General features: G+C 42.7%; 57 protein-coding genes, 3 tRNA genes and 1 pseudogene (1 of these 61 running past the window's edge). 4 read left to right on the forward strand and 57 right to left on the reverse strand.

Features of this window, described 5'->3' with window-relative positions:
- Positions 1–3: 3 nt before the first annotated feature.
- The 17 genes from ACESPO_RS02695 to ACESPO_RS02775 form a co-directional block, all read right to left on the reverse strand.
- Positions 4–76: transfer RNA gene (locus tag ACESPO_RS02695), tRNA-Val, on the reverse strand.
- A 6-nt stretch (positions 77–82) separates the two neighbouring features.
- A tRNA-Met gene (locus tag ACESPO_RS02700) sits at positions 83–156 on the reverse strand.
- A gap of 34 nt (positions 157–190) precedes the next feature.
- Positions 191–263 (reverse strand) — tRNA-Val (locus ACESPO_RS02705).
- Positions 264–426: 163 nt separating this feature from the next.
- The gene (lepA, locus tag ACESPO_RS02710) at positions 427–2,241 is read right to left on the reverse strand and encodes a translation elongation factor 4 (protein WP_008976035.1); all 1,815 of its coding nucleotides are present in this window, start codon (positions 2,239–2,241) and stop codon (positions 427–429) included.
- Between the two features lie 117 nt (positions 2,242–2,358).
- Positions 2,359–3,339: a DNA polymerase III subunit delta gene (gene holA / locus ACESPO_RS02715; protein ID WP_009262565.1), complete on the reverse strand. Its 981-nt coding sequence runs from the start codon at positions 3,337–3,339 to the stop codon at positions 2,359–2,361.
- 106 nt (positions 3,340–3,445) lie between these two features.
- A complete protein-coding gene (locus ACESPO_RS02720) occupies positions 3,446–5,680 on the reverse strand; it encodes a DNA internalization-related competence protein ComEC/Rec2 (protein WP_499788438.1) in 2,235 nt (744 codons plus the stop codon).
- Complete coding sequence (locus ACESPO_RS02725; RefSeq protein WP_270666468.1) at positions 5,677–6,642, reverse strand: GerMN domain-containing protein; 966 nt, start codon at positions 6,640–6,642, stop codon at positions 5,677–5,679. Before ACESPO_RS02725 ends, ACESPO_RS02720 begins: the two co-directional genes overlap by 4 nt.
- Before the next feature lie 17 nt (positions 6,643–6,659).
- Positions 6,660–8,126, reverse strand: coding sequence for a sensor histidine kinase (locus ACESPO_RS02730; protein ID WP_270458407.1), 1,467 nt, complete (start codon positions 8,124–8,126; stop codon positions 6,660–6,662).
- The gene (locus ACESPO_RS02735) at positions 8,083–8,769 is read right to left on the reverse strand and encodes a response regulator transcription factor (RefSeq protein WP_008976040.1); all 687 of its coding nucleotides are present in this window, start codon (positions 8,767–8,769) and stop codon (positions 8,083–8,085) included. The genes ACESPO_RS02730 and ACESPO_RS02735 overlap by 44 nt, the downstream gene beginning before the upstream one ends.
- 22 nt (positions 8,770–8,791) lie before the next feature.
- The gene (locus ACESPO_RS02740) at positions 8,792–9,472 is read right to left on the reverse strand and encodes a ComEA family DNA-binding protein (protein ID WP_120105205.1); all 681 of its coding nucleotides are present in this window, start codon (positions 9,470–9,472) and stop codon (positions 8,792–8,794) included.
- A gap of 125 nt (positions 9,473–9,597) precedes the next feature.
- Positions 9,598–10,029, reverse strand: coding sequence for a DMT family transporter (locus ACESPO_RS02745; RefSeq protein WP_008976042.1), 432 nt, complete (start codon positions 10,027–10,029; stop codon positions 9,598–9,600).
- A 151-nt stretch (positions 10,030–10,180) separates the two neighbouring features.
- Positions 10,181–11,368 (reverse strand): aspartate aminotransferase family protein, encoded by a 1,188-nt coding sequence (locus ACESPO_RS02750; protein ID WP_120105204.1) that lies wholly within the window; start codon positions 11,366–11,368, stop codon positions 10,181–10,183.
- On the reverse strand, positions 11,349–12,257 hold the full coding sequence (gene argB / locus ACESPO_RS02755; RefSeq protein ID WP_016439104.1) for an acetylglutamate kinase: 909 nt from the start codon (positions 12,255–12,257) through the stop codon (positions 11,349–11,351). Before argB ends, ACESPO_RS02750 begins: the two co-directional genes overlap by 20 nt.
- A 48-nt stretch (positions 12,258–12,305) precedes the next feature.
- Positions 12,306–13,529, reverse strand: coding sequence for a bifunctional glutamate N-acetyltransferase/amino-acid acetyltransferase ArgJ (gene argJ / locus ACESPO_RS02760; protein ID WP_016439105.1), 1,224 nt, complete (start codon positions 13,527–13,529; stop codon positions 12,306–12,308).
- A 43-nt stretch (positions 13,530–13,572) separates the two neighbouring features.
- On the reverse strand, positions 13,573–14,016 hold the full coding sequence (locus tag ACESPO_RS02765; protein ID WP_016439106.1) for a GNAT family N-acetyltransferase: 444 nt from the start codon (positions 14,014–14,016) through the stop codon (positions 13,573–13,575).
- Positions 14,017–14,068: 52 nt separating this feature from the next.
- Positions 14,069–15,109, reverse strand: a complete 1,041-nt coding sequence (argC, locus tag ACESPO_RS02770; RefSeq protein ID WP_016439107.1) for an N-acetyl-gamma-glutamyl-phosphate reductase — start codon at positions 15,107–15,109, stop codon at positions 14,069–14,071.
- Between the two features lie 174 nt (positions 15,110–15,283).
- A complete protein-coding gene (locus ACESPO_RS02775; RefSeq protein ID WP_499788439.1) occupies positions 15,284–15,490 on the reverse strand; it encodes a hypothetical protein in 207 nt (68 codons plus the stop codon).
- 69 nt (positions 15,491–15,559) lie between these two features.
- On the opposite strand from ACESPO_RS02775, the gene ACESPO_RS02780 reads away from it, so the two are divergent.
- Positions 15,560–16,777: an argininosuccinate synthase gene (locus tag ACESPO_RS02780; RefSeq protein ID WP_008976048.1), complete on the forward strand. Its 1,218-nt coding sequence runs from the start codon at positions 15,560–15,562 to the stop codon at positions 16,775–16,777.
- A gap of 85 nt (positions 16,778–16,862) precedes the next feature.
- Here the strand turns inward: ACESPO_RS02780 and ACESPO_RS02785 are convergent, their stop codons facing one another.
- A complete protein-coding gene (locus ACESPO_RS02785) occupies positions 16,863–18,176 on the reverse strand; it encodes a sodium-dependent transporter (protein WP_016439109.1) in 1,314 nt (437 codons plus the stop codon).
- A 208-nt stretch (positions 18,177–18,384) separates the two neighbouring features.
- Between ACESPO_RS02785 and ACESPO_RS02790 the strand changes: the two genes are divergently transcribed.
- A complete protein-coding gene (locus ACESPO_RS02790) occupies positions 18,385–19,086 on the forward strand; it encodes a gamma-glutamyl-gamma-aminobutyrate hydrolase family protein (protein WP_009262650.1) in 702 nt (233 codons plus the stop codon).
- 167 nt (positions 19,087–19,253) lie between these two features.
- Positions 19,254–23,507 carry an EAL domain-containing protein gene (locus tag ACESPO_RS02795; RefSeq protein WP_499788440.1) on the forward strand — a complete coding sequence of 1,418 codons (4,254 nt, stop codon included), beginning with the start codon at positions 19,254–19,256 and terminating at the stop codon, positions 23,505–23,507.
- 62 nt (positions 23,508–23,569) lie between these two features.
- On the opposite strand, the gene rnhA is transcribed toward ACESPO_RS02795, so the two are convergent.
- From rnhA to ACESPO_RS02860, 13 genes are all read right to left on the reverse strand, one after another.
- The gene (rnhA, locus tag ACESPO_RS02800) at positions 23,570–24,046 is read right to left on the reverse strand and encodes a ribonuclease HI (RefSeq protein WP_008976053.1); all 477 of its coding nucleotides are present in this window, start codon (positions 24,044–24,046) and stop codon (positions 23,570–23,572) included.
- Positions 24,037–25,752 (reverse strand): MutS-related protein, encoded by a 1,716-nt coding sequence (locus ACESPO_RS02805; protein ID WP_009262652.1) that lies wholly within the window; start codon positions 25,750–25,752, stop codon positions 24,037–24,039. Before ACESPO_RS02805 ends, rnhA begins: the two co-directional genes overlap by 10 nt.
- A gap of 74 nt (positions 25,753–25,826) precedes the next feature.
- Positions 25,827–26,555 carry an MBL fold metallo-hydrolase gene (locus ACESPO_RS02810; protein WP_270458415.1) on the reverse strand — a complete coding sequence of 243 codons (729 nt, stop codon included), beginning with the start codon at positions 26,553–26,555 and terminating at the stop codon, positions 25,827–25,829.
- Positions 26,549–28,075, reverse strand: a complete 1,527-nt coding sequence (gene cobA, locus ACESPO_RS02815; RefSeq protein ID WP_016439111.1) for a uroporphyrinogen-III C-methyltransferase — start codon at positions 28,073–28,075, stop codon at positions 26,549–26,551. Before cobA ends, ACESPO_RS02810 begins: the two co-directional genes overlap by 7 nt.
- The gene (gene hemC, locus ACESPO_RS02820) at positions 28,053–28,931 is read right to left on the reverse strand and encodes a hydroxymethylbilane synthase (protein ID WP_270458419.1); all 879 of its coding nucleotides are present in this window, start codon (positions 28,929–28,931) and stop codon (positions 28,053–28,055) included. Before hemC ends, cobA begins: the two co-directional genes overlap by 23 nt.
- A complete protein-coding gene (locus tag ACESPO_RS02825; protein WP_117576242.1) occupies positions 28,894–29,397 on the reverse strand; it encodes a precorrin-2 dehydrogenase/sirohydrochlorin ferrochelatase family protein in 504 nt (167 codons plus the stop codon). Before ACESPO_RS02825 ends, hemC begins: the two co-directional genes overlap by 38 nt.
- A 46-nt stretch (positions 29,398–29,443) precedes the next feature.
- Positions 29,444–30,292 carry a selenium-dependent molybdenum cofactor biosynthesis protein YqeB gene (yqeB, locus tag ACESPO_RS02830; protein ID WP_270666464.1) on the reverse strand — a complete coding sequence of 283 codons (849 nt, stop codon included), beginning with the start codon at positions 30,290–30,292 and terminating at the stop codon, positions 29,444–29,446.
- On the reverse strand, positions 30,289–30,783 hold the full coding sequence (locus ACESPO_RS02835) for a MogA/MoaB family molybdenum cofactor biosynthesis protein (RefSeq protein ID WP_499788441.1): 495 nt from the start codon (positions 30,781–30,783) through the stop codon (positions 30,289–30,291). The genes yqeB and ACESPO_RS02835 overlap by 4 nt, the downstream gene beginning before the upstream one ends.
- Before the next feature lie 124 nt (positions 30,784–30,907).
- Complete coding sequence (locus tag ACESPO_RS02840) at positions 30,908–31,420, reverse strand: GNAT family N-acetyltransferase (protein WP_178026045.1); 513 nt, start codon at positions 31,418–31,420, stop codon at positions 30,908–30,910.
- 55 nt (positions 31,421–31,475) lie between these two features.
- Positions 31,476–32,834: a selenium cofactor biosynthesis protein YqeC gene (gene yqeC, locus ACESPO_RS02845; protein WP_270666462.1), complete on the reverse strand. Its 1,359-nt coding sequence runs from the start codon at positions 32,832–32,834 to the stop codon at positions 31,476–31,478.
- Positions 32,834–35,107 (reverse strand): xanthine dehydrogenase family protein molybdopterin-binding subunit, encoded by a 2,274-nt coding sequence (locus ACESPO_RS02850; protein WP_270666460.1) that lies wholly within the window; start codon positions 35,105–35,107, stop codon positions 32,834–32,836. Before ACESPO_RS02850 ends, yqeC begins: the two co-directional genes overlap by 1 nt.
- A complete protein-coding gene (locus ACESPO_RS02855; protein ID WP_016439120.1) occupies positions 35,107–35,568 on the reverse strand; it encodes a (2Fe-2S)-binding protein in 462 nt (153 codons plus the stop codon). The genes ACESPO_RS02850 and ACESPO_RS02855 overlap by 1 nt, the downstream gene beginning before the upstream one ends.
- Positions 35,569–35,570: 2 nt before the next feature.
- Positions 35,571–36,341, reverse strand: a complete 771-nt coding sequence (locus ACESPO_RS02860) for an FAD binding domain-containing protein (protein WP_016439121.1) — start codon at positions 36,339–36,341, stop codon at positions 35,571–35,573.
- Positions 36,342–36,535: 194 nt separating this feature from the next.
- Here ACESPO_RS02860 and ACESPO_RS02865 point away from each other — a divergent pair, with 194 nt between their 5' ends.
- Positions 36,536–37,108, forward strand: a complete 573-nt coding sequence (locus tag ACESPO_RS02865; protein ID WP_008976065.1) for a xanthine phosphoribosyltransferase — start codon at positions 36,536–36,538, stop codon at positions 37,106–37,108.
- 118 nt (positions 37,109–37,226) lie between these two features.
- Here the strand turns inward: ACESPO_RS02865 and ACESPO_RS02870 are convergent, their stop codons facing one another.
- The 26 genes and pseudogenes from ACESPO_RS02870 to carB all read right to left on the reverse strand — a co-directional run.
- Complete coding sequence (locus ACESPO_RS02870; protein WP_270666459.1) at positions 37,227–38,279, reverse strand: threonine aldolase family protein; 1,053 nt, start codon at positions 38,277–38,279, stop codon at positions 37,227–37,229.
- Between the two features lie 22 nt (positions 38,280–38,301).
- Positions 38,302–40,377 (reverse strand): zinc ribbon domain-containing protein, encoded by a 2,076-nt coding sequence (locus tag ACESPO_RS02875; protein ID WP_270666458.1) that lies wholly within the window; start codon positions 40,375–40,377, stop codon positions 38,302–38,304.
- Between the two features lie 27 nt (positions 40,378–40,404).
- On the reverse strand, positions 40,405–41,550 hold the full coding sequence (locus tag ACESPO_RS02880; protein WP_499788442.1) for a hypothetical protein: 1,146 nt from the start codon (positions 41,548–41,550) through the stop codon (positions 40,405–40,407).
- A gap of 26 nt (positions 41,551–41,576) precedes the next feature.
- Positions 41,577–44,300: a vWA domain-containing protein gene (locus ACESPO_RS02885; protein WP_499788443.1), complete on the reverse strand. Its 2,724-nt coding sequence runs from the start codon at positions 44,298–44,300 to the stop codon at positions 41,577–41,579.
- Positions 44,301–44,519: 219 nt separating this feature from the next.
- A complete protein-coding gene (locus ACESPO_RS02890; protein ID WP_499788444.1) occupies positions 44,520–44,732 on the reverse strand; it encodes a GNAT family N-acetyltransferase in 213 nt (70 codons plus the stop codon).
- Entirely contained in the window at positions 44,663–44,845 is a 183-nt protein-coding gene (locus ACESPO_RS02895; protein ID WP_016439126.1) for a hypothetical protein, read from the reverse strand. Before ACESPO_RS02895 ends, ACESPO_RS02890 begins: the two co-directional genes overlap by 70 nt.
- Positions 44,846–44,915: 70 nt before the next feature.
- Complete coding sequence (locus ACESPO_RS02900) at positions 44,916–45,236, reverse strand: TfoX/Sxy family protein (RefSeq protein ID WP_120105189.1); 321 nt, start codon at positions 45,234–45,236, stop codon at positions 44,916–44,918.
- A gap of 66 nt (positions 45,237–45,302) precedes the next feature.
- A complete protein-coding gene (locus tag ACESPO_RS02905) occupies positions 45,303–45,734 on the reverse strand; it encodes a hypothetical protein (protein WP_336304823.1) in 432 nt (143 codons plus the stop codon).
- 30 nt (positions 45,735–45,764) lie between these two features.
- Entirely contained in the window at positions 45,765–45,926 is a 162-nt protein-coding gene (locus tag ACESPO_RS02910; protein ID WP_336304822.1) for a DUF6440 family protein, read from the reverse strand.
- A gap of 103 nt (positions 45,927–46,029) precedes the next feature.
- The gene (locus ACESPO_RS02915; RefSeq protein WP_336304821.1) at positions 46,030–46,545 is read right to left on the reverse strand and encodes an MBL fold metallo-hydrolase; all 516 of its coding nucleotides are present in this window, start codon (positions 46,543–46,545) and stop codon (positions 46,030–46,032) included.
- Positions 46,546–46,577: 32 nt separating this feature from the next.
- Positions 46,578–47,423: a MerR family transcriptional regulator gene (locus tag ACESPO_RS02920; protein ID WP_336304820.1), complete on the reverse strand. Its 846-nt coding sequence runs from the start codon at positions 47,421–47,423 to the stop codon at positions 46,578–46,580.
- A 218-nt stretch (positions 47,424–47,641) separates the two neighbouring features.
- The gene (locus tag ACESPO_RS02925; RefSeq protein WP_117576253.1) at positions 47,642–48,115 is read right to left on the reverse strand and encodes a hypothetical protein; all 474 of its coding nucleotides are present in this window, start codon (positions 48,113–48,115) and stop codon (positions 47,642–47,644) included.
- A 24-nt stretch (positions 48,116–48,139) separates the two neighbouring features.
- Positions 48,140–48,658 carry a ClbS/DfsB family four-helix bundle protein gene (locus ACESPO_RS02930; RefSeq protein WP_117576254.1) on the reverse strand — a complete coding sequence of 173 codons (519 nt, stop codon included), beginning with the start codon at positions 48,656–48,658 and terminating at the stop codon, positions 48,140–48,142.
- A 53-nt stretch (positions 48,659–48,711) separates the two neighbouring features.
- Positions 48,712–49,068, reverse strand: coding sequence for a DUF3592 domain-containing protein (locus tag ACESPO_RS02935; protein ID WP_016439136.1), 357 nt, complete (start codon positions 49,066–49,068; stop codon positions 48,712–48,714).
- 152 nt (positions 49,069–49,220) lie between these two features.
- Positions 49,221–49,616, reverse strand: a complete 396-nt coding sequence (locus tag ACESPO_RS02940; protein WP_499788445.1) for a hypothetical protein — start codon at positions 49,614–49,616, stop codon at positions 49,221–49,223.
- 47 nt (positions 49,617–49,663) lie between these two features.
- Positions 49,664–50,418, reverse strand: a pseudogene (locus tag ACESPO_RS02945) (hypothetical protein).
- 19 nt (positions 50,419–50,437) lie between these two features.
- Positions 50,438–50,767 carry a hypothetical protein gene (locus ACESPO_RS02950; RefSeq protein ID WP_016439140.1) on the reverse strand — a complete coding sequence of 110 codons (330 nt, stop codon included), beginning with the start codon at positions 50,765–50,767 and terminating at the stop codon, positions 50,438–50,440.
- A gap of 52 nt (positions 50,768–50,819) precedes the next feature.
- Positions 50,820–51,113, reverse strand: a complete 294-nt coding sequence (locus ACESPO_RS02955) for a DUF5963 family protein (protein ID WP_165851926.1) — start codon at positions 51,111–51,113, stop codon at positions 50,820–50,822.
- 30 nt (positions 51,114–51,143) lie between these two features.
- Positions 51,144–51,704 (reverse strand): HD domain-containing protein, encoded by a 561-nt coding sequence (locus ACESPO_RS02960; protein WP_016439142.1) that lies wholly within the window; start codon positions 51,702–51,704, stop codon positions 51,144–51,146.
- A 57-nt stretch (positions 51,705–51,761) separates the two neighbouring features.
- On the reverse strand, positions 51,762–52,412 hold the full coding sequence (locus ACESPO_RS02965) for a hypothetical protein (RefSeq protein WP_016439143.1): 651 nt from the start codon (positions 52,410–52,412) through the stop codon (positions 51,762–51,764).
- 30 nt (positions 52,413–52,442) lie between these two features.
- Positions 52,443–52,607, reverse strand: coding sequence for a hypothetical protein (locus ACESPO_RS02970; RefSeq protein ID WP_016439144.1), 165 nt, complete (start codon positions 52,605–52,607; stop codon positions 52,443–52,445).
- A 303-nt stretch (positions 52,608–52,910) separates the two neighbouring features.
- Entirely contained in the window at positions 52,911–54,536 is a 1,626-nt protein-coding gene (gene ltrA, locus ACESPO_RS02975) for a group II intron reverse transcriptase/maturase (protein ID WP_499788446.1), read from the reverse strand.
- 616 nt (positions 54,537–55,152) lie between these two features.
- Positions 55,153–55,881 carry an NAD(+) synthase gene (gene nadE / locus ACESPO_RS02980; protein ID WP_035102745.1) on the reverse strand — a complete coding sequence of 243 codons (729 nt, stop codon included), beginning with the start codon at positions 55,879–55,881 and terminating at the stop codon, positions 55,153–55,155.
- 17 nt (positions 55,882–55,898) lie between these two features.
- The gene (locus tag ACESPO_RS02985; RefSeq protein WP_016439147.1) at positions 55,899–57,086 is read right to left on the reverse strand and encodes an LL-diaminopimelate aminotransferase; all 1,188 of its coding nucleotides are present in this window, start codon (positions 57,084–57,086) and stop codon (positions 55,899–55,901) included.
- Position 57,087: 1 nt separating this feature from the next.
- Positions 57,088–57,540: a glycosyltransferase family protein gene (locus ACESPO_RS02990; RefSeq protein WP_336304818.1), complete on the reverse strand. Its 453-nt coding sequence runs from the start codon at positions 57,538–57,540 to the stop codon at positions 57,088–57,090.
- Positions 57,541–57,558: 18 nt separating this feature from the next.
- A protein-coding gene (gene carB, locus ACESPO_RS02995) for a carbamoyl-phosphate synthase large subunit (protein WP_336304817.1) crosses the window boundary here: on the reverse strand, positions 57,559–57,671 show its final stretch. 3,070 nt of this gene lie beyond the right edge of the window; 113 of the gene's 3,183 nt are visible here — the last part of the coding sequence; its start codon lies off the right edge, out of view — the gene reads right to left on this strand; it ends in the stop codon at positions 57,559–57,561.

Consider the following 57,671-nt stretch of genomic DNA (forward strand, 5'->3'; position numbering starts at 1 on the left):
AAATGGGACCAATAGGGCTCGAACCTATGACCCTCTGCTTGTAAGGCAGATGCTCTCCCAGCTGAGCTATGATCCCATCTAATAGCGGGAACAAGATTTGAACTTGCGACACCACGGGTATGAACCGTGTGCTCTAGCCAACTGAGCTATCCCGCCATATATAATTCTCTATGAAGGCTTTTCATAGAAATGGGACCAATAGGGCTCGAACCTATGACCCTCTGCTTGTAAGGCAGATGCTCTCCCAGCTGAGCTATGATCCCATATTCTTGCGGGTTTCGCTCACCGCTAACCCGCTCTGCTATTATACTACTATTTTTTCTCAAATGTCAATATGTTTTTTCATATTTTTTTATTTTTTTCAAAAAAATGGAAAATCCATGTAAACTATTATCGACTTTCTTGTTTTCGACAGCTCTCTTTCCTCTATTTGTCGTCCAGTTTCAACACGCTCATGAATGCTTTCTGAGGAATTTCTACATTTCCAACCTGCCGCATTCTCTTCTTTCCTTCTTTCTGTTTTTCCAGAAGCTTTCTCTTACGAGAGATATCTCCACCGTAACATTTTGCAAGAACGTCTTTTCTCATCGCCTTCACAGTCTCACGGGCAATGACCTTGCTTCCAATTGCTGCCTGGATCGGAATTTCAAACAGCTGTCTCGGAATCTCCTCTTTCAATTTCTCACACATCTTGCGTCCACGTTCATAGGCTGTTCCGCTATGTACGATAAAGGAAAGAGCATCCACTTCTTCTTTGTTGATCAAAATATCCAATTTCACAAGCTCTGACTGCTGATAGCCAAGCATCTCATAATCAAAGGAAGCATAACCTCTCGAACGAGATTTCAGCGCATCAAAGAAATCATAAATAATTTCATTTAACGGAAGATGATACCGCAGCACCGCTCTCGTTTCCTCGATATATTCCATCCCCTGATATTCCCCGCGTCGTTCCTGACAGAGATCCATAATTGCCCCGATAAATTCTGATGTAACCATAATCTCTGCCTTTACCATTGGCTCTTCCATATATTCAATCTCTGCCGGATCCGGGAGATTGGATGGGTTTGTCAGCTCGATCACTTCTCCATTTGATTTGTGTACTTTATAAATAACGCCCGGTGCAGTTGTCACGAGATCCAAGTTGTACTCTCTCTCCAGACGTTCCTGAATGATCTCCAGATGGAGAAGCCCTAAAAATCCACAGCGGAATCCAAATCCCAGTGCAACGGATGTCTCCGCCTCAAACTGCAGCGCCGCATCATTTAATTGAAGTTTTTCCAACGCATCTCTTAAATCCTGATATTTTGCGCCATCAGCCGGATAAAGTCCACAGTACACCATCGGCTGGACTTTCTTATATCCCGGCAATGCCTCCGCGCATGGTCTGGATGCATCTGTGATGGTGTCTCCGACTCTTGTATCTTTGACATTTTTCAGGCTGGCAGTGATATATCCTACCATTCCTGCACTCAGTTCTTCACATGGGATAAACTGTCCTGCGCCAAAATATCCAACTTCTACAACCTCTGCTTTTGCCCCGGTCGCCATCATCAGGATTGGAGTTCCTTTTCGAACAGTCCCTTCCTTGATTCGGCAAAAGACGATCACTCCTTTGTATGGGTCATACACCGAGTCAAAGATCAACGCCTGAAGTGGTGATTTCGGATCTCCTCCCGGCGCCGGTATCTTCTCGACGATCTGTTCTAATACCTGATCAATATTTAGCCCTGTCTTTGCAGAGATCCGCGGCGCATCTTCTGCCTCGATTCCAATGACGTCTTCGATTTCTTCGATTACCCGTTCCGGCTCTGCACTTGGAAGATCTATTTTATTGATGACTGGCATCACGTCCAGATCATGGTCGAGCGCCAGATACACGTTGGCCAGTGTCTGTGCCTCAACGCCCTGCGCCGCATCCACAACAAGGATCGCACCATCACATGCTGCAAGGCTCCTTGATACTTCATAATTGAAGTCAACATGTCCCGGAGTGTCAATTAAATTAAAAATATATTCTTCTCCATCTTTTGCCTGATAAACAATGCGGACTGTCTGCGCCTTGATCGTAATTCCACGTTCCCGCTCCAGCTCCATATTATCAAGCACTTGTGACTGCATCTCACGACTTGTCAGCAGTCCGGTCTTCTCTATGATCCGGTCTGCCAAAGTCGACTTCCCGTGATCGATATGTGCAATAATACAAAAATTTCGTATCTTACTCTGATCTATTCCTGCCACTAAAATTCCTCCATCTCTCTATCTCTATCCCTCAGCCAAAATCATCTATACAAAGAAGTTTTCACTTCCCTTCCCGAAAGCTGAGGCGTTGTTTCTTTTTAACATCGCATTATTATATCATGCCATACTGTATTTTACAATGAAAAGTTCCGTCGCAAGTGCGTCTGTCAACCGCCCCGTCTTTACACTTTCCTCAAGGTCTGCTGCCATCTCCAGAATCTCTCTCAGTTCCTTTTTCTTAAAAAGCTTCGCCTGCCCTTGATATTTTCCGACAACAAACGTGTGCAGTCCTGTTTTTTCTCCGATTTCTTTTCTTCCATATCCACTCTGATCCAGTTCTTTCACCTCCAAAAGCAGGCGGAACTGACGGACAAGAAGAAACAAAATCCGCATCGGTGGTTCTTTCAACGCAAGCAGATCGTAATAAAGCTCTAGTGCTCTTTTTTGTTTCTTCTCGGCAACTGCTGCAACCATTTCAAAAATCTGATTGGAAATATGTGTCGTGCAGATTTCCTCCACATCTTCCACTGTGATTGCATCTTTCTCCAGTGTATAACAAAACAGCTTTTCCAATTCTCTCTGGAGATTCTCCATATCATCCCCGGTCTTTGCGAGAAGAAACTGTACGGTTCGCTCGGAAATCTGCTTCCCTTCCCGTTTCACCATCCCAAGGATCCATCGAACCAGTGTATGTTCGTCCTGTCGTCCCAGTTCCACGATACGCCCTTTTGCTTTCACTGCCTTATAAAGCTTTCCGCGCTTGTCAACTTCCTCTTCTACAAACAGAAAGTAGGATGTCTCCGGAAGTTCTTTCAAATAATCTGCCAGCTCCGGGGTGGCATTTTTGAAAAATCCCGAATTTTCCACAACGATCAGACGACGCTCACTAAAAAACGGCATCGTCTCTGCCAGATCGATCAACTCTTCCGGATGGATTCCCTTCCCTTCATAATAAGAGTAATTCATCGTATCTCCTTCATTGACAATCGCTTTTGACAACCGGTCTTTATATTGTTTCTTTAGATATACTTCTTCCCCATACAGCAGATAGATCTGCTTAAATTCTCCTGTCTTTAAATCTTCATTTAAACTTTTCATCGATCACCTCTGCCCTTTCCGTTTCCTGAAAATCCTTTTTCATCATATCACAGATGTTCCCACTACGTAAAGAGGATAGCGTGCCAGTTTTCTTTGCGCCACCTTCCTATTTCCATCCTGACAAATACCCCTTTCCATCGTCAATCCTAAAACAAATCGCTCCATTGTCCTGTGTGCTATAGATTTTTACCCCAGATTGTTTTAAACGTTGAATCGTCTCCTGATTTGGATGTCCGTAGGAATTGTTACGTCCTGCGGAGATAATTGCATACTTTGGTTTGACCTGTTCTAAAAACAACTCTCTCGTTGAATTTTTCGATCCATGGTGTGCAACTTTCAAAAGAAAGATTTCTTCAGAAAATCTGTCAACCAGTTCTTCTTCTCCCTTTCCCTCCACATCCCCTGTTAAGAGCAGTTTTACGTTTTGACAAGTTACTTTCAGCACGAGGGAACTGGCATTTCCCGGATCTGCTTCTGAATTTTCTGCCGGGTGGATACATTCAATGGAAATGCGAGCATCTTCCACGGATTCTCCCTCATGCATCGCCACAACCGACACCCCTTGCATATCCGCCTGATATGCCAGCTGCCAAAGGGTATCGTCCCATACGTCCTTTCTCGGAAGCACAAGTGTGTCGATGGAGATTCCATATGCCTGCCGTTCCATCAGTTCTACAATTCCATTCAAATGGTCCTGATCTCCATGTGTAACAAAAACATAATCCAGCTTTCTGACTCCTTTTGATTTCAGAAATGGTTCAATCCGATATTTTCCCACCTGTTTGATATCGGTACTTCCTCCATCGATCATACAAGTCAATCCCGCATCTGTCTGAAGAAAAATCCCATCTCCCTGCCCTACATCAAGAAATGTCACTTCCAGTTCTTCTTTTCTAATTTCAATAATAAGAATCAATGCCAACCCTGTGATCCACAACACACTTCCTACCTTTTGTTTCCAGTTCCATACCCGGTTCTGAACTTCCTTTTTCCATTTCCCTTTCTTTTCTTCCATTTTCTTTTCTATTATCTTTCTTCTCCACCACATCACAAACGCAAAAAGCAGACAATAATATATCACAATCTTCCAGATTTCCGGTTTCCCAGTCACAACAACAGCATTAGGAAGCCTCAGAAACATCCGACAGAGTAACTCATAACCTTCCAGAAGAAATCCACTGCTTTTTAAAACAAGACTGCCACCCGGCATCCACAAAACGGCTAGAAAAAGCCCAATGATTGCTGTGCCAAGGATCCAGCTCATCAGAGGGATGACAAGCAGATTGAGAAAGATCGCATACAGCGATATTTCACAATAGAAAAAACTTAGGATCGGATGGAGCATTACAGTAATTGCCAAACTTCCGGATAGTGTCTGTAACCATTTCTTTTTCCCCGCAAAAATTTCCTGAAATATTGGGCAGAGAAGCACAATTCCAAGAATCGCCCCAAAAGACAAAAGGAATGCAGCGTCTGTCAAATCGTCCGGATTTTCTGCTGCGCTCCATGCCGCTGCCACTGCCAGAGCCGTTGGCAGGTCATAGACCCTTCCGGCTGCATCTGCACCAATACGAAGAAGGAACATGAAAAAAGCTCGCTGTGTAGATACACTCATCCCCGTCATGCATGCATATCCCCCAAGCACAACCGCACTTGTAATCCCCGCTATACAAAAAGAACATCCTCCTTTCCGGAGCCATTGGTAGAAGGCATGGCCGATCAAAGATATGTGCAAACCGGAAATTGCAAGCAAATGGCTGATTCCGCTTTTCTGATACAGTTCTTTCACTTCCGGATCCATCCCCGCTTTCTCGCCCAACACCATTGCCGCAAGAATTCCTCCGTTTTTCTTTCCCAGGCAGTGTTCAAACACTTCCCTGCTCCTCTGCCGCATCCGAAACAGCATCTCCCTTAAAGAAACTTTTGCCCGCTCCGTGACCAAGATCTCTTTCGCCCACAAAAATCCTGTTGTATGTTTCTTCCGATAATACTCTCTCTGATCAAAATTCCCAGGATTACGTGCTTCTTCAAAGGTCTCTCCATCTCCTTTTACACAAATGCGATCGCCGATTTTTACTTTACGGAACGAATCGTCATAAATCACTATTTTTTCTTTCTCAATATATTGCTTCTTTTTCTGTCTGGATTGTTTTTCAAGATTTCCAATTGTCAAGATTTGTTGTTTTGATGTGATTGATTTCTGAAGGACAGTTCCTTCTATCTGAATTGTTGTAGAAGAGGGAAAAGCAGGATTGTCCATCGTTTTCCCCATTATCAAAGTAGCTGCCAGCCTGAGCAACAAAAAGAAGATGCACAGGAGACAGAGTGGTTTCTTTCTCACTTCTGCTCCTCCTTCTTCCTAACAGCTTCGCCGTCAAACGGTTGTTCCAGAGAAATGCCTTTGTAGCTTTGGTCACTTTTTCCGTTGACTAAGATCTGAACTGCCCGGATTTCTTTTCCGTTTTCCATCAAGGAACGGACAAGCGCCTCTATCTGCAACGCCGGATCCATCCGCGATTCCTGATGAAGAAAGGTGTCATCAAAGTTGACATAGCAGATTCCGTCCTTGACAGAAGTTCCGATCAGACGAACTTTAGAATCCAGTACCGGCTGAAGTTTCCCTGATGTCGGCCCTTTGAGCAAACGCTCCATGGCAAGTTTTTCTGTTGACAGATTCGTATTGTAGCGTACCTCCTCTAACACCTCCGGCACAAGCGCAGTACCTTCTTCATTTCCAAAATACAGTGTAAGGTCCGTTTTTTCATAAGAGTGTAGCACAGAACCTGTATTTTTAATAAAATCTTCTGCCCGCATGCTTCCAACAACCTGTCCTTCCTTATCCGTCAGTGGATTGCCCTCTACTTCAAATGCGACCGACTCGATGCCATCAATCTGCACAAGCGATTGGACGATCGCCGCCCGGCAAAGTACCTCCCGGACCGCTCCCATCTCATAATATCCTCCGCCAAAATTAACTGTGATCTTTCCCTCTTGCACCTCAAATCCAAGTACCTTTACCCGTTTTGAGATCACCGGTTTCATCTCCACATCCTCCGGCGCTTTGGAAAGTGCTTTTAACATCGCCCGTGCAGCTTTCTCTGCATCTTTCTCTTTGATCTGATACGGTTCTTTCTCAATAGTTGTCTCCTCACTGTTCATGTAATAAATTCCATCACCGGAAACACTCTTCTTTTCTTTCCCACATGCAGCAAGCAACATGATTCCCAGTACCACAAGTAGCCCAATTCCGATTTTCTTTTTCAAATTTCCTGTCATCTTCTCTCTTTTTGTCTTCCCTTTCATTTCTGCTCACCGGAATGTTACGCAATATAGGTCAAAGGAACACGAACAGTAAACGTCGTTCCTTCCCCTTCTTTACTGTGTACTTTCACAATTCCTCTATGCATTAAAATTGCATTTTTCGCAATCGCAAGCCCAAGTCCGGTTCCTCCAATCTCTCGGGAATGTGATTTATCTACCCGATAGAAACGCTCAAAAATATGCTCGACGGCATCTTCCGGAATCCCGATACCAGAGTCTGCAACTTTGATATAGAAATATTTATAATCTGCGTTCAGAGAGACATGCACCCATCCCTCCTCATGATTATATTTGATTGCATTTTCCACCAGATTAGAAATCGCAAGCGTCAGCTTCACTTCGTCCACCTCCGCAATCACCGGACGGAAACTTTCAAATACAACTTCGATATTATGTTGTACCGCAATCGGCCGCAGACGTTTTAAGATCAATTCCAGAAGATCATTGATATTTTCTGACTTGATATTTAAATCCGCCGACGTCTTGTCCAGCTTGACAAGTGACAGCAGGTCATTGATAATCTTATTCTCCCGCTCGATTTCTGCCGCGATATCCTCCATAAATTCCTGATACAATTCCGCAGGTGCGCCTTCCTGTGCCAGGAGGGAATCGGCTAACACTTTCATCGAAGTCAATGGTGTCTTCAGTTCATGGGAGACATTTGAGACAAATTCCTGCCTGGAATCATCAAGAATCTTAAGTCTTCCAAGCATCTTATTAAATGCATCAGAAATCAGCATTGTCTCGGTATAGGCATTCTCGTGAAGATTGTCCGTATCATACCCTTCCGTCACGGCTCCGATTGCCTGTGTAATTCTTCCAAACGGCCGCACAAGAAGCGCGGAAACAAAAAAGGAAATGGTAATGATCACAACTCCGACAGCAATCTCCACAGCAACCGCTTTGGAATGCAGAACATCTACACTGTCCACAACGGAATCGGTGGAAACACTGACAAGCATGATCCCTTCAGTCTGTCCGCTATTCGGATCCTGGATTGCCTGCGTCACCTCAATATAGTGGTTTTTCGAATCATACTCACTTGTATTGTTTCCCCCATAGCACTCCATCACCGCCTCTGAAATGATTGTTTTCCCTTCCTCCATGTCATAAGTATCTTTGACTACCTGAAACTCATCATCGATCAGAAGAATTCTGCCACTGTAAATATCAGCAAGCTGTGCCAGTTCCGCATCCAATGTTTCTGACGGTACTCCCTTTAAATAGCCCGCTTTTCCAAGACGACTTCCTAGCATTGTGCTCTGATTCTGAATTTCCGCCGTCCGCACGGAAACCGCTCTCTTTTCATAATTGCTGATGATTCCCTGCCCGACAACGATACATGGGATAATTCCAATCACAATCAAAAGCAACATGATCCGAAAACGGAGACTTTTAAAGAACTTACTGCGGAAGTATATCTTATCCCCTAAAATAATAACCAACTCCCCACTTTGTATGCACATACTTTGGATCACTTGGATGGCTCTCAATTTTCTCCCGCAAGCGGCGGATATGTACATCGACAGTTCTTGCATCCCCCGGATAATCATAGCCCCAGACAAGATTCAAAAGTTTCTCTCTGCTGTACACTTTATTCTGATTCAGCGCAAGCAGTTCCAGCATATCAAATTCTTTTGCAGTCAGATTGACTTCCCGCTCTCCAATAAAGACACGGCGGCTCTCGCAATCTAACTTCATCTCTCCCTTTACGATCAGATTCTTCTGTTCTTCCGGTCTGTCTTTCTTCGTACGCCGGATGATTGCCTTGATCCTTGCTTTTACCTCCAGAATATTAAACGGCTTTGTGACATAATCATCCGCACCATACTCCAGTCCCATGATCTTATCTATATCATCCCCTTTTGCCGTCAGCATAATGATCGGCACATCCGAAAATTCCCGGACCTGCTGACAGACCTCAAATCCTGTCAGTTTCGGCAGCATGACATCCAGAAGAATTAAGTCAAACTCACCGCTTTTTGCAAGCGCCAACGCCTCTTCCCCGTCATATGCAGCAGTGACTTCCATTCCATCCTGCTCTAGACTAAACCGAATTCCCTTCACAATTAATTTTTCATCATCGACAACCAATATCTTATTTCCCATAAACTCTCCCTTACCAGAGCATTCAGACTGTGATCCGTTCTTTTATTTTTTCAAACACACCGTCCTTGATTCCCTCAATCTCTTTGATCTGTTCAATGGACTGAAAGCCGCCTGCAGATTCCCGATAGGTAAGAATGCTATCTGCCTTTGCCTCACCGATCCCGGGAAGTGTCATAAGTTCTTCCTTTGTCGCAGTATTTAAATTCACCTTTCCCTGAGAAGTCTTTCCACTTTCTCCGGGTGCACCGGAAGTATTTACTTCTGCCGCAATTCCCGAAGCAACCTCCTCCTTTGTCGGAACCTGAATCTGTACCCCATCCGTCAAAAGTTCTGCCTGATTCAGAAAACTTTGGTCAGCCGCCTCCGTCATTCCTCCGGCACGCTCCAGTGCCTCAAAAAGCCGGGATCCTCCCGGCAGCTCATATACACCTGGTGTACAGACTGCACCCGATACATATACCCAGATCGTTTTTGGCTGCCGTTCACCGTCCGGCACTTCCGACGCAGATTGGTTCTGCCGCTCTTCTGAGTCAGATTCACTTTTTTCAACCTCTTCCAATTGGACCTCTTCCATCCGATGCTCCTCTTTTTCGCAGGCTGTCAGACAAAGTGTCACTATCAGAATCCCGATTCCATACATCCTACTTCTGCTGCGCTTCCACTTGTTCTTAGTGCTCTTTTCATTTTTCTTTTGCTTATACATATTTTCTCCTTTATAGATATTCTCTATAAATCCCCTCATATGCAAAGTCACATATATTGTATCGAATTTACCTCAGAATTACAACCAATTCTTCCCCGGCTTTTTTTATTTCTTAGATTTCTTCTTTACTTCCACTGAAAAATCGCAATACCGATCAAAGCCAGAGCCATCCCTCCTATTTTTCGCCATTCCAGCGGTGATTTCTCCACACCAAACAATCCCAGTACTTCAATAACATATGCCACGATCAACTGTGCGATCACAATCAGAAGCGCCGCTTTTGCAGGCCCCAGCTGTTCCATACTTTTAATCACGGTCCACGTAATTCCAGCTCCAATCGCACCTCCCAGCAGCATATATTTTGGCTCTACTTTTCCGAGTGCCATCACACTATCCCTGCCTGCGATCAGCCATGCCACAAGACAAACCGCAAAAGCAGAAAATTGTACCCAGCCATTGGACACCCACATCCCCGTTGTTTTTGTTACCTGTGTGTTAAAAACTCCCTGCACACTCATCAGCGCCCCAGAGAGCAACGCAATAAAAAATCCAGTCATCGGACTCCCTCCCAGAATGATTCGTCACTTTTTTGTAACATCTATTTCTTTCCAGTGTATCCAATGACCGGATTTTTATGCCCCGATCCCAATCAAAAATTCATTTTTCTATATCATGCGACTTATAAAAATGAGCATCATCTGCTTTCTTTTAACAAACACGAACAAGTGCTCTCTCTAACTTTTCTGTCATTTCATCAATTTCTTTTTCAGTAATGATCAGCGGCGGAAGGAATCTTACAACCTGCGCTCCTGCCGTCACAAGCAAAAGTCCCTCTTGTTTCGCCGCCTCCACAATTTTTCCGGCCGGACAAGAAGTGATCAACCCCTGCATAAATCCCTTCCCTCTTCTCCCGGTGAACAGATCGTATTTTGCAAGTAAAGTATCTAATTTTTCTTCAAGGTACGGAGTCAATCTGCGCACATGTTCTGCTAACTTCTGCTCTGTAAAAAGATCGATCACCGTACTGACTGCCTGACATGCAAGTGGATTGCCGCCGTAAGTCGTCCCGTGATCACCCGGTTTTAAGGAGTTTTGCGCTACCTCCTCTCTCATTGCAAAAGCCCCGACCGGAACTCCGTTTCCGATTGCCTTTGCCATCACAAGGATATCCGGCTGTACCCCATATCCTTGCCACGCAAACATTGATCCGGTTCGCCCCATGCCGCACTGAATCTCGTCAAAGATCAACAGAATCCCTTTTTCCTCGCAGAGTGTGCGAAGTCCTTGCAGAAATGACTGTTCTGCTACAAAGACGCCACCTTCTCCCTGTACCGGTTCTAGAAGGATTGCACCTGTCTTCTCTGTCACCTGTTCTTTTACACTTTCCAGATCATTAAATATGGCAAATTTCACACCGCCTACAAGTGGTTCAAACGGTTCCCGATAGCTTTCCGTTCCCGTCACCGACAGTGCACCCATACTGCGGCCATGAAAGGAATGTTCCATGGAAATAATCTCGCAGGCACTGTTTCCTTTTTGCTTCGCATATTTTCTTGCTGTTTTCAAAGCGCCCTCAATTGCTTCTGTCCCGCTGTTTGCAAAGAAGACACGATCCATTCCTGAGATGGTTTTCAGTTTTTCTGCCGCTTGGGCAAGCGGTTCGTGATAATATAAATTGGATGTATGGATCAACTGATCAATCTGTTTTTTCAATGCAGACTGCAATGTTTTGTTTCCATATCCAAGAGAACTGACACCAATCCCCGAGCCAAAATCCAAATAGGCTTTTCCATCCGTATCATACAGGTAAGCGCCGTCTCCTTTTTCCAACACAAGATCATATCGATTATAGGTATGTAAGATAGCGCTTTCCGTCTTACTGATTGTCTGGTCCATAGTAAAATTTGCTCCTTTCTCCCTCAAAAATGGCAGTTCCAATTCCTCTGTTTGTAAAAATTTCAAGCAACAGACAATGCGGGATTCTTCCATCAAGAATATGGACTCTCGATACCCCTGCCTGGATTGCCTCTATACAGCTATAAAGTTTCGGAATCATTCCCCCGGTGATCGTTCCCTTCTCAATCAGCTGTTTTCCTTCTTGAATTGTCAATTCTGAAATCAACGTGGAGGCATCTGCCGGATCTGTACAAATTCCTTCTACATCAGATAAAAATGCTAATTTTTCCGCATGTACCGCCTGCGCGATTGCACACGCCGCATCATCCGCATTGATATTATAAGTCTGATAATCCTCTCCTAGCCCGATCGGACAAATGATTGGAAGGAAATCTTTCTCCAGAAGATCCAAAAGTACATTTGCATCCACCGATGTCACTTCCCCCACAAATCCGATGTCTTTTCCGTCTGAAAATTTCTTCTGCGCCCGAAGTAATCCACCATCTTTTCCACTCAGACCGATGGCCCGCACTCCCAGCGATTCCACAAGCTGAACTAACCCTTTATTCACCTTTCCAAGCACCATTTCTGCAACTTCCATCGTCTCCTCATCCGTCACGCGAAGTCCGTTGACAAACGTAGGCTGCTTTCCAGTCTTCTCCATCCACCGGCTGATTTCTTTCCCTCCTCCGTGGACAATGATTGGTTTGAACCCGACCAATTTTAAAAGAGTCACATCCTCAATCACCCGCTTTTTCAATGTCTCATCAATCATCGCACTTCCACCATATTTTACAACGATGATCTTTCGGTTAAATCGCTGAATGTACGGCAACGCCTCAATCAGTACCTCCGCTTTTTTCAAATATTCCTGCATCTTCTGGCTCATTTTCGTCTCTTCCTTCCTTTTGTCTCTGCATCATTTCTGTTTGGTATGCTAGCTCCGGTAATCTGCATTGATATCGATATATCCGTGTGTCAAATCACAGCCCCATGCAGTCGCTTTCCCATCCCCAAGTTTCAGATCTGCAAGGATTTTTACTTTTTCCTCAGATAAAATCTCCGTCGCCTTCTCCTCACTATACGGAAGTGCCACCCCATCGGAAAGAATCTGAATCGTTCCTGCTGCACTTTCCAAAAAGAGATCTACCTGCTCCGGTACAAATGAAACGCCTGCATATCCCATCGCACAGAGAATCCTTCCCCAGTTTGCATCATGACCTGCCACTGCTGTTTTCGTCAGATTCGAGCAAACGACTGACTTGCTGATTTTCTTTGCCTGCTCTTTATCTGCCGCTCCGACAACCTCCACTTCCAAAAGAGCCGTAGCGCCCTCTCCATCTCCTGCGATTGCCTTTGCCAGCTGCTCATTGACCGTATGTACTGCTGCTGCAAATGCTTTATATTCTTCTGTACCCGGACAGATCGAAGCATTTTGTGCCAGTCCGTTCGCAAGAAACAAGACCGTATCATTTGTAGAAGTATCTCCATCTACGGAAATCATATTATACGTCTCCTCTACATCTTCACTTAATACTTTCTGTAAAACTTCTTTTTCAATCACAGCATCGGTCACAAGAAACGAAAGCATCGTACACATATTTGGGTGGATCATTCCGGATCCTTTGGCCATCGCACCGATCGTCACTGTCTTCCCGCCAATCTCCAGCTGTACTGCAGCCTCTTTTTTATGCGTATCTGTTGTCAGAATCGCCTCTGCAGCCTCTGCTCCACAAAGTTTGTCATTGCCTTTTGCCTGGGCAAGCATATGGATTCCCGCCTGGATTTTCTCCATCGGAAGCTGTTTTCCGATCACTCCGGTAGAGCTTACCAGCACTTGTTCTTTCTGAATCCCGAATACTTCTGCCGCTGTCTGTGCTGTCTCTTCACAATATTGCATCCCTTCTTCTCCGGTACACGCATTTGCAATTCCCGAATTGACAATTATCGCCTGCACCGCTCCGCCTTGTTTGACAATCTTCTGATCCCACTTTACCGGAGCTGCCTTCACCACATTTGTCGTAAAAGTTCCCGCCGCCACACACGGAACACTGCTGTAAATCAATGCCATGTCTGTACGCCCCTCGTATTTGATCTGGGCCGCTGCCGCTGCCGCCTCAAATCCCGGTACCACTGTAATTCCACCTTTGATCTGCTTCATCTCTGTTTTCCTTCCTTTCTTTGCTTCCTGCTATTTCTGCCTTCTATCGATTAAATGTCGTTTCATTCTCTTCGTTTAAAGAGAAGTCATAATAATTTAAGTCTTCTCTCCGCTTCCATCCGCTTTGTTCCCAGAACTGATTCCCAACCTGATTGTCCGTAAATGCAATCAGGCAGACCTGATTGATCTTCTCTGCTCTCAGCGCATCCATCGCCATCTTCGCCATCTGTGTCCCGATTCCTTTCATCCGATGTTCTTCAGCAACGCATACATGATAAAAGCAACCATTTCTTCCGTCATGTCCGCATAAAATACTGCCGACAATCTCTCCTTCTTCCTCCGCTACAATACTGGTAGTCGGATTTCTTCTAAGGAAACGTTCCAGTCCTTCCCGCGAGTCATCGATACTACGGATTCCAAATCCTTTGGTCTGTTTCCAAAGCTTATAAACTCCCTCATAGTCTTCTATCATCATTGCGCGTATCATCGTTCTGCCTCTCCTTTTTCCGTCTTTTTCTTCTTTTTTCCTGCTGTAGCTTCTAAGGAAACAGCGGGATTGCAGTCAGTCCTTCCGTCTCATCCAGTCCGAACATCAAATTCATATTTTGGATTGCCTGCCCCGCAGCGCCCTTCACAAGGTTATCCATCGCTCCCAGGATCACAATTCGATTGGTCCGCTGATCAATCTGAAATCCAACATCCACATAGTTGCTTCCTTCCACCCATTTCGTCTGCGGACATATCCCGGTTCGCAGTACACGAACGAATTTCTCGCTGTTATAACAACTGTCATATGCCTCTCTTACCATTTCTTCCGTCACACCTTGTTTTAGTGATGCGTAGGCGGTCACAAGGATCCCCCTATTCATCGGAACAAGATGCGGGGTAAAATTCACACATACCTTCTCCCCTGCAACAAGAGACAGCTGTTCTTCGATCTCCGGTGTATGCCGATGTGTGGTCACCCCATATGCTTTCATATTTTCATTGACTTCACAATAAAGATTATCTATTTTCTCCGTTCTTCCTGCCCCCGATGTCCCGGACTTTGCATCGATGATCAACGTCTCCGGAACTATCAGTCCATTCTTTACCAATGGAAGAATCGCCATCAGAGAACACGTTGGATAACAGCCGGGATTGGCGATCAGCCTTGCTGATCGAATATGCTCCCGATTCCACTCGCAAAGTCCGTAGACTGCTTCTTGCAGAAGTTCCGGGCTTTTCTGTTGTATTTTATACCATTTTTCATACGTTTCCGCCTCTTTTAAGCGAAAATCTGCACTTAGATCAATGACTTTAGCTTTCTCTAGCACCGTCTCACTGATCTGTCCGGCACAAAATCCCTGCGGCGTTGCAGTAAAGATTACATCCACGTCATCCGCAAGTGCCTCCATCACCTTTTCCCCGCACGTTCCTTCTACAATCTGAAATAAATTCTGGTAAACATTAGTATAAGGAATCTCCTGATAACTTCTGGAGCCAAACCATACTACTTCCACTTCCTTATGACCAGCCAAAAGTCTGACTAATTCTCCTCCGGCATACCCCGTTGCACCAATTATTCCTGCACGAATCATCTATAACACCCTTTCTCTCTTTTTCCATCGAATAAATTTTGATTTTGCATGATTATACATCTATTTTAAATGTTATGCAATAGTTTTTTTGCATTTTATTTTGTACAATTTTACTTTGCACCCAAATCTGCTTTTATCGCTTTCCTCTTTCCCCATAACTTTCTTCTCCGTTTTTCATTTTCTTGTTTTCCCTCTCATATTTTGCATTTTATAAGTAAATACAAGTGCTTTTTCGTTTTTCTCTACGAATTTTTTCATTTTTACATTACTCTTTTTTCTATAAAAACTAGCATATTTCCCCCTAGTGCACATTTGTTTTCCTATAACAGTTTGCTTTGCTTTTTTAATCTCATTTCTCTTTTTCAAATTTTCTTGTTGCATATTTATTCATTTTGTTGTATATTAATACTATCAAATTTCAAGACAAACAGAACAAGGAGGACTTTTCACATGAAAGAAAAAGTAATTTTAGCATATTCCGGCGGATTGGACACAACAGCCATCATCCCATGGCTCAAAGAAAATTTTGATTATGAGGTCATCTGCTGCTGCATCGACTGCGGACAGGGAGAAGAACTGGACGGCTTAGAAGAACGCGCAAAATTATCCGGCGCTTCCAAATTATATATTGAAAACATCGTTGATGAGTTCTGTGATGACTATATCGTGCCATGTGTACAGGCAAATGCAATCTACGAAAACAAATATCTGCTCGGCACTGCGATGGCACGTCCGGGAATCGCAAAAAAACTAGTAGAAATTGCAAGAAAAGAACATGCTTCTGCCATCTGCCACGGAGCAACCGGAAAAGGAAATGATCAGATTCGTTTTGAATTAGGAATCAAGGCACTCGCACCGGATCTGAAGATCATCGCTCCATGGAGAATGACTGATCTTTGGACATTAAATTCCCGTGAAGAAGAGATTGCATACTGCCATCAGCATGGGATCGACCTTCCATTTGATGCCAGCCAAAGTTACAGCCGTGACCGTAACTTATGGCACATCAGCCATGAAGGATTAGAGCTCGAGGATCCTGCGCAAGAGCCAGACTATGAACATCTGCTTGTACTCGGCGTTACCCCAGAACAAGCACCAGATGAAGGCGAATATATCACAATGACTTTCGAAAAAGGTGTTCCAGTCAGCTTAAACGGACAAACGATGAAAGTATCTGAGATTATCACAGAGTTAAACGCCCTCGGCGGAAAGCATGGAATCGGTATCATCGACATTGTAGAAAATCGTGTTGTCGGAATGAAATCCCGCGGTGTCTATGAAACTCCAGGAGGAACCATCTTAATGGAAGCTCACCAGCAGTTAGAGGAACTGGTGCTTGACCGTGCAACCTATGAGGTGAAAAAAGAAATGGGAAATAAACTTTCTCAGATTGTATACGAAGGAAAATGGTTCACACCGCTCCGTGAGGCTGTGCAGGCATTTATCGAATCCACACAGCAATATGTGACCGGAGAAGTAAAATTGAAGCTTTATAAAGGAAATATCATCAAAGCCGGAACAACCTCTCCGTATTCTCTGTACAGCGAATCTCTCGCAAGTTTTACTACCGGAGAACTTTATGACCACCATGACGCAGAAGGATTTATCAACTTATTCGGTCTTCCGTTAAAAGTACGCGCAATGAAACTTGCAGAAACAGAAAAGTAAAAAACAGACACACAAAAAGGACAGCTGATCTTTCCAGCTGCCCTTTTTGTTTTCTAAAACTTCTTGAGTAACATTCTGTATTTCTTTAACCAATTCCCCCATACACGATCCCGAGGATCACTACAAGAATGGTCACGATCACAAACACATATTTTGCAAACGCAAGGAACCTTTTTCCAAGCGGTTTCCCTGCTCCTTCATTGATCGCCGCAAGCGCCTTTTCTCCATCATGAAGATAGTAAAAGACAATCAGCACAAGAAGTGCCATCAGCGGTGAAATTACAACTGTGATCAGATTGGTAAACTGATCAAAGGTTGTCATGCTCAAATTCAAAGGAACTGAGAGCACAAATGTGACAACTCCCACAAAAATCACCGCCTTTTTCCTTGTCAGCTTCGAGTGCGAAAGGATTGCCTCCACAACCCCTTCCAGCATATTAATAGAAGAAGAGATCGCCGCACAGAGCAAACTGATAAAGAAGATAACCGCAAGGATTGTTCCACCCGGCATTTTTTCAAAAATGATCGGCATCGTCATAAATAATAATGGTGGTCCTGATTTTGCATCCAACCCGAATGCAAATACCGCCGGCATGATCACAAAAGATGCAAGTACCGCTGCCAGCGTATCCAACACTGCCGTGCTGACCGCCAGATGCGGAATATCATATTCTTTCTTCAAATAGCTCCCATACACTACCATCCCGCATCCATTGATGGATACCGTGAAAAATGCCTGTCCAAGCGCCATCACCCATGTATCTGCTTTCAAAAGGTACTCCCATTTTGGCTGAAGCAGAAACTTCACACCTTCCATCGCTCCCGGAAGTGACAGTGACTGGAAAATCAGTACGATAAAAATCAGAAACAATGCCGGCATAATGATCTTGCTGATCCGCTCAATCCCTTTTACAACACCTGCACAAATGACCAGTACCGTCAGAAAAATCGCAACCGCATCCCATGGAATGGAAGCAGCTGAACCTGCAAACTCTGTAAAATAGGTGTTCTTATCCACCTTTGCCAGCTTTCCGGTTCCACTCATTACAAGGTATTTTAAAATCCACCCGACAACCACATTGTAAAACATAAAAATGCCAAGAAGCCCGATTGCCGGAAGCATTCCTACAATCTTTCCACCCTTCCATGTTCTTTCACGGAACACTTCTGAGATTCCAGTCATCGAACCGCCGCCAAAAGCACGCCCGAACGCAAATTCTGTAATCAGTCCTGTCGTCCCAAGAATCAAGACAAACAGAAAGTATGGGATCAAAAATGCCGCCCCACCGTAAGCGCCAAGCCGGTATGGAAACATCCATATATTTCCAAGTCCAATAGCCGAACCGATGCAAGCCATAACAAATCCCATTCTGCTCGTAAATTTTTCTCTCTTTTCCATAAGCAACTCCTTTTCTCTCCAAACCCATCCACAAAAAACATCAATCAGCAGATCGACTCAGACAGGCTTTCCGATTTCTCTCCATATACTATCACACTTTAAAGCATTAATGCAAGAAAAAAGTAGAAAATATATTTTTTTCCTGTTCTTTTGAATATCCGGCACGAAACATACCTATCCTATAATAAAAAACATAAGGATGTGTACTATGAAACCAGTAATCGGAATTATTGTCTGCGGTCTGATGGATGACCGCCAATTTGTAACTAATGCTTACATTCAATCCATAAAATATGCAAAAGGAGTCCCTCTTCTGCTCCCACTCGTGCGTTCTGACGAGGCACTTCAGACATATTGTTCTCTCTGTGACGGTTTCCTCTTCTGCGGTGGAAACGACATCACCCCACTTCTGTTTGGAAAAGAACCGGCAAAAGGACTGGGGGCAACCAACATCACACTGGATATTTTTCAACTTCGCCTTCTGCGCGCCATTCTAAAAACAAAAAAGCCCCTGCTTGCCATCTGCCGTGGAATGCAGGTCTTAAATGTAGCCTGTGGAGGAACGCTTCTCCAAGATATCGATACCTCACTCCACGCACCCATCAATCATATGCAGCTTTCCGCCTCTAGAAGTGAAATCAGCCATAAAGTACTGGTCGCAAAAGGAAGTATTCTCTCCTCCATCACAGGTTCGTCCCTCTATACAAACAGTTTCCATCATCAGGCAGTCGACTCACTCGGCAAAGGGCTCGTCCCAACTGCCCGGACTTCTGACGGCATCATCGAGGCAATCGAACTTTCCGCTCATCCATTTGCCCTTGGAGTCCAATGGCACCCGGAATGTATGTACCGTACTTCTCCTGTCATGCGTGATCTGTTTGCTTCATTTATCACTGCCTGCCGCAAATAATTTATTTTGCCAGCCCCTGCTTCTGCAATTTCTAGTCATTGCCCCGACGCCTGCAATATGGTATGATATCCAGAGACATTTCAAACAACAAAACAAGAACCGGAAGGAAGATTTTAAACTCTTCTTTCCGGGCAATCATTATAACAAATAAAGGCAGGGCAATACCCATGACAGATCATCAGATTTCTTCCCTCTCCAGCCTGCTCCACCAGGATCTTTTTGAGTTTCTCAAAGGCTCAATTTCCGGTGGACTCCTCTGCGGCTATACCGGAGAAGGATTCCCTTTTCATTTCATCAGCGATCAACTGCTGCACCTTCTTGGCTTTGAGAGCCGCGAGGAATATTGTACGTTTATTAAAAATAAACTGATCAACGGCATCCATCCAGATGATCGGGAGTATACAACAGACACTGTTTTGTCTGCTCTAAACGAAGACCAGACGTACGAAATTAAATATAGAATGTTAAAAAAAGATGGTTCTTTTATCTGGGTCATCGGTCAAGGAAAGAAGTTTTTCCATAAAAATTCCGAATTTGTAGCAAGTATCTGTCTGGATATCACTGATACCATTGAACTGCAGCAAGAGCTGAGTGAACTTACCCATAACATTCCCGGTGGAGTCTGTAAAATTTTGATGGATCAGGATTTCACACTTCTTTATGGAAACGATAGCTTCTATCAGCTATATGGATACACTTCTGCAGAAATGCAGACACAACTGGGCAACAAGCTAATTGCCACGATCCTTCCTGAGGATGCAACGTCTATTATGGAAATCATCGAGCGTACTTACCGAAGTCAAGAATCTCATTTTGAATTTGAACAAAGAATTTTTCACAAGGACGGTTCCATACGCTATCTTCTGACAAACGGTGCCTTCAGCCATTCTCGGAAAGGAGTTCCCACTTTAAATTGCGTCATCATCGATATCACAAAGCGCCGACTATCTGAACAGGAACTTGCTATCAACGAAGAGCGTTTCCGGATTGCTGTCACACAGACACAGAGTGTGATCTTTGACTATCATATTCAAAAAAAACAAGTGGTCCATTCGAAAGAAACAATGCACCTCTATGGACTGCCGGAAATCATGAATGATGTTCCGGAAAGTTTTTTGCGTTCTAAGATCATTCCTCGCAAACATGCTGCCGCTTTTCTTTCCATGTACAGAGAAATCCAGCAAGGAAGTCCTCACAGCAGCTGCACCGTAGAAATCTTAGCAGCAGACGGAAAATATTACTGGAATACGATCACAATGACAACTGTTTTCAATGGTCAGCACAAACCGGTCCGTGCCATTGGTGTCGTGGAAAATATTACTCAGCATAAAGAAATGGAATATGCTTATCTCAAAGAAGAAACTTACCGACGTGCTCTGCTTGCAGATACTCTGTTTTACGCGGAAATCAACCTGACCGAAGGTATCATCGACACCCTCTCCGAGATGAATACCCAAGAATTGATGGAACACCTCTGCCGCTCTTATGACCAATATCTAAGAGTCGAAGGAATCAAAAATATTCATCGGAAAGATTATCCCAAATTTCTGGAAACTTTTTCGCGTAAAAATCTTCTTGCAAATTATGCCAACGGGATTCAGGAACTCAAATTAGAATATCGTCATTTGACGAATTTTGGAAAGACTTGCTGGGTAGAAACAACTGCCCATATGATGAAAGACCCTGTTTCCGGAGATATCCGCTGTCTTCTCTACTTACATGACATTGATGCAGCAAAAAGAGAGCGGCTGACTCTTGAAAACGCCTCCCGGCTGGATCCTCTGACCAAGCTATATAACAAGGGAGCTGCTGAGACATTGATCCGCAGCCAATTAGAAGCAAGTTCTCCCGATGCCTGCCACGCATTTATCATCATTGACCTTGATCACTTTAAAAAGATCAATGATCTCCATGGACACGCTTGCGGAGACAAGGTGCTAAAAGAAACGGCAAAACGAATTCAGCAGCATTTCCGTTCGGACGATATCATCGGGCGAATCGGCGGAGATGAGTTCATTGCCTTTATTAAAAATATCCCTTCGAAAGACTTTCTGATCCAAAAGTTAGAAAAGCTTCGATATACCGTAGTACCTTTCCGCGGTATTCTTACATATAGTATGGGAATCTGCCTCACATCGAACTATGGATTTGACTTTGAAGTACTGTATGAAAAAGCGGATATCGCTCTTTATCACTCAAGAGCACGTGGGCGCAACTGTTTTACCTTCTATACTTCAGTCATGCATCTACCCGAACAAAATGGTATTCCTAAAAGTGAAATTGTTATGGAACCGGAGGATCCTGCATGGTCACAGGAAATCTTCCATGCGTTGATTGAAAATCTGGAGGATATTACATATCTGAGTGATCCATACACCTATGAACTCCTCTACGTTTCTCCGCAAGTCCGTGACATTTTAGGATTATCCGGCAATGATCCCATTGGAAAAAAATGCTACGAAGTACTTCAAGGAGAACACAAACCATGCCCATTTTGCACAAATCACCTTTTGGATCAAAAGCCGGTCATCTGGGAACACCACCACCGACTCCTGAACCGTGATTACCTGCTCAAAGATAAATTTATCACATGGAATCACCGTAAAGTGCGCATGGAGCTTGCAATCGATATTACGGATCTAAAATTGAACGGAATCCAGCAAAGATTTTCTATCGCATTAACAGAATATGCTTCTCTGCTGGAATCTCTGTCCGGAACAAAAGAGATCCTCCAGGTAGCCGCACAAACACTCGGCAAATTTTATCAGGCGGATGATGTCTGTCTGATTTATCCTGCCCATACGGGAAATTCTTATCATTTCAAATGCCTTTGGCATTACGAAAACTCTATTTCCCAAAGTGCATTGGTCCAACTGACTCAAATTGAAAAATACGCATTTATTCAGGACTTATTTTACACAAATGATATCATCCACATCCCGGATATTGAAATGCTCCGCCCAAACTATCCGGAGGAAATGCGACTTCTGGAACGTTACGAAATCCGGCAGATGCTTGGTTTTTCTTTCTCCGCTGAACACCCTAAAAATGCCTGCCTGATTTTATCCAACCCGCATACCTGTGGCAATGAGTTACATTTTCTTCGTCTGGTATGTCATCTTCTCACAAATCGGCTGCATAGTATCGATGCGGAGAAAAAACTAGACTATAACTTCTGGCATGATGCACTAACCGGCCTTTACAATCTTGCAAGTTTTTCTTCTTATACTAAAAAACGGCATTTTGAAGAACTCTCCTCCGTAGGACTTGTGCTTGCGGATATCAATGGTTTCAAACAGATTAACAATACGATGGGATATTCCTTTGGCAATCAGGTGCTTCTGGACACTGCTCGTGTTTTTCGAGAATATTTCCCAGATGCCTATCACTTCCGTCTCAGCGGAAATGAATTTTGTATTATCTGCGAAAATGCTTCCGGCAAATATTTTTATCAACAGATTTCACTATTACAGGCAGATCCCATCGTTCTGAGACATGACGGGATTTCCTTTGGCTACCACTGGATGCAAAAAGAAGTAGATTTTTCCATACTCAAATCTCTTGCAGAAGATTCGATGATGGAAGAAAAGCAAAAATATTACATGGAAACACCTTATTTTGCCAAACGGCATCGTCCTACTATCCTGCAACAAACATTGCGCGACTTAAAAGAAGAACGATTCCTCATCTACCTTCAACCCAAAGTAGATCTCTCCTCAAGAAAACTTATCGGAGCTGAGGCATTGATCCGGTATCGCCACGAGGAACGCGGCTTGATAGCACCTGATTTTTTTATTCCACCACTAGAAAAAGAGCACCTAATCCGCTATATCGATCTATTTGTTTTAGAACAAGCGTGCCGTCTTCTCGGGCGCTGGCAACAGGAAGGACATAAAACATTTCCTATTTCCATCAATTTTTCTAGAATTACACTGATGGAAGAAGAAATCCTTCCTTCCCTGCTTGAACTGGTACACACTTACCAAATTTCACCTTCTTTGATCCAAATTGAAATCACCGAGACTATCGAAGAGAAAGATTGCGATGTTCTCCTGACACTCAGCCACCAGCTACGGCAGGCCGGATTCACAATTGCCCTCGATGATTTCGGCACAAAATATACAAACTTGTCCATTCTCACCCACATGGATTTTGACGTTCTAAAACTTGACCGCAGTCTGATTCAGACACTGTGTTTCAGAGCATCTAATCAGACGATCATCAAGCATGTAATTCAAATGTGCAAAGAACTTCCGGTAGAAGTCATCGCTGAGGGCATCGAAAATGAAGAACAGGCAGCACTCCTCACCTCTATGGGATGTCCTTCTGCACAGGGATACTTATTCGGAGCACCAATGCCTATTTCCGAATTTGAATCTAGATTCATGCCGGCAGAAACAGATTTCAAAATCTCGCCATAGAAAAAGGAGGGATGGTCCGACTTTGCATCTGCATTGTCCGCCATCCCTCTTTTTCTAACTCTTTACAAAACCCCTTCATCTATCATAAGATCGGTCCCATCTGCCGCAGTCGTCGCCAGTGTGTCACATCTCTCGTTCTGCGGATGTCCATCATGTCCTTTCACCCAGATAAAAGTAACTTGATGTTGTTCCTTGGCTGTCAGAAGCCGTTTCCACAAATCCACGTTTTTGACCGGCTCATTTTTCCCGCGCTTCCAGCCTTTCTTGATCCATCCATCGATCCAGTGTTGATTAAACGCATCCACCACATATTTGGAATCCGAATACAACTCAACGCTGCACGGACGGTTCAGCGCTTCCAATCCTTTGATCACCGCCATCAGCTCCATCCGGTTGTTCGTTGTCCTTCTGTAACCACCGGACAGTTCTCTTGTATGTAATTCTCCTTTTCTATCTACATACTCGAGCACAGTTCCGTATCCTCCCGGTCCGTCCGGATTTCCTCTGGCTGCCCCATCTGTATAAATCTTTACATGCATATTCTTTCCTCCTGTCTGGTCCAGTTCCCCGTTGCTAAAAATTCTTCTGCCATTTTCTCTGCCTCATCTGTAATCCGATCTTCATATCCGATCAACCGAAGAAGTTTGATCGCATTGCGTGATACTGCTCTCCCCTTTTGCAGGCAATAATCAAACAGGATATCCTCATCCATGATTGTCTCCTGAAAATGATAATTGTCATAGCAGTTCTCCAGCAGATGTGTCAATTCAATATCATGCGTTGCCGCAAAACAAATCACACCTTCTTTTGCAAGACTTTTCAAGATCTGTGCGGAGGCCGCGATTCGCTCGACAGTGTTCGTTCCACGCAGCACCTCATCCACAAAACACAGCATCGGAACATCCTCGTTTACATGATTTAAAATCCTTTTCAATGACTTGATTTCCACAATGTAGTAGCTTTCATTCCCCTGCAAGTTGTCACGCAGAGCCATCGAAGAATAGATCTGAAAAAACGGCGCTTCATATTTTGCCGCCGGGCAGGTAAAAATCGTCTGCGCCAGCACCGTATTGATTGCCACGGTCTTTAAGAAAGTAGATTTTCCAGATGCATTGGATCCAGTCAGAAGAATACTTCGGTGCGCTATAACAGAATTTGCCACCGGATCTGCCAGCAGTGGATGATATACATTTTCCAGATAGATTTCTGCCTTCTTTCCTTCTGTAAAATTCGGTTTCTCATAATAAGGAAGAAATGTACGGAAAGATGCCGCGCTGATCATACTGTCCAAATATCCGATAATTTGGATCACTTCTTCAATTTTCCCTCTATTTTTTTCTGCCATTTCCAGCATCGAATTGAATTTGATTAAGTCAATGTGAAACAACATCCGGATATAATCAAGTACTGCATCGACCATCGATCCAGTCGCACCTCTCCCTGCCACAAGCACATGGGAATGTTTCAGAAATACATTCATTTCTTCCCGAATCTTATGTAGTTTGTCAAGATAAAACTGTATCTCCGGGATTTTTTCCTTCCCCAATGCCTCTGCTGCCCGAAGAACCCGGATCAGATAAGAAAAGGTGGCGATATATGGTTCAATCTCACTTTTTCTCACAAAATAACTTTTGATATTCCAGACTGCCGCCGCTATAAGCAAGATCATCCCAACCCCGGGAGCTGCCAGCAGCGCACCGACTCCGACAGCAATCGCTGCAATTGCCAGATAATGTCTGCTGTTTTTTTCACGTCTGACATCCTCCAGACGGTCAATGTAATCGCTCACAGAATATTTCGGCATTCCTCCGATCTCATAGAACAGATATTGCAGGCGGAGCCTCTCTTCCTCATTTTTGGTGAAAAACTCCATCAGGCGATCTCGTTCCTTCAATTTCTCTGCCGAAAGCACCGGAGTCCGCAGAAGATAGTACAGATACTCTGCTCCCACCGAGGAAGTTGTGTGATCCATCACCTGATAGACCTCATCCAAATCCAAATCGTTCCATGTAATATCATCTACATACGGCTCTGTGATCTTTCCCTTTCGCAGCTGCTGCTGAAAATAATGAGAAATGGACTCATACTTTGTACGGTCATATTCTTTCTCCGAAGCGGTACCCCACGCTTCTTTCCATGTGTTCTTTAAATATCGCTCTCTTTTCTTGGCATTTGCCGAAATCTGATACAAAAATACTATGATCAGCACAAAAATGATCAAAAGCAGTAAAATATCCTGTCCCATACTACCCCTCCTTCCTTCTGTCCACAAACAGATCCTGCTTTTTCTATGCTGTTCTCAGACAGTTTTTACTTTCCCTACGCTTCTTCCGGCAAAATGACTTCTTCCCCTTTGCCGCTGACACACCAAAATCTTGTTTTCTCATGTGTCTGTCCATAAGTTTCCACATACTGTTTCGCCAGCGCATACTCCTCCCACAGATGCATCGGAACCGCAAACTGCACTGGAATTTCTAATAGAAAATGCTCCATTCCAAGGGCATATGCATCTTCCTGCCTTGGATCCAGTACAAGAAATGCTACATCGATCGTCTTCCCTGACAATGCTTCTTTCAATTTCCCGATCTCTGACTGGTATCTTTCCTTCATTGTTTCGTTGTACAATGTAGATTCTTCTTCCCAGTGCCACCAGTTCAGATCCCCTGCATGATAAAAAAGTTTTTCTTCGCACGACACAAGAAATGCGACTCCTTCATCTGTGGAACGGAATGTTTCTATTACACAATTTCCAATTGTCTCTGTCTGATTCGGTGCGATTCTTGTCAAGTCGGATCTGCAAATCTCACTTGCATCATATGACGCTTCAGAAATATCATCGGATAAAATGTATTTAATCTTCGGATACTGCTCTGTCCACCGAAAGATTTCCTTGGAAAAATGATCATAATGTCTGTGGCTTACAAACACATAGATTGTTTTCTCTGGATTCCAAAGCGGAAGTTCCCCCTGATAATAATCAAATACAAGTACGCTGTGCTCCTGCTCCACCGCAAAGCAGCTATGAGAAATATAAGTAATCTTTACCATGTCCTCTTCCTTTCTTTTACAAGCGCCACCATCGCCTCCAGTGTCGGCTGCTCTGCCATAAATGTCTGCATGCCATAGTGATCCGCTGCTGCCTTTGTCTGTTTCCCGATACAAAGTGCCTGTACTTTGGAAAAATCAAGTCCTTTTGCCGCCTGTGCAAAACCTCTTACTGTTGATGCACTTGTAAACATCACATAATCGGTCTTCCCCTGCTCAAATTCTTCCTGGTAATTGATAAATCCATATGCCTCATAATGCGTATCGTAAATCGGAAGGTCTTCTATGACTGCCTCGCTTCTCTTTTTAATCTCACGGATCAACTCCGGATTTCCAATCTTTGCCCGCGGAATCAAAATATGTTCATCAGAAAGTACCTCCCCAAGTGCTGCTCCAAGGTGCTCTCCATCATAAACTTCCGGCATCAGTTCCGCATACATTCCATGTGCTTCCAACGCGCGCGCAGTTCCGCTTCCAATCACCGCGATCCGAAGGTGAGAAAGGCTTCGCACATCCACGCGATGCTGCCGCAATGCGCTCCAGAACACTTCTACACCGGTTGGACTGGTAAACACGATCCACTGGTATTTCTGGATGTGAAAAAGCACCTGCGAAACTCTTTCGTTTTCCACCTCCGGCACAATGCGGATTGCAGGCGCTTCCAACACCTCCGCCCCTTCTTCCCGCAACATTCCTGCCAGACGGCTGCTCTGCTCCTTCGGTCTTGTCACCATGATCTTCATTCCCGCCAATGGTCGTTTATCATACCATTCCAATGATCTGCAGGCGCATACCTCTCCCACAACAATAATTGCAGGAGTCTGAATCTTTGTCTCTTTTGCAAGTGCTTCTAAAGTTTCCAAGGTACCTGTGATCTTCCGCTGTCTTGCTGTCGTTCCCCGCTCCAAAATTGCCGCAGGTGTCTGCGGATCCATTCCCTCCCGGATTAGATTTGCACATAAAAACGGCAGTGTAGAGACTCCCATCAGAAACACCAGCGTTCCTTTCACACCCGCCAGTTCCCGAAATGGAATCTCGTCCGGCTCATGCCCTTCCTTTTTATGTGCCGTAATAATGTGCAGCGAAGAAGCAGCATCCCGGTGTGTGACCGGAATTCCCTGGTATGCAGGAACCGATACTGCCGATGTCACTCCCGGAACAATTTCAAACGGAATTCCCGCCTTCTTTAGTTCTTCCGCCTCCTCCGCGCCGCGCCCGAACACAAACGGATCGCCACCTTTTAAACGGACAACTTTTTTCCCTTCCATCGCTTCTCTTACGAGAATCTGGTTGATTTCACTTTGTCTCACCCGGTGATTCCCGGAATGTTTTCCTACATCAATATATTCTGCATGTTCTGCCCCATAAGTAAGCACACCCTGCCCTGCAAGTCTGTCATAGACAATGACATCTGCTTCCGAAAGCAGACGTTTCCCTTTGACAGTCAGAAGTTCTTGATCCGACGGTCCTGCTCCAACAAGCCATACTTTCCCCTGCTTCTTAGTGTTTTGTTCGTAATTCATCCGCAAGCTCCCATCCTAAATGTGCTGACGCCCGGACCTCTGCCCGCTTCGTCGCAATTACATAGTTTCCTGTATCTTCTTCATAATATAGGCCAGTCAGAACCAATTCATCCTGTTCTATTCTTCCATATGCCGCCACCGGAGAACTGCACCCGCCATCCAGCCTTCGCACAAATGCCCGCTCATTTTCAGCGATCACTTCCATCTCCTCAGGCTGAAGTTCTTTCACAAGTTCCCGCATCTCTTCTCTTCCCTGCACGACAAGAATCCCCTGCCCTGCTGCCGGAAGAATCTCTTCTGGAGAAAAATACCGCTCGATCCTCTCTTCGAGTCCGAGTCTCTTTAATCCTGCCGCCGCAAGCACAAGGACATCATACTGTCCGCTGTCCAGTTTCTGAAGTCGTGTCTGGATATTGCCCCGGATCCCTCTGACTTCTGCATCCGGGTATAACTTCTGTAGCTGTATCCTTCTCCGGAAACTCGAACACCCGATTACACCCTGACCATTCCAGTTTTCTTTTCCTTTTGCAGGCACAAGTACATCCCGCGGATCCTCTCTCCTGGAATATGCAAGAATCGGAAGTTCCTCTGGTGTCTCCATCGGCATATCTTTCAGACAGTGCACCGCCAGATCAATTTCCCCATCCAAAAGTGCGCGATCCAGTTCTTTTACAAAAAGTCCTTTTCCTCCGATCTGATCCAGACTTCTGTCAAGAATCTTATCTCCGGTCGTTTTCATCGTCACCAATTCTATCTCTAACTGCGGATGTAACTTTTTTAGTTCCTGTATGATCATCTCCGACTGTACTACCGCCAGCTTACTCTCTCTGCTGCCTACTCTGATTTTTCTCTTCATGTTCCATCTCCAAAACTTTTCTTATCCTTGCTGCCGTCTCTGCAACCTTCCTGTGATCACTTCCATCTCCCGTAATTCCCACGACAAGTTCCTCCTGGACTGCCACTGCCGGAAAATAGAAATCACAATCAGTTCTGTCCGTTGCAGTATTCGCCAGAATCTTCCGCTTACGGCACAGCATACAAATCTCATGATTTAACTTTTTTACATTTGTCGCCGCCAGCACCAGAAAAAGTGCTTCCGTCAGATCACTCTCTTCAAATGCTTTTTCTTCTAATACAATTTTCCCTTCAGATACAAGCAGATGAAATGCCTCCTTTTGTTCTTTCGGGATCTCTTTTGCAATCACCTTGATGCGCGCACGAAACTGCAACAATGTCTGCACCCTCCGGAGTGCAATCTTCCCTGCCCCGACTACGAGGATATGCTTTCCTTCTATATCTATAAACATTGGAAAATAACTCATTTCGCTTCTCCTGTTCTCCCTTTTCGCGCAACTTTTCCTTTGGCTGTCATGCATCAAATGCCCTGTTTCTATTTTCTGCAATCTGCTTTCTTCCACGGAGGATTGCCTCAAGGACACCACCTCCGACCGCTCTTGCTTTATCAGAAATCGTAAAGCAGTAAGCGTATTCCCTGCGCGCATCAATATCCCCGCACTTCATTCCTTTTGATACAACAATTCCTTCCGGGAGCATCCCACGGATCATTCCACTCATCTGTGCGTAGACCGGATTCTTTCCGCACATTGCCACAAGCTGTCCTTTCTCTACGCAATCACCAATCTCTGCCTTCGGTTCAAATCTCCCTTCCCCGGAAGCACAGATCAACCGCTCCTTTGCATAACCTGCAATCACCCCCGGCACTCCAGTGTTCGGAATTGCCGTTCCTTCTGTGATCACTCTTCCAAGATCATGTCCCCGCTTTGTTTCCACGACAAAATGACAGTCCATCCCGGCTGTAAATCCAGGACCAACTCCGATAACAATGGGAGCATCCTCGATCTTCGTTCCAAGATTTCTCTTTGCAAGGATCGCATCTACCTCCACATCTGGCTGATACCAGTCCATATGCACACAAGTCGGATCTGTGATGACCGGGATTTTCTGCTGTTCCAGACAGCTTTCCAGCGCTTCTTTTGTCGATACACACTTTGCAATAATTCCTTCCACCTCGGCTTCAGACTCATAGACGGCTCTGGAAAACGCCACGTATCTACGGATTGTCGTCGGCTCACCGGTCTCAGTCATGATCACCTGAAATCCACTGTGATATAAGCGAACTGCGATCCCACTTGCCAGATCTCCCGCCCCTTTGATCAACACACGAAGCGGACGCTCTCCTTCTATGAATTTTTTCATTTTCTCGCACACTCCGCAGTCTGTCCAGTCAAAATCTCCACGCCGTGAATCACTTCCCCCAAAATCTCCCCAAGACTTTCCTCTACCGCCTTCGGACTTCCCGGCAGATTGATGATCAATGTCTCCTTCCGGATCCCTGCCGCCGCGCGGGAAAGCATTGCACGTTTCGTATACTTCATACTTGCCGCACGCATTGCTTCCGGAATCCCCGGGACAAGCCGTTCACAAATATCAGTTGTCGCCTCTGGTGTACAGTCTGTTTTGGAAAATCCCGTTCCACCGGTTGTCAGTATCAGATCCGCCATCTGGCTATCCGCGATCACCGCCATCACTTTTGTAAGTGTCTCTCTGTCATCCGGCAGAATCTTTTTGAATGTGACTTCCATTCCGGCTTCTTCCACAATCTCACAGATTTTCGCTCCGCTGATGTCTTCCCGCTTCCCTGCATATCCAGTTGTACTGGCTGTAATTACAGCAACTCTTATTTTCATCTGAACTCCTCCTCATTTTTCTATCTATTTTTATCTATCTCAACATCACAATTTCTTTCCTGATTTTTATGTTCCAAATATTTTATTTTGTCCTTCATTCTCTCTTCCCGCGAAGGCTCCCAGTCTATATCACATAGCTATGGCAGGTCATCGTTCTCCCCAGTTTTTCAAAATACATCGTATAATCTTCGACATAGGTGTACCCGCATTTTCTGATCAGTGCGTTGGATGCCGGATTATCTGTAAATGCATCTGCAAAGCAATAATCATACTCCTGCTTAATCTTTTTTGTCCAAAACCGGAGCAGTTCTGTGCCATACCCCTTCCTATGATATTCCTTCCCCAGAACAAATCCGACTCCTGCACACTTTTTCCCTTTATAAGGCTGTTCTTCCATCTTTTCAGGAAAAATACGAAAATAACCAATCACCTTCTGGTCCAGAAGGATTGCAATTCCATTCTCATCTTCCACTAAATTTTGAAAAAACTCACGAAACTCCTCCTCGGATCCCAGCGCCTGATATCCGGCAGGCTCCGCGATCAATGGATCCGATAAAATGGCATGCAGCGCTGCCCCATCGCTCTCTGTAATTTTTCGATAATGAAGTCTTTCTGAAGATATCTCCTTTTCTATCATACTCTTTCTCCCCTTTGCAAATTTAAACGGAAAACGACTGCCCAGTCTCTGATTTCTAATCTGCTCTATCGTTTTTTTCTGATACTATTTCGATCTGTTCGCAAAATATGATCTCTTCCGGTCCTCCATCCGGAAATCTCCCGGCAGGAACCCGGTTGATCAGGACTGTGTAGCTTCCTTTCACATTCTTTTTCAAACCTTCATCACTTCCCGCGATATACAGAAGGTCTTCCCACTTTATTTTCTCTTCTGTTCCTTTCCCGAGAAATGCTGCAAGCATCTCCGGACGAAAACCTGCCTCCTCGATGGAGTGGCCAACTGCCGGATATCCAAACACTCCTATCACAATATCTGTTCCCGGAAAGATCACCGGCTCATGTGCGGCAGGGATTTTAATGTCCTTCCCTTTTGCCCCGTCTGCCTCAACGATCAGTACGTCTGCCAGACTGCACAGCGTTTCATAACTTTCGGAAGGGATGCCACAGATTTTTCCATTTCCGCAGGAAACACCTACTGTCAGGATCCGCTTCCGCTCCAACCGCTCTGCAAAATCTCTAAAAAAATCAGTGGAAGAGCCATACTCGCTTTCTGCATTCCACTCCACAAAGTTCTCTGCAGGCTTCCACATATGTGTTGTCGTTGTGACAATGACCTTTTGTCCAAGCAACGCTAATTCCTTTGCCAGTCGGTAACAGGTTGTCGTCTTTCCTCCCGCCCCGACAACAGAAATAATCTTATCTCTGCCCGGCAAAATCCCAACTGCATTGCAAAGGCTGCCAAAAAAAACAGGATCTCCCTGCTTGATTTTCCACACATCTGTATGCTCACACATTTTGCTTTCTGGTGCATAGTCCACGTCTTCCAACTCCTGCCTGGATGCTGCTTCTCCGAAAAAGGTATCCTGCAAATGCCGCTTCATCACCTTTTTCCCTCCGATATCCCCGGATAATGATAACAATTCCTTCAAATAAACTTCTGAAAATACAACGGGATTGCCCCATTGTTCTTTATAAGTCAGACATCCAATTCCTTTTCCGCTCGCTGCATATCCGCTCAAAAAAGAAACGATCGTCTCCATCTTCAAAAATGGCTGGTCGCAGACAAAAAAGCTGACTGCATCGCCTTTTCTGATTTTGCCTAAAATGCTTTGGATTCCGAGTCGGATTGACCAGGAAACGCCTTCCTCTGGTGCATCATTTCTAACAACCGTCCATCGTGCCTTTTTCATGCTTCCAAAAATTTCCTCATACTGCGTCACAAGCACTTTTTCTCCGATTGGAAGACTCTCTGCAATCTTTTCAATCTTCTCGGTCAGATGGCTGTACATCGGCTTTCCTTCAACCAGACTTAACAGCTTGTTACTTCCAAAGCGGCGGCTGTTTCCAGCCGCCAATAAAATCACATGAATCTTCACTATTTTTTCATACCCCAGTATACTTTCTCCGCAGTGATTGGAAGTTCCTTCACACGAACCCCGGATGCATTGTATACTGCCTGTGCAATTGCCGGAGATGGAGTGTTGATCACAACTTCTCCGATGGATTTTGCACCAAACGGACCGGTTGGCTCATAGCTGCTCTCAAACTCTACACGGATCGTACCTACATCCTGTCGGCTCGGAATCTTATACTGCATAAAAGAATTGCTGAAATTCTTTCCACTCTCACTGTATACAACATCTTCATAGAGAGCCATTCCGATTCCCTGCGCGATTCCGCCCTCTGTCTGTACCCTTGCAAGAGACGGATTGACAACGGTACCACAGTCTACCACTGCAACGTAATCTACCAGCTCAATTTCTCCCGTCTCCTGATCCACATCCACTTCTGCCATGCCGACCATAAACGGCGGCGGAGATACTGGAGAAGAATAGGATTCAGAAGCAAACAGTGCATCCTCATTGTTACACATAATGCGGTTTCCAATCTCCATCAGAGAAATTTCTCTTCCATCCTTTAAGCAGAATACCTTCTTTCCGTCAAAATCGACTTCTTCCCGGCTGCATTCCAGATACTGAGCTCCTTTTGCCAGGATTTTTTCTTTTAAAGTCTCACACGTCTTCATCACAGCGATTCCGGTAAGATATGTCGTACTGGATGCATAAGATCCGGAATCATACGGGGATACATCGGTATCTACTCCCGATACGATAATATTTTCCATTTCACAATCCAAGCAGTCTGCCGCCATCTGTGCAAGGATTGTGTCACATCCTGTTCCCATATCGGAAGCGCCGATCATCAAGCTGTAGAACCCATCATCGTTGACTTTGATTGCCACAGAAGCATTGTCCACGTTGGAGATTGAGGATCCCTGCATCGCCATCGCAACACCGACTCCGCGGACTTTCCCATTGCCGAGATCTCTTGCCGGGAATTTTTCATCCCAGTGCATCATTTCTTTTGCTTTTTCCAGGCAACGATCAAGCGCGCAGCTATTTGCTGTTTCTCCATAGTACGCAGGCATCACCTGACCTTCTGTCACGATATTTTTCTCGCGGAGGGCAACCGGATCGATCCCCATCTTCTCTGCAAGTTCATTGACTGCCGACTCTACCGCAAACAATCCTTGTGTGGCACCATATCCACGATATGCCCCGGCAGACATCACATTTGTGTAAACAACATCGTAAGCAAACCGGAATGCTTCTGTCTTTCCATAAAGTGGAATGGATTTATGTCCTGACAGCCCTACGGTTGTCGGTCCATGCTCACCGAATGCTCCTGTGTTGGAAAGTGTATAGACATCAATTCCTTTGATGATACCATCTTTGTCTGCTCCGACACGAACCTTCACTTCCATTTCATGACGCGGCGTAGAGGCAATCTGGGATTCCTCTCTCGTATAGACAAGTTTTGCCGGCTTTCCGGTCTTCATCGTCACGATTGCAGGATAAACTTCTGTCACAACTGTCTGCTTTGCTCCGAAGCCTCCTCCAATACGTGGCTTGATGACACGGATCTTTGATTTTGGAATATCCAGTGCATTGGCAAGAATTCTTCTGACATGGAACGTAATCTGTGTTGAGGAGACAACGTTTAATCTTCCATAAGTATCCATATAAGTATATGTGCGGAATGTCTCCATCATTGCCTGCTGGTTTGCTTTTGTATGATAAGTTCCTTCCACTACATAGTCACACACATCGAGAACTGCATCGATATCTCCATGCTCCTCTCTTCCACAGGCACAGAGATTTCTCTTATTATCTGCGCCAACCGGGCAAAGGCTCTTCCAGTTTTCCTCCGGGTGGATCAAAACCGCATTGTCTTTTGCCTGATGGAAATCAAGTACCGGCTCTAACACCTCATATTTGACCTTGATCAGTTTCATCGCACGTTCTGCCGCTTCCTTCGTCTCCGCAGCGACGATTGCCACCGCATCTCCGACAAAGCGTACTCTCTGATCTAAGATCAGTCTGTCATAAGGACTTGGCTCCGGGTATGTCTGCCCTGCCATTGTAAAACGCTTATCCGGAACATCCTTGTAAGTAAGGATACATTCCACCCCCGGAACTTTTTTTGCATTTTCCGTCTGAACCTCCTCGATCAACGCATGCGCATGAGGACTTCGCAGAATCTTTACGACCAGACAGTCTTTCGGTGCGATATCATCTGTGTACACCGGCTTTCCGGTCACAAGTGCCGGAGCATCTACCTTTGGCACTGCTGTATTTACAAAACTCACTACTTCGTCCCCCTTTTCATCTCTAAATATTTCTTGATCGCGCGGAGTTGTCCCATATACCCGGTACATCTGCACAGATTTCCCGCCAGATATTCCTTTACTTCTTCCAACGTCGGATCTTCTAACTCTCGCACCATCGCAAGTACATTCATAATAAATCCAGGCGAACAGTATCCACACTGCTCTGCCCCCTCTGCTGCCAGAAATGCGCCGAATTCTGCCGCTTCTTCCTGAAGGCCTTCCAGTGTTGTTACCTCTTTTCCTCCCACTCTTGCCGCAAGTACAGAGCAGGAAAGAGAAGGTGTTCCATCAATCCAGACCGTACAAAGACCACAGTTTGTCGTCTCACATCCGCATTTTACACTATAACAGCCCTTTGCCCGAAGCAGATCAAGTAGAACGGTATCTTCCTTGATGTCGGCAGTAGTTTGTTTTCCATTCAATATAAACTTTACTTCCATCTCTAACACTCCTCCATCAATGCTTCTATCTGTCTGCGGATCAGAACCTTTGCAAGTGCTTTCCGGTATTCACTGCTTCCGCGCATGTTGCTGCCAAATGTAACCTGCTCTGTCAGCTTTTCTGCAATTTCAGCCGCATTTCTCCCATCAGCCTTCTCTGTCACAAGAACTGCCTTCATCGGTCTGGCTCCAACCGATACCTGCCATTCCTCTCCTGCTTTTGCCACACCACAGGCAATTACCGGGAAATCCGTCTTCGTTCTTCTGGAAGAAACATAGCGGATCTTTCTTACATCTTTTCGAATAATCACATTCACAAGAATATCACGATCTCTCTTCTGACAGACAAACTCTCTGAGCGGTACAATTCCACCCTTATACAATTCTACATAGCAGTCCATCGCCAGAAAACATGTCAGAACATCGGAAAATCCAAATCTTCCAAAAATACTTCCCCCGACTGTCGCCTGATTACGGAACTGTACGCCTACAATATGTCTTACACACTCTCTTACTGCCCCATCTGTATATTGGTTAATCCCTTTATGCAGTTCCAACTGTCTCAGAGTGCACATACACCCGATTTTAAATTCCTCTTCTGATTCTTCTATCTGATCTAATCCCATGCCGGACAGATCGATCGCAGTCTGTACCCGTCCGCTCCCGAGCCGCATCCACATCATTCCTCCAAGAATTCTGTTCGCACGCTTCTGATTCAGCTCGTATGCTTCTTCCAGACTCTCCGGCTTTACATAACTGTTTATCGTTATCAAAAAAATCCTCCTTCCAGCATTTCCCTTGCTGTTTCGTCATTTTATTACATACAGATTTATTTTATCACATTCTACTTCATATCACAATTTGTAATTTCTTTTGTTTTCCAGTTATTTTTTGTTGAAAATCCTCGTCCCTTGCGGTATGATGATTTATAAATCAAAAAATCACCGAAGAGAAGGGAAACTATACCATGCAGCTTTTAAAAGAAAGAATCTTAAAAGACGGTGTTGTCAAACCGGGAAATGTATTAAAAGTAGACAGTTTTTTAAATCATCAGATGGATATCGATCTGATCAATGAGATTGGAAAGGAATTCCGAAGAAGATTTCCAAGCGATAAAATCACGAAGATTCTCACGATCGAGGCTTCCGGGATCGGGATTGCCTGCATCGTCGCACAATATTTTGGTGTTCCTGTTGTCTTTGCAAAGAAAACACAGAGCATCAATATCGACGGGGAAGTCTACCACACAAAAGTAGAATCCTTCACACACAAACGTACTTACGATGTCATCCTCTCCAAGAAGTTTTTAAATGAGGACGACCACGTTTTGATCATCGACGATTTCCTTGCAAATGGCTGTGCAATGTTAGGGCTGATCGATCTTGTAAAAGGTTCCGGCGCTACGATCGAAGGTGCAGGAGTTGTCATTGAGAAAGGCATGCAAAATGGCGGTGATCTGATCCGCTCTCAGGGTGTTCACTTAGAATCGCTGGCAATCATCGATTCCATGACAGACACTTCACTGACATTCCGTAATTAGAAGAATCTCCCATACATCCGATGTTTGCCAGACACGGTCTGGCAAACACCCGTGATTTCTATGGGAGATTCTTTTTTTAACGAAGCATGGAAAGGAACATGCTTCCTATGGAGTTAGTTTAAAGCGCTTTCTTTATCTGCTCTGCATCACGGAGAAACTGTTCTACGTTTTCTTCCGTTGTTGCCCAGCTTGTACAGATTCGGATCACATTTTGATCTTCTCCAATCCGTTCAATATAAGATACACAATATTTCTCTTCTATTTTTTTCAATTCCTCATCCGAAACGATCACAAACTGCTGGTTTGTCGTACTGTCCTGCATTTTGTAACCTGCGTTGAGTAAACCTTCTCTAAGTTTTTGTGCAAGTTTCACCGCATGTTCGCCCAAATCAAAATACAAACCATCTTGAAGAAGCTCCAAAAACTGGATTCCAAGCAGCCGCCCTTTCGCCAGCATACCGCCTTTTTGTTTGATCAGATAGCGGAAGTCTTCCTGCAGTTTTGGATTACAGATGACAACAGCCTCTCCGAAGAGTGCTCCCATTTTCGTCCCTCCGATATAAAACACATCACAGTTTGCCGCAATGCTTTCCAAATCCAGATTATTATCCTCCGCTGCCAAACCATATCCCAGTCTTGCTCCATCCAAAAACAGATACAGCCCGCACCGATCACATACCGCCCGCAGTGCTTCCAGTTCCGCTTTTGTATAAATTGTTCCAATCTCTGTCGGATTAGAAATATAGACAAGTTTTGGCTGTGGCATATGTTCGTGAGTGGCATCCTCCCAGTGTAATCGATATACCCGCTCCACATCTTCTGCCGTCAGTTTTCCGTTTTTTCCCGGCACGGATATCACCTTATGCCCAACCGCCTCGATTGCTCCTGTCTCATGGACATTAATGTGTCCGGTTTCCACGCACACTGCCGCCTGATGCGGGCGAAGGAGCGCTGAAATCACTGTCAGATTTGCCTGCGTTCCCCCTACAAGAAAATGGACTGCTGCTTCCTCTTTTTTGCAAAGTCCGCGGATCAGTTCTGCCGCTTTCTGACAATAAGGATCTTCTCCATATCCGACTGTCTGTTCCATATTCGTCTCCATCAAACGTTTCAAAATTTTCGGATGCGCTCCCTCCGTGTAATCACATTCAAAATGAATTTTTTGCTGCATTTCTTTTTCCTCCTTGTATTCTTTATTCCATCAATTTTCCGCATTTTCCGCAATATTTACTCGCAGCGGAATTTTTCGCCCCGCAATACGGACAATATCGTTCTTTTTCTTCTTTCGTTTTCTGCTTCTGTTCTTCTCTCTGTGCTTTCTTTCGTTCTGCTTTTTCTCTATGATTTTCCTGTGCCTTTCGGGCTGCCCTTCCTCCAATGATAAGAAGAAGTAACAGAAGCAAAAAGACTGCCGCTGCCATTGCCGGAATCCATAGAAGTCTGAGACACTCCTGCCTTTGTTCCAATACCTTTGTCAAATCAGATACCGGAGCCGCCTTTAATACCCCGGTCAGATTTTTCCCTGAAATCTTCTCTGTCAGTTTCCAGTAACGGTACAGATACCAGCCGCTGCCAGCTATCCCTCCCAATATTCCACAGACGCAGAAGCCTTTTGCCACTGCGAAGATTTTTCTTATATTGCCCCCTTTTCTGCCAGAGACGATTCCAAATATCCCCATGAGCAACGCACACAGAAACGTAGTAAGAAATGTTCCTCCCAAAATCCAGAAGTCTCCCGGAAGCGGTGCTTTTTCCCCTTTTGTACCTTCCTTCTGATATTGTACAAGAATCGTTCTGGATGTCTGATTCCCAAGTGGATCTGCTGCGGTCAGTGTGATCGCATTTTCTCCTTTTTTTAGTTTGAGGGAAATCTGAAATGTCCCATCTTTCCCAATTTTTTGCTCTTTGCCATTTATTTTCAAAGTAGCATCCGAGTCTGTTTTCCCAGAAAGCGGAAGCACCTTTTCTTTCACTCGGATATTCTCGTCCACTCCGTAAAGCTCCAGCATTGGCGGTACAACATCTGTGCTGATCCGTCTGGATACCCGGTAAAAACTTCCGGTTTCCCATCCATAGACAACACAGATTTCCTGCGTTTCCATATCTGCAATTTCAAATGCAGCTGTTCCGTTCTTTTCCCACTGAACCTTCTGTGACTTTTCTCCTACTGCTATTTCTGCCTGCACCTTCTTATCGCCAACATCATACGAAACTTCTGCCGTTGTCGATCCGGTCTGCTCCGGTGTGTCAATCGTAACTGTCACCCCTGGATTTAATGAGATCATCCTATCATATTTAGCCACGATTTTTCCATTGCTCATAGCGGACAATTCTACTTTCAGATCCTCTCCATCCAGATCAATGCTGACAGTCGTCGCTTTGCTGTCCCTATCAAGCTGTTCTGCATAAACAGGTTCCTTTGTATCTTTCCCCTGAAACACACCGATCACCCACTGGTCACAGGATTCCTCGGCATTGGTCCAGTCGATCTCCAGTGCACTGTCTGCATAGTCCAGTACGGTGCGAAGTTTTGCCCCGTCACCTGCTTTTGTACGTCCTTTCACAGAAAAGCCTTCTCCAGTAACTGCCGATGTGGTGAGTTCCGTCTCATCAGTATCTGTGACCACTGCATCTATCTGCAACCGATAATTTTCTCCATCGGGCAGCGAAGAAATATCTACCTCTGTTTCCAGTTTCTGGTTTGCTATACCGCTACCACTTTTCAGCTCTTTCTTCCCGTCAATCATCTCCCCGTTCATCGTCACTGCATAAATATAATATGTATATCCGATATTTTCCTCTGCAGTCACCTCTGCCTGAATTCGAATCCGCTCTTCTTTGGGCGCTTCCATCACAAAAGATTGTATCTCCACTTCCTGATACCACGGCATGACATGGACTTCCAGTTTGCTATTTGACTTTTTATCGTAATCTATGTACCAGGTGCCTCCCGGTGCATTTCGCAGATAATAGTAAACTGCCCCCTGCCCTTTTTGTACCGCCGCAAAATCACTCTCTTTTGCATACACCTTCCCGGAAGGATCCGTGATAGAAACTTCCGGCGCTTCCTTATCATAAGTGAGGATTACAACAACATCTTTCTCTCCTTCCAGAGTCATCAGATCCGATCTTGCTGCCTGTACTTCTTGGAGTTCTCCCATCTGTACCATCCCAAAGCAGACAAGAACAATCAACAGAATATGCAGAAAGCCTTTTTGCATTTTCTTATACACCGCAAGTCGTTTTTCTATTTTCTTCCTTTTTCCCATACATGCTCCCTCTTTCATATCCTTTTCTTAACTCAGTGTCTTGCTCGAAAGTTTTGGATTTTCCGATGCCCATACAAGATGAATGCCTTTATCTCCCGGATCACTCGTCTGTCCATGCAGCCCGAATGCCCACACTCCGTTATGCTGCTCATAGACTCCGATAAATCCCTGTCCTTTTGCCTGCGTCTGCAAAGCCAAAACCCACCAGGATACATTTGCCTCCAACTCCCCGGAAGCCCCAATTCCACACACTTTATTTGTAAGTGCAAGCTCCGCAGCTCCCCGGACATTGAACATACAATTATCTTTCTTCATCTTGATTCCAACTCCGACTTCTCCCCGGAAGCCATTGACTGTTTCTCCCTGCATACCAAGCAACATATTTGTATAAGAAATTCCTTCTCCAAGCTCCAGTGTACAGTCTCCGATCTGAACTGCTTCCAGAAGTTTTGCAGTTGCTGCCACCGAAATATACTTTCTGCTCAACTGGAATTCCAAAGACACCTGATCAAGAGAGGCAAGGCTTACATCGCCGACCCATTCTTCCAACCCTGGCTTAAATTCGGAAACCTTTGCCACCGCCACCTCAAAGCCTCCTTTGTATTTCAGTTTCAGAAGTTCTCTGATATCCAGCTTGTCCATCGAACTGATTTCCTCCACACCAAGTGAAAAATCTGAAAAGGTTACCGGAACTCCCGAAATTGTCGTATTGACCGGATAGTCTGCATACAGTTCTACGCCATTCAGCTTCCATTCTTTCCACTGCAGTTCCAGTCCCATGCCATCGCATAACATTGCAACATTGACAAGTACTTTCGCAGAAACATCCCCACTTAATGTATTCAGATTTAGTTCCGCTGTACCAAGATTACAGTAGATTGGCATATTCCCAAAGAGTGCATGATAATTTTTCTCATCTTCCTCCCCAAGACTCAGTGAAATATCACAGCCAATCTGCTTATTATTCATGATAATCTGTTCTGTATGATCAAATTCAAATGCAAACGGACTTGCAGATTCTGCTGTCTTTAAAACATCATCCTGAAATGGAAGCTCGGTCTGTACACTTTCAAACTCAATGACTGCCTGATTTGGATACAATGCGATCGTCGCATAATCAATCCTTGAAAAATCCTGCAGAATGAATGCTCCATTTGAGACCGCCGGTTTCACCGGATACTTATCCGAGGAAGCATCTGTCAGCGGATCATTCCTTTTGCAGTATTTCTATCATACTGTACATAAGATCTCCGACAGCGCATAAGTACTTCCGGATCTTTCTTCAAATCTCCTTCTAGTTGGACACTGTCCTGAAATCCAAGCCATCCATTCATCCGGATATATCCGGTCAGTTTTGTCGTGTCTCCGCAAACCTCTTTCCCGGTAGAAGTAAATATATAATTTCCATAACGAACCGTATTCAGATCTCCTGAAGTGATCACAAGCCCAGACGGGAATACTCTTCGCTCTCCATTTGCCGTCACATAAACGTCATACACTCCACATGCTGCTCTCGCCGGAATCGTTATTTTCCAGCTTGTGTCACTTTCATATTTGCATTCTAACTCATATTCCATTGCCCCGTGAAGAGATACCGAAATCTTATTTTCTTTCTTTAAATCCTTTCCCGTCAGTCTCACCTTCTGGGGGGCAGGAGACTCATAGAGAAGCTTCGTATCTAACCCATAAAATATCATATCCTGAATCTGCAGATCACTCTCTGGTCCCAGATCTTCCTCTGTCAGATCATTCTCATACAGATAATACGATCTCTCATCATAAATCTTCCTGTGTCCTTTATGTTCCACTCGGAGTGTCCGGCTCTGTGTCATCGTGTCGACTGCCTGATATTCAATCTCATAACGGTTCTTACTGATCTGATAAATATACTGATAGAAAGAATAGAGCGAATTGGAATCCGATACAAAGACATATGCTCCGTTTCCTGCATCGGAATAAGTACTTAGCACTTCCGACTCTACATCCGCACCAAGCCCCATCGAATACAACAAAATATTTCCGTTCTCACAGGCGGAAGTGATCTTCTGAAGTTGCTCCTCTGAAGGGATACTATCCTGTCCATCCGACATGATCACCGCGATATTCAAGGCATCTTTTTCTTTTGCCAGCATCGAAAGTGTATATTCGACTCCACTGTATATATTGGTTCCACTGTCAGAACGGAAAGACTCCACAGACTGCTCCAATTTCTCCCTGCTGCTTCCCGGCTCACAGACCCCTTCTAACACACCGCTTCCAAATGGAACAATCCCGATATTGACCTCATCCGCAAGCTTCCCTACAAATGTAGAAACTGCCTTCTTGAGATTCTCAATCTTCTCTCCTTCCATGCTGCCGGAATTATCGCAGCAAAGCGCAATATTTACTGTGTCATATTCCAGCTTCTTCACTTTATAATCAGGAATTTCTACCCCGCAATCAAGGATTTCCACATTTTCCCGGAACTTCTCTTCGGTGTCTGCAATCCCCTCCTCCAAAGAAACTACTGCCCGAACAGTTTCAAACTCCTTGGTATCAATTCCCGAAATACTTACAGATGCCGCCTTCTGATTCACAGTATCTGTGACATACTGCGTGAAATCTTCCTGCCTCTCTTCTTTATTTTCCTGAAAAGTTTTTTCCTTCTGTCCGTCTGTATCCTGAGAATGATCTGTGATCGGAACGATATGATCAACGGTAAGTTTCGCATAAGTATCAATTTCTTTCAGCTGTTCTTTATCTTCTTTCTCCGATAAAATCCGATTCAGTTCTCCTGCCGGACCACGATAAGCATCATCCTCACTCCTTGCCACAGTATCGAGCGCTTTATCCAGGCAGGAATTCGCACTTGTCTGATCTCCACTCTCGTAGGCAAGCCTTGATGCCTGCATATAAAGCTTTGACGGTTCTTTCTCTTCTTCCTTCCCCGCTGCCTCTAAAAGTCTGTCACGCATCCAGAAATCATATGCATCTTCACTGTCATCCGATGCTTTCTCTAACTGCTTCAGCGTCTGATCGATCAGTTTCTTGTCTTCCCCGGTATACCTGTATCCCTTTTTCTGCTTATTTACCCAGGAAAGTGCCTGCTTGGCCTGCTCTGTCTTTGCCTGCAATTCTTCATTTTTACGGAGCATGGATGTGCTGATCAGTCCCTGACGATACAATTCAGAAAATACAAGCAGCTGACTACTGTCCTCCCAGGCATTCATCTCCTGCGCAATCTCCTCATAATCTTCCTCTTGGATCTGTCCTTGCATTTTGGCAAGCTTCATCTCCCGGAGTTTCCATATCTCTCCATCCGGGATGTCTGCTTTCTTTTCTTCCTCTTCCCCATCATGTTCTTTCTGTACTGCAAGATAATAGGAAACTGCATCCTCTGTCCCTGTCTGCTTTTCTGTACAGGAAGATGCCGCTTCCTTCAAAAGCGATTTTGCATCCTCTCTCGCATCCTCATCCGCTTCCTTCTTCGCCCTCTCTATCACTTCCAGCTCTTCTTTCAGCTCATTTCTTCCAGCTGCCTTTGACTTTCTGTCAATCAGCATCCGGTACAAGCCTTCCGCACCGTCATAGTTTTCCTGCAATCCATAAAGCCTTGCCCGCGCAAGCAGATAGGCATCATCATATACCCCCGAAGAGAGATAATTCCCCAGAAAAATTTCTGCCTCCTCATATGCCTCTTCTTCCATAAATCCATAAGCAAGTCCAATATAGACATCCTCCAATTGCTCTGCCGATGCTGTTTTCTCATCCTCTTTCCGTTCACTCCCTGTGAAAATAAATATCCCGGCAAACACTGTCGTAATTCCAAGCAGAACAAAAACAGCACTCCACACCAGCCTCTGCTTCCTGTGAACTACTATCAACAAACATACGATCACTAGCGCTGCAAGCATTCCCACGATCATCTGCAATCCCGTACCCATAATCCCCCTCCTTCTCATTTGTACACTGTCTCACTGTGTTTCCTCTTCTATATACGAAATTTCTCTCACTGTTTGACAGAAATAAAGTCTATCTTTATTATAACAGTTTCATTTTCTGACGTCATTATTTTTCTATGTAGGGAACAGACAAATTCATGCCGTGACCAAAAGGGGATCCACAAATTTAAGAAGCAGGAAACCTTTCGATTCCCTGCCTCTTCATCTGTGAATATACATTCTGATCTGTTCAGGATCTTCTTCGCACTGAACCATACAGAAAAATTCCCATCCATATTTTTCATAAAAATCTGTAAGATCCGTAATCAGATAGAGTGGTGTGATCCCTTTCCGCTTCATATCTGCTACAACTGTATGCAGTAAATGTCCTGCGATTCCTTGCCCTTGATATTCTTTTTCGGTATATACGCACATACATTCGGTGTAAGATCTTTTTTGTTATGAAAATCATTTACAATGACCCCAAGACCTCCCACAATATTATCCCCATCCGGACTCATTGCGATAAATAAATTTACTTTTCTCATAACACTGTCCTCCAACTTCTGCTTTATCTGTCTGCTCATTTCACTTCTGTTTTCTATAGCCGAAAGTAATTTATCTTTTCTTTTTCGGCTTCGGTGCTGGTAATTCATCATACATAACGTGAAACAGACCTGTTAAAAACTCCTTACTGTCAACTTCTTCGACCAACAGCATCTCTTTCGCTCCATCATAAGGCAATTCATACGAAACTGTTGGCATATAACTAATTGCTGATTTCACCGGTTTTACAAGTAATCTATCATCATAGATACCACCTACAATCTTGCCATGATAGTAAATAATAAATTCTCCCATCATAGATCGATAAGTAATTTCTTCCAGATCCGATAACTGCCCTAAAACAAATTCTAAATATTCTTTACTTGATGCCACTGCTAAACCTCCAAAGTCAAATTCATGTGTACTTCCACGCTCTTCGTAAGACTGGAATTTCACAGACTAATATCCTCTATATTCGTGGAGCAAATCACCTAGTTTTTCATTTTTCAATATAAAATCCATCAAATATTCTATCGTTATTTCAAATTGAGTATTTCCGTCCTTTTTAAGAGTTTTTGTTGCAAGTACTTGCTCACCTTGTTTTGATGTAATTCTAAATCCATGTATAATCCTATTTCTCATATTCACAATTTCTAAAAATAAGTTTTCAATTTCTTTATTTCCAGTTTTATTAGAAATAGTATCTGATATACATTTCCTAAGCAATCCTGATTCTTTATCAATCAAATCATACCAATTAAATGAATCATCTGTGTTAATGATATTTTCTATTATAAATCCATTATTTGAACTAAAAACACATAGAGCACTACCTAATAATTCCCGATACTCTTTTGTTGGCAATGATTGTCTACTATAATTTTCGTACACCGCTATACCTCCAAATTCAAAATTGTAGCACTATTTACTTACTACTGGTTTGCCGTCTTTATCAAGTAATGGTGTAAATCCCGCTGCATTTCCGTTTCTATGGAAAACATAATTCACACCGGTTTCTGTATCAACCCAAATTTCCACTACATCAATCGTACCTTGTTGATAAATCTTCTTAAAACGATCCATAAGTATTCCTCCTTAAAAATTCTAATTTGTTATATATGATTCTTTAAATTCTCCACTTTTTATTCACTTGATTTTCTATTACCATTACATTAAATGCTAAACTCTACAACAAAAAACAATTAGAGTATATTTTCCAAATAGAAAAGAAACTCTTCTTTCGCAAGTGGTTCACAGTGACTAAAATACAGCAATAATAATCTGTTGATTGAATCGTCTGTATCAAATCTTGAACCCGATCTTTGTCCATGTATCCATTATCAAAAAAATCTGCTCTGGTGATGTCCCCTAAAAACAACACCTTTTCTTCAAATACATAAACACAAGTGGTGTCATCTGAATGTGAAGAAACCGTATGAAAAATTTGAGCTGTGATGCCGCTCAAATCCAACGGTATATTATCAGAAAATGCTATATCTGACAGCACAATATTTAATTTATCCTGTCCACAATGTTCTTTTTCAAAATGAACATCTTGCTTTTTTAGTATTTTGATATAGTTGAGGTCCTTTGCCTGTTTTTGCTGATCTTTTAGAAACTCATTTGTTTTATCGTGAGCAATACTGATTCCATTGATGGCATGCACACCAAAAATGTGGTCATGATGCCAATGTGATTTCATTTTTGTCCCACCTTTCAGGTAATAACTCCGGATCATAAAAACTCTTTTCCTCGCAAATCCATTTTAGTTAAACCAACTACTAACAATCCAATAAAAACTACCGTGTTCACAAATAGCAGCAGAACAATACTTTTTACCACCCCGAAAGTAAACAGTATCAAGAAAATTTCTATTGACAACACAATAAAACACATATAATTTGTCAAATACGCTGTTACAATTTCTCCATAATAATTGTTCATCTGTAATTTTACATAGATAAAAGGCTTTAGTAGATAGCGGATTATGATGCATAAAATCGGACAAATAAAAATCCAGTTTTTATTTACCAGAGATGTTGCCACTCCATTACTCCATTGTACTGGAATTTCTGTCGGTAACTTAGAATAAGAGAATCCTCCAATCATCAAGCATAGTACAATAATAATTGTCCAAGTAAGCATACTCCCCCATATATACAAAAAGCTGACCGAATCTAATTTGAAAACAACCTGATGGTCGTTCCAATAATCTTCCAATTCTGTTACATATTGTTCCACCTGTAATTTTTCATAACTAATGCTTTCTTCCTCCAACATTTTTTCACACATGAATCTCGCCTTATCCAAATCAATCATCTGATTTTTTAATACTTCATTCTGCTTTTTAACCATTTCCTGCAATGTTACTTTCTCAGACATAATACGTCGTATATCCTCGATAGAAATTCCCAATGTACGTAGATATGCAATCTTCTTTATATTTTCCACATCATTTTCAGAATAATCTCTATAACCATTCTTTTCGTTTCTGGAAGGCTCAATGAGTTTTTCCTTTTCATAAAAACGGACATTAGAACGTGATAAACTTGTTCGTTCTTCTACTTCTTTTATCGTCATATTATTCACCCCTTTCAAGCAACTCTTTTTTATTACCTTAAGAATAAGCTATAAACAAGGTTTACAGTCAAGTATTTTTTCAAAACCACACCATTTCCGCTTAATTTTTTTTCATGTCAGAGAAGGCGAACAAACAATAAGAGCCCTCAAACTAATACTTGATATAGTGAAATATGATCATACACAAATCGACAATTCCTATTTTACACTGTTACGCTTTAGTTCCCCACAGCCTGAATAGCCCCATATTTTGTATATGGAAGATATTCTATTCTTAGATATTCATTTTTATCAATATATCCCGAAAATATAGTAATTTCTATTTCCTCGTCTGTCACTTTATCATGTAGAAAAATACTTCTTCTTTCCGAAGATAGATTCGCACCGCCATGAGATTGTTCCGTGACATATCCTTCCGCATAACAATACTGTTTGTTTATGATATAAGGCATATCTAAAGCAACATCTTTCAAATATAAGATTAAGAGAATAGTAGCTATCATAAGAAGACTATTAGCCAATCGAAGAATTTTTATATCATTTTTTCCAGTATAATCTTTTTCTATCACTTCTTTATCAAAAAATATCGAATACACAAACTTTCTCTTTTTAATTAGATAAACGATACAAGCCATGAAAGCTATAACAAATAATGAAACTCTTGTAAATAATCTAAATATGGCAAAATTCATTCTATCCCCACCTGATATTCTTATTTACAGTGCTACCTTTTTCCATTTTCTAATCTTAGTTCGAAAAGTTTCGAAAGGCGCAACCGTATTAACATGAATGAACTTGTAGACTTCCCATACCGCTGTTTTTGTAGCATCATCAGCCCATTTTCTCATATGCGGCTGAAATAGTTCTTTCTCGCTCATTGAATCAATCATGGTATGGATCGATGCAATATTTTGTTTTAATTGATCTTTTAATTCTGCTAATGATAAATATGCGTAAGTATCCGTAAACCATTGATATAAATCGCCTAGCTGATTCCACTTAAATAGTTCGGATGGGGTCTGCACTTTTCTTCCTTGTTTCTCATCATTTTCCCATTTCAAAACTAATGTCGTCCATCCAACCTGATAAGCAAGATTTTCTGCCGGGGTTCTGTCCACTTCAATTACTCTCTTATCTTTTAAAGATTCCGGAATATCATCAAATTCGGAAATATACTTTTCAAAACTTTTATTGATTTCATTTTTTAATTCTTCTTTATCCTTGTATGTTCTCAAAATATCTTCTCCTTAAATTCTAATCTGTTTAATAACATGATATCTCTTCAAATTTATAATTGGATCAGCACAAATAGTAACACACTTAAAATCAGTATGATCAAACCTGTTACAATAAATACAGCAGCTATCGTGCTTCCCAGAACAGGTCTGTCCACATAACATCTTTTCGGATGATCGGGATTATAGTAAACGGTCATCTTGCTGCCAATAGGCCACAGCTGTTCTGCTAATTCACGCAAGTTTGCAATCGCTCCCGTTTTTATATGCAGCCAGCCTTTTTCATCTTCATAGACGCCTGACGCTACATGTACGGATAGTCCAGATATCCTCTTTGTCAATATCCCACGAAATTTTTTCTTTGCTGTGTAACGATTTCCATCCACAACATATTCCACGATCGGATTCATACTTCCGCCACCCGGAAACTGGTATTACACAACAGTGCCTTCTATCTTTTTCATACACTGCTTCGTTTGTTTTCTTGTCACAAAAGTTATCATCACTCCAGAGAAAATGAAAAGTACTCCTACCCCTCCAACCAATAGAAATCCTAACCATGCTATTTGTATTTTTGATATGATATCCGTCCTTTCCATAACCGGTAAATCAAATAAACAACGAGTGGAATTGCCCCGACTGCCCCGGCAAGTGTGTAAATAGGCCAGGTAAGAAACCCAATAATAATTTTAGGAGCAGCTGAAGTCAGCCACTTTTTAGCGATATGGGAGAAAAATATCAATCCCGCAGGTATCCCGGAAAAAAGCATCCCAAACGAAATGATGCTCCGCGGAAATCCGATCGGTTCCGGAACCGGCATGTCTTGACTTGCCCAAAATGCAATATATTCGGAATCATTGACTTGTTTCATCTGCGTAACTGCTACAAAATAGCCGATCACGCACCCTAAAATCAAAAATGTGAAAATATATAAAATCTGTTTTTTCTCTTTTTTCATACTGGATATCCTTTCCTTTTTCTTACCAATACCGGTAAACCGGCATTTTACTCAGGTACATCTATGGAATAACTCAGGCAGTCGCCTCTCTTATCGCTCTTTAAATCATTGTAATACCACATATAGGTCACTCTGCCATATTCATCAATTTCAATGACACCGTCCGGCTTTTGTCCTTCAATTTCTAATGTATAGATTTCTTTTTCATGCGCATATCCAAACACAAAACGAGTATCCGGATAGTTTGGATTTAAGTCTTGTTGAAAATCACTCAATGTTAAAATAGAATGAAGAAACTTATGAAAATCTGAGCTATATCTACTGTCCGGCTTCGCAGTAACTTGTGTGGAAGTGATAAACGCATAGCGTGTATTTCCATTTTGTATTTGCTTTTTTAAGCGTGCGAATACGAATCCCTGCACCGGATCATCGTTTGTTCCCGCCCGATAAAAATCGTATCATACTGCTCACCATTCCATATATGAAAAGTTTCATCCACATGATTAAGAAAATCATCCGGAACGGAAAGTTCCTCATTTTCTTCTTTCAGAGCAGAATGTAAAATAGCTTTTTCAATAGAGTCGTAATAGGTAAGCTCTGAATCATTTTTATCATAATCACTCATCGTAAATGCTACATACTCATTATCTTTATTTTCCTCCTCTGGAATATAAGTATAACGACCATTTTCAATGTGATCATCATATTCAAAATCAACAAATAATCCAATACCTATCAGAACTACAAAAATCAGAAAAACGATTCCAATAAGGATGAACAATATTTTCAAAAATTTTTTCATGGAATATCACTTCCTTGTCCTACTGTTTTTTATATTTCTTCTCGATAAACAAGCTATAAATTACCATAAATACTATCGTTTCAATCATTACACCAAATACTGACAGCAAAATATATGGAGTATTTTGAGCACTTAATAAAGGCATTCCTAACACAACAAAAAGCATTCCATAGAAAATAAACAATTTACCCAGTGCATGATTATATCCCTTTATATCTCTTACTGGAAAAGCCTTCATGTTCGCCCAAAAAGCAACCGTCTTTTTTGAAAAATAAGCACATACTCCTATGCCAATCAGAATACAACCAACGATTGCCCATACTATAAATCCTATCATTCGTCCGCCCATATCATATCCTCGATTTCACAAATTTAAATTCATCTCTCCATATTACTGGAATTTATTTATGTTTTACTCTACTGATTCTACTGATAAGTTCTTCAGCAATAGCGCTAAGAAACATACAAATACCACACACTACTCCCATATAAATTTCTATTGTTTTGCCAATGTACTTTGTTCCTGATTTTGTCAGTTCATAAATAGGTATTCCAAATATTTTAACAGGCAATGTATCTACACTTGTGCTATATACATTAATGTCTCCAAAATAAATTGCGACACTCATCAATATTATTGCGACTACAAATCCAATTACCAACACAACTATGATTTTTATTTTTTCTTCATTTATTTTTACCTCATCAGATTCTAATTTAAAATATCAGCACTTGGAAATCTTCTTCATAGTATCTTGTCTAATTTGTTCCCTCAAATCAGACAAGCATTGGGAAAAGCCCACTCTGTCATCCGCATAGGTTAAATTTAATTCAAACTCATTTTCAGACCATGTCGAAATATCAGAAAAATTATGTTGGATCAACGCCTCCAGGCTATCAATTGCTTTATAGATTTTGGCTTCGATTGTCTGCTTTTCTGCCATTTCCTTATACAAGTCTTTCATTTCCTTTTTAGTTGCTTCCGGCAATGTATCTATCCAGGCATTCAGCAGATGTTCTTCTGTATCTTCATGTTCTTTTGTTTTTCTAAATGTAGGAATATCACCCGTAAAACATTCCCCTAGATCATGTATAATACACATTTGGATAATTTTATTTATATCGGCATCTGGAAATTCATTTTTCATAAAAAATGCCATGAGAGTCATCATCCAACTATGTTCAGCAACACTTTCCTGACGTCCTTTCGATGTATAACAATGTCTAGTCGTATCTTTCAACCTCTCTGCTACAGCCAATGCCTGCAATAATTCTTTTTCTTCCATCTTAATTTCTCCTTCAAATCCTGATTTCCTATTTTTATCAGCTTTCTAAATTGGAATTTATGAACTTAATACTGTTACCAACGATAAATATCTTTCTGTTTTTTTCTTAATATCATCTTCACTAACACCATAAAAGATATACAAATCTTTTGAAATTTTTTGAAATTGTTTCATTACTTTCTTATTTCCAGAATACGATATCGCGAATATATTCCAAATATAATCTATATTCATTTCAAGAGAATCATCACCTATTCTTATTTCATATAGATGGAAGTTCATAGGAATTACATTATCTGGCATTTCGGCAATCATTTCTCTTCGTGCCTCTATTTTATAAAGATATTCTCTAATAGATTTTTCGTTGTAAATATTCGGCTTTGGAATATCCTTCATTTCACCTAAAATTTCTGGTTTATGCTGTAAAATCAAACTCTCCTTTAGATTGTTTTGTTGTTCAATATATTTTCTCTCAGATGAATTAGTTTCAATTAGATTGTAGCTATTCTTTGCATATTGTACTAACTCATCAAGAGTATGTTCGCCTGCAACTACTTTCTTCTCTGCTCTCTTACGTTTAAATCTGTAGAGAATACTTCGTATCCTTACTTTTAGAGGTCTTTTCTGTGCTCTACCAGCTATAAAAATACTTGTTGGACCATCTGCACCACCTATTATTGAAACTCCACTTTTACTTTTTCCTTTCATAAATGTTCATCCTCGCAACTTCAAATTTTGTTATTTAGATTTATCCTTGAAAAAGCCAATTAAAATTAAAGCAATACCGAGAATTGCTACTGGAATATAAATAACATTAGGTATATGATAAACAAATCTATCAATTCCAGACATAACAATATAAATAATAATTCCCACACTGATTAAAATGCTTTTATCTTTCATAGTTGGTCTCCTTTACACCTTTCAAATTTATCATTCTCTCTAACATAAATTATATCACGCTAAAAATGAACAGTCATTCTTTTTCAGTTATCTAATTAAAATTCATTATATATAGAAAAAGACACTATATTTCAAGTGTCATTCTCTTATACAACAGTATTCTGCAAGCAGGTAAACACAGGTTATTCCTTAATATCCTTTTGTTTGGGAAACTCCGTTCTCCCATTTAGATATTGTTTGTTCTTCTGTCAAGTAAGGACTAAAAAAAATTATAATTTTTTTATTTCTGCACAAGTCCGTATATCAACCACACTTATGCATAGTCTGCGTATCTAAAAAACCGCTGTCAAACTTCCAACAGATTTCTATTCTATTATCGGAATATACTTTCACTTTGTCAATCAGCTTCTCTTTTATTTCTTCCGTAAGTTCCATCTGATCAGCGTAACATTTCAACTGACTGATATTCTTTTCTATCTGTTGATGATTTTCCTGCTGTATTTCCTGTCTGCTCTGAAGCTCCTGCAACCATTGTTCCAATCTTGCAGTTTCTTCATCATATTTCTTCTTTTCCATAAGGAAATCTTCTCTGGATAACTTACCATCTGTGTACTGTTCATAGAGTGGCATCCAAGTCTTTTTCAATGTGGCAATGGACTTTATCAAAGTAGTAATTCCACTGGTTGCATACCACTTTCGAAATCCATACAACACATGCTCTCTGTATTTCTTCTGCTTTCGCCTGTAATACACCCGTCTCCATAGCTTCATCCACACGTATTCATCAAGCTGTTTAAATTGTTTTGTTGAGTTTCCATGCTGAAAGTAATTTCTCCATCCTCTTATAAGTGGATTTAATTTCTCCACCTTTTGCTCCAGACCCTCATAGGCTGACTTTCTGCAAGTAATTACTCTGATTGCGTCCTTCACCTTTTTCATCGCCTTTTTACTAGGCATCATATAAGGCAACTTTCGTCCGCTTTTGGTTTTACCAAACTTCTGGTAACGGAATCCAAGAAAGTCAAAGCTCTCCTTATTCATATCTATAACCTTTGTTTTTTGCGGATTCAATGTCAGTTTCAACTTAGCCATTATTCTTTTCAGATGCTCAAACGCTAATTCTGCATCTTTTCTTGTTCTGCACACAATCACTGCATCATCTGCATATCTGACTATGACGCCCAGTTCTTTATGATTTTCCCAGTAGGAGTCCAATACATGAAGATAGATATTTGCTAACAACGGACTAATGACTCCTCCTTGCGGTGAGCCTTTTTCCGTTGGATAATATTTCCCATTTTCAATGACTCCTGACTGTAACCACTGTCTGCATAACTTAATGACCCTTCTATCACTGATGCGACGATTTAATAATCCCAGTAGTATTTCATGATTGATGTTGTCGAAGTATCCCTGTATGTCCGCATCTACTACATACCAGTTTTTATATAATTCTTTTTTCACTTTTTCTGTAGCCTGTTTTGCATCTCTTTTAGGACGGAATCCATAAGAACTATCCAGAAAATTTGCTTCAAAGATAGGTTCTATCACTATCTTACAGGCTTGTTGCACAATCCTGTCTCTAATAGTCGGAATCCCCAATGGTCTTTGCTTCCCATCCGGTTTTGGAATGTATACTCTCTTTACCGGTTTAGGTCTGTATTTCTTATTCTTTAAATCCTCTTGAATATCCAACAAGTATTCTTCTACTCCGTATTCCTCAATCATTTCAAAGGTAATGCCGTCAATCCCAGCGCTCCCCTTGTTTTCTCGCACTTCTTTCCATGCCCGCCACAAAATATCCAGGCGAAAGATACGGTCATACAACGCATGAAATCTGCGTTGCTTATCCTTTTTGGCTGTCAGGTATAGATTACGTTGAAGTTGTCGTGATTTTTCTGTTGAGTGTTGTTGTCCAATATTTGGCATGCACTATCCCTTACCTTCCCGTTAATCTTGATTAAAGCAGAGCCCCTTTTCTCCCATTGTTTTTCTTACCAATAGTTCATAGATACTATGGGCTCCTCCGACTTCTCATACCACTTCTCAAGAAATTTCGCATGCGTGCTTATATCCTCAGTTACATACTTGTGGTTATATGATGGTATGAGATCTCTTCTGTTCCGTTATCAACTTTCATAACATTCCGCTCCCTCTACACCGAAGGGTTCCTCAATGCTGTACTCCAGTATCCCCACATCTTCCATGGTCTTCGTCAGAAAGTCAGTGACTCGACTCCCTCTTGTCCCTTACAGGGCTAACGTAACGATGCTACAGGATTCACTTTATGTTACGGACTGCTATTTTGCACCTGTTTCTCACAGGCATACCTCGCTTCAACACAGTCGGTCACCCAAAAGCATTGGAGGTTCGCTACAAGGCTCACTGGCGATTACCTTGACCAGACTTTCACTGGCAAGCTGATAACAGCTTGCAGAACACACAACTTTCATCCATTAGCGACGTGCGCCGCAAGGCGCACCCAGAAAACGGATGGCAACTATCAGTCACCACCCGTTTTCTTCAGAACGCTGTTAATATTCAGTTATTTATATACAAATCCTGGCATCGGCTCAATTTTAAACTGATTCCTATGATGCAGCGAATCTATCCGTGCCTTTGTTTCCATATTCTTTATAACGCCATGTCTTATATACTCATCCAGCTCTGCATAGGTAAACCCCAGATTTTCCTCATCTGTTTTCCCGCAAAGTCCATCAATAGGAGTCTTTTCAACCAATTCAGCAGGCAGTCCCAACTCCATTCCGATCTTCTTAACCTCTGTAACAGTCAAATTACACAGTGGGCTGAAATCACCAGCACCATCTCCATAGCGAGTTGCATATCCTACCCAGTCCTCAGACAAATTACAGGTATTTGCCACCCTGCCATTCATGCTTTGTGATACTGCATACAATGTTGTCATACGCACTCTGGCTGGAAGATTGGTCTTTGTCTGTACAGAAATTTCCGGCAAAATCCCGATACTTTTTGTAACTGCATCAACAGACTCCTTTATATTTACTATAAAGTATCTGATACCCAGATGTTGCACAAGCCTGTACGCCATATCAATATCCCCCTGTTCCCCACACGGCATCAAGACTCCGATAACACGCTCTTTTCCCAGTGCTTCCACACATAAAGCGGCTACAACAGAACTATCTTTTCCACCGGAAATTCCTACAACTGCATTACAGTCCTGTCCGTTCTGTTCAAAAAAATCTCTGATCCAGTCAATACAGTCCTTTGTTACCTTTCCTGCATCGAACATCTCCTGCACCTCTTTTCTCATTTTGAAAGCAGCTTTACAAGCCTTTCTGCCGCTTCTTTTGTATCTTCCGGTGAGCCAAAAGTTGAAAACCGGAAATAGCCTTCTCCACAGGCTCCAAACCCTTCTCCCGGTGTTCCCACAACCTGAATTTCATGTAACAGATAATCAAAAAACTCCCAGCTTCCCATTCCATTTGGACACTTCATCCAGATATATGGAGCATTCTTTCCTCCGCAATACCAGATTCCAAGCTGATCAAGCGCTTTCATCAGCACCTTTGCATTTTTCTTATAAATACGGATATTTTCGTGAATCTGTTTCTGTCCTTCCTCCGTAAAAACTGCTGCCCCACCTTTCTGAATAATGTAAGACACACCATTTGTCTTTGTTGTACGATTGCGTACCCACATTTCATTCAGGTTCATTCCACTCCGTTTCAATGCTTTTGGTATTACCGTATATCCAAGTCTGGTTCCCGTAAAACCGGCAGTCTTGGACAGCGAGCAGATTTCAATCGCACATGTTTTTGCTCCATCCAGTTCAAAAATACTATGCGGAAGAGTTTCATCCTCAATAAAAGCCTCATATGCTGCATCAAAGAGAATCACGGAACCATTCTCATTGGCAAAATCTACCCATGCCTGAAGCTGATTACGTGAAAAAACGGCTCCGGTAGGATTGTTTGGTGAGCATATATAGAGTAAGTCTGCTTTTATTTCTTCGCTCGGCTCAGGCAAAAAGCTATTTTCTTCCCCGGAAGCCAGATGGACAATCTTCCTTCCTGCCATCACATTCGCATCCACATACGCAGGATAAGCCGGCTCAATCACCAATGCAGAACCGGAACGTTCAAACAAGTCTAAAATATCCCCAAGCTCATCGCTTGCTCCACTTGAAACAAACACCTCGTCTGAGGACAAAGAAACGCCTCTGTTTTCATAATACTTTGCAATCGTATCCCTCAAAAATGAGGCACCACACTCAGGCATATATCCATGAAAACTGCTTTTTGAAGCCTGATCATCCACAGCCTCATGCAATGCCTTGATTACGGCATCGCATAATGGCAGTGAAACATCTCCAATACCCATTCTTAAAAGCTTTACTCCCGGATGCTGCTCTACATAAGCCTTGGTTTTCTGAGCAATATTGTAAAAAAGATAGGAATCTTTTAATTCGCTGTAATGCATATTTGGTCTGATCATGTTATTCTCCTCCCTGTATGATTCGATATCTAATAATTCTGATGGACAATTCGCCCAATGCCCTTGCAAAAAGAATTCTTGAATGAAGTCTCTTTCCAAGTTTTCTATGAGATTTTGTCACATTATTTCCGTGCAGCCTGTGTTCTAAGACGGTATATTCCAAATGAACGCTGCTTTTCAATAAATTTGCTGCCATGGCAATCCATGTATCATGGGATTCCATATACTTTGGAAACGGTAAGATAACTTCTTTCAATTCCCTCTTGAATGCCATGGCACATCCATAATAAGATGCCTTCCCTCCAAATATTCTGGAGATATTTAGCATATAGTTACAGGAGTCTTTTGCCTGTAATCGATCAAAAGTTTTCTTACTCCTGTTTCCCCGTTTGTCTATGGCAACCATATTTCCTGTAACAAGCATAACCGAATATCGCTGTATTACATGAAGCATTTTTTCCAGGCAATCCTTTCATTCAGCATCTATCGTAGATATACCAATGGTCACTTCCTCCAGCACATCTAAAAGTACCTTTACCGTGTCCAGAGATGTCAGCATGGTAATATTGTTCTGTGTTGCCGCAC

The sequence above is a fragment of the Coprococcus sp. HPP0074 genome (assembly GCF_964238105.1).
Classification (GTDB): domain Bacteria; phylum Bacillota; class Clostridia; order Lachnospirales; family Lachnospiraceae; genus Faecalimonas; species Faecalimonas umbilicata.

Coding starts and splice junctions, on each gene's coding strand:
- yqeB (WP_270666464.1), bottom strand. CDS start 30,292: ATGAAAAAATTCATAGAAGGAGAGCGTCCGCTTCGTGTGTTGATCAAA.
- ACESPO_RS02725 (WP_270666468.1), bottom strand. CDS start 6,642: ATGAAAGGGAAGACAAAAAGAGAGAAGATGACAGGAAATTTGAAAAAG.
- ACESPO_RS02750 (WP_120105204.1), bottom strand. CDS start 11,368: ATGGACCAGACAATCAGTAAGACGGAAAGCGCTATCTTACATACCTAT.
- ACESPO_RS02730 (WP_270458407.1), bottom strand. CDS start 8,126: ATGTGCATACAAAGTGGGGAGTTGGTTATTATTTTAGGGGATAAGATA.
- ACESPO_RS02950 (WP_016439140.1), bottom strand. CDS start 50,767: ATGGGCGGACGAATGATAGGATTTATAGTATGGGCAATCGTTGGTTGT.
- ACESPO_RS02875 (WP_270666458.1), bottom strand. CDS start 40,377: ATGGGAAAAAGGAAGAAAATAGAAAAACGACTTGCGGTGTATAAGAAA.
- ACESPO_RS02790 (WP_009262650.1), top strand. CDS start 18,385: ATGAAACCAGTAATCGGAATTATTGTCTGCGGTCTGATGGATGACCGC.
- ACESPO_RS02870 (WP_270666459.1), bottom strand. CDS start 38,279: ATGCAGCAAAAAATTCATTTTGAATGTGATTACACGGAGGGAGCGCAT.
- ltrA (WP_499788446.1), bottom strand. CDS start 54,536: ATGCCAAATATTGGACAACAACACTCAACAGAAAAATCACGACAACTT.
- ACESPO_RS02970 (WP_016439144.1), bottom strand. CDS start 52,607: ATGAAAGATAAAAGCATTTTAATCAGTGTGGGAATTATTATTTATATT.
- holA (WP_009262565.1), bottom strand. CDS start 3,339: ATGAAAAGTTTAAATGAAGATTTAAAGACAGGAGAATTTAAGCAGATC.
- ACESPO_RS02740 (WP_120105205.1), bottom strand. CDS start 9,472: ATGTATAAGCAAAAGAAAAATGAAAAGAGCACTAAGAACAAGTGGAAG.
- ACESPO_RS02925 (WP_117576253.1), bottom strand. CDS start 48,115: ATGAATTTTGCCATATTTAGATTATTTACAAGAGTTTCATTATTTGTT.
- ACESPO_RS02920 (WP_336304820.1), bottom strand. CDS start 47,423: ATGACGATAAAAGAAGTAGAAGAACGAACAAGTTTATCACGTTCTAAT.
- ACESPO_RS02805 (WP_009262652.1), bottom strand. CDS start 25,752: ATGGGACAGGATATTTTACTGCTTTTGATCATTTTTGTGCTGATCATA.
- rnhA (WP_008976053.1), bottom strand. CDS start 24,046: ATGCATGTAAAGATTTATACAGATGGGGCAGCCAGAGGAAATCCGGAC.
- ACESPO_RS02865 (WP_008976065.1), top strand. CDS start 36,536: ATGCAGCTTTTAAAAGAAAGAATCTTAAAAGACGGTGTTGTCAAACCG.
- ACESPO_RS02785 (WP_016439109.1), bottom strand. CDS start 18,176: ATGGAAAAGAGAGAAAAATTTACGAGCAGAATGGGATTTGTTATGGCT.
- ACESPO_RS02765 (WP_016439106.1), bottom strand. CDS start 14,016: ATGATACGCGCAATGATGATAGAAGACTATGAGGGAGTTTATAAGCTT.
- ACESPO_RS02810 (WP_270458415.1), bottom strand. CDS start 26,555: ATGGTAAAGATTACTTATATTTCTCATAGCTGCTTTGCGGTGGAGCAG.
- ACESPO_RS02775 (WP_499788439.1), bottom strand. CDS start 15,490: ATGCAACAAGAAAATTTGAAAAAGAGAAATGAGATTAAAAAAGCAAAG.
- ACESPO_RS02855 (WP_016439120.1), bottom strand. CDS start 35,568: ATGGAAGTAAAGTTTATATTGAATGGAAAACAAACTACTGCCGACATC.
- nadE (WP_035102745.1), bottom strand. CDS start 55,881: ATGTTCGATGCAGGAAAGGTAACAAAGGACTGTATTGACTGGATCAGA.
- ACESPO_RS02935 (WP_016439136.1), bottom strand. CDS start 49,068: ATGAATCCGATCGTGGAATATGTTGTGGATGGAAATCGTTACACAGCA.
- argJ (WP_016439105.1), bottom strand. CDS start 13,529: ATGAAGCAGATCAAAGGTGGAATTACAGTGGTACCGGGATTTGAGGCG.
- ACESPO_RS02915 (WP_336304821.1), bottom strand. CDS start 46,545: ATGAAATCACATTGGCATCATGACCACATTTTTGGTGTGCATGCCATC.
- ACESPO_RS02940 (WP_499788445.1), bottom strand. CDS start 49,616: ATGAAAAAAGAGAAAAAACAGATTTTATATATTTTCACATTTTTGATT.
- ACESPO_RS02795 (WP_499788440.1), top strand. CDS start 19,254: ATGACAGATCATCAGATTTCTTCCCTCTCCAGCCTGCTCCACCAGGAT.
- ACESPO_RS02840 (WP_178026045.1), bottom strand. CDS start 31,420: ATGATAGAAAAGGAGATATCTTCAGAAAGACTTCATTATCGAAAAATT.
- ACESPO_RS02735 (WP_008976040.1), bottom strand. CDS start 8,769: ATGGGAAATAAGATATTGGTTGTCGATGATGAAAAATTAATTGTGAAG.
- ACESPO_RS02985 (WP_016439147.1), bottom strand. CDS start 57,086: ATGATCAGACCAAATATGCATTACAGCGAATTAAAAGATTCCTATCTT.
- ACESPO_RS02885 (WP_499788443.1), bottom strand. CDS start 44,300: ATGGGTACGGGATTGCAGATGATCGTGGGAATGCTTGCAGCGCTAGTG.
- ACESPO_RS02910 (WP_336304822.1), bottom strand. CDS start 45,926: ATGGATCGTTTTAAGAAGATTTATCAACAAGGTACGATTGATGTAGTG.
- ACESPO_RS02965 (WP_016439143.1), bottom strand. CDS start 52,412: ATGAAAGGAAAAAGTAAAAGTGGAGTTTCAATAATAGGTGGTGCAGAT.
- hemC (WP_270458419.1), bottom strand. CDS start 28,931: ATGAAGAGAAAAATCAGAGTAGGCAGCAGAGAGAGTAAGCTGGCGGTA.
- ACESPO_RS02835 (WP_499788441.1), bottom strand. CDS start 30,783: ATGAAAATAAGAGTTGCTGTAATTACAGCCAGTACAACTGGATATGCA.
- ACESPO_RS02890 (WP_499788444.1), bottom strand. CDS start 44,732: ATGTGCGTATATACCGAAAAAGAATATCAAGGGCAAGGAATCGCAGGA.
- ACESPO_RS02780 (WP_008976048.1), top strand. CDS start 15,560: ATGAAAGAAAAAGTAATTTTAGCATATTCCGGCGGATTGGACACAACA.
- argC (WP_016439107.1), bottom strand. CDS start 15,109: ATGATTCGTGCAGGAATAATTGGTGCAACGGGGTATGCCGGAGGAGAA.
- ACESPO_RS02960 (WP_016439142.1), bottom strand. CDS start 51,704: ATGGAAGAAAAAGAATTATTGCAGGCATTGGCTGTAGCAGAGAGGTTG.
- ACESPO_RS02825 (WP_117576242.1), bottom strand. CDS start 29,397: ATGAGTTATTTTCCAATGTTTATAGATATAGAAGGAAAGCATATCCTC.
- ACESPO_RS02990 (WP_336304818.1), bottom strand. CDS start 57,540: ATGCTTCATGTAATACAGCGATATTCGGTTATGCTTGTTACAGGAAAT.
- cobA (WP_016439111.1), bottom strand. CDS start 28,075: ATGAATTACGAACAAAACACTAAGAAGCAGGGGAAAGTATGGCTTGTT.
- ACESPO_RS02745 (WP_008976042.1), bottom strand. CDS start 10,029: ATGACTGGATTTTTTATTGCGTTGCTCTCTGGGGCGCTGATGAGTGTG.
- ACESPO_RS02895 (WP_016439126.1), bottom strand. CDS start 44,845: ATGAGAAAAGTAAATTTATTTATCGCAATGAGTCCGGATGGGGATAAT.
- argB (WP_016439104.1), bottom strand. CDS start 12,257: ATGAGCCAGAAGATGCAGGAATATTTGAAAAAAGCGGAGGTACTGATT.